The sequence below is a fragment of the Massilia sp. UYP32 genome (assembly GCF_050434365.1).
Lineage (GTDB): Bacteria > Pseudomonadota > Gammaproteobacteria > Burkholderiales > Burkholderiaceae_D > Telluria > Telluria timonae.
Genome location: NZ_JBNDIK010000021.1, coordinates 56,161 through 113,543, shown reverse-complemented (window position 1 = coordinate 113,543; position 57,383 = coordinate 56,161). Strand labels below are relative to the sequence as shown.

Here is a 57,383-nt window from a genome sequence, read left to right as displayed (position 1 = left end):
CCGGCATGGGTGCGGCGGCTCACGCGCAGATAAGTGCTTTCGTCGCCGTCGAAGCTGGCATAGATGCGGTCCAGCGACACCACCGAGGTCAGCACGGCGCTGGCATCGACCAGGTTGCCGAGGGTGATTTCGGCTTTCGAGACGCGGCCGTCGATCGGCGCGGTGACGCGGGTATAGGCCAGGTTCAGGCGCGCGGCTTCGTACTCGGCGGCGGCGGCGCGGGCGCTGGCGTCGAGCTCCTTCTGGCCGGCGTCGCGTTCGTCGAATTCGCGTGGGCGATGGCTTTGTCAAGCAGCAGGCGCTCGGCGCGCTGCAGTTCCAGGCGCGCCAGGTCGGCCCTGGCGCGGGCGGCGGCCGCGGCGGCCTGGGTGCGGTCGGCCTCGGCCTGGTAAGGACGCGGGTCGATCACGAAGAGGACGTCGCCTTTCTTGACTTCGGCGCCGGGCTTGAAGTTGACGGCGGTGATGTAGCCCGAGACGCGCGAACGGATCTCGACCACGTCGATCGCTTCCAGGCGGCCCGAGAATTCCTGGGTCTCGAGGACGGGCTTTTGCACGACCACGGCGGCGGACACCGGCGGCGCGGGCGGCGCTGCCGGTGCATCGTTGCTGTTGGCGTCGGCGCAGCCGGTCAGGCCGGCGCCGACGAGTCCACTGAGCGCCAGTGCGGCCACGATCACGCGCAGGTTGCCCGGTAGTTTGCCCTGTTTTGGCTGGTTATTCATGATTAACCTTTCTTATTAACGACGATTGAAAAGACAATAAAACCCCGTCCGGCGTCGTCGACCTGTCGAGTCGAGCGAAACGCTGGCGAAAAACATCCCCTTCCGCGCCGTGGCGCGGAAAAAATCAGGAAATAAGTGAAACGCGGCCGGTCAGTTCATGCCGGCGGCGCCGGGCCTAGCCCCGGGGACAGTCGCGCGCTGCGTGCAACTGCCGGCCCTGTGCCTGCTCGTTGTGATTCATGGCGACCCTCCATTTTCGATTGACTCTTACTTACCCATCAAGACTGCATGAGACGCAGTTACAATGGGTCCCCCACCGGTGCGCCAGGCACGGTGTCTTGCGATACGCTTGCTGTATCCGGCGTGGCCGGGATCAGGTGGTTGATGCTGAGGTGTCAGGCGCCTCCACGCCCTTCCAGCCGCGCGAGGAAGCTGGAAATCTCGAGCATCGCCTGCACCTTGCAGGCGCATTCGTTGCGCCCGTTCGGATCCTGCAGGTCGGGTGCGGCCATGCGGCGCACGGTGGTGCAAATGCCGGCGTTGATCAGTTTGGCGCCGTATTGTTCAGCCTCGTCGCGTAATGGATCGTCTTCGGCCGACAGGATCAGCGCCGGCGCGAGGTTCTTGAGACGGCTCGAGTGCAGCGGCGCCGCATACGGATGCGAGCGGTCTGCCGCATGCGGCAGGTAGCCGCGGTAGGCGGCCGCGCATACGGTGGCCGCCTTCTCGCGATCGGCGCAATAGGTCATCTGGCGCATCGAACCGGTGGAGAGCGCCGGGTCGAGCATCGGCATGACCAGGATCTGGCCGGCCAGGGCCGGGCCGCCGCGGTCGCGCGACATCAGCGCGCATACCGCCGCCAGGTTGGCGCCGGCTTCGATGCCGGCCGTCACCAGGAGCTTGCCGCTCCAGCCCAGCTTGGTCTTGTTCTTCTTGGCCCACTGCAGCACCGCATGGGCGTCCTCGACCGCGGCCGGGAACGGACTCACGGTCGCCAGCGTATAGGTCGAAGCCAGCACCAGCGGCAGGTGGTCGCATTCGGCGAGGCTGCGCAGGAAGTCGTCGCACTCGTCCAGGTCGCCGCTGTCGAAGCCGCCGCCGTGGAAGTACACCACCAGCAGGTCGCGCTTGGCGACCGGGCCGGCGGCATACAGCCGCGCGGCCAGGGGACCGGTGGCGCCGCCTACCTCGAGGTCGCGTACCTTGAGGCTGCGGTCGACGGCGTCCAGCACGGCGCTCATCGGGCGGCTCCCTGTTTCTGGAGCTGGACGATGCGCTCGTCGACGTCGGCGCAATCGCCGGCGCAGCTCATCTGCATTTCCAGGGACAGCGCATGGAAACCACGCGCCTCGGCGCCGGCGGCGCGCGAGTAGGCATCGGTGCAGAGCAGTGCCGCCAGTGCGACGCCGCTCAGGGCGACTGCTACCGTGGTAAAGATTCCGTTCTGAATGTTCCGATGGCTCATGGCCGGCTCCGTCTTCCTGGTCAATACATTGTTGCGATGCACACATAATAGTCTTCATCTACAATCAGATAAAGATGGCAATACCGAATTGATTGTTCGGATTGCTGAACAATCGCACTGTTTTAATCCGAAGAAGACGATATGAACAAACTCCAGGCCATGGAAGTATTCGTGCAAGTGGTCGACGCCGGCAGCTTCACGCGTGCCGCCGAGACCCTGCAATTGCCCAAGGCAACGGTGTCGACCCTGGTACAGGCGCTGGAAACCTCGCTCGCCTCCAAGCTCTTGCACCGCACCACGCGCCATGTGTCGGTGACCTCGGACGGCGCCGCCTATTACGAGCGCTGCGTGCGCATCCTGTCCGACGTGCGCGACGCCGAGGAATCGCTGTCGCGCCACCGCTTCAGCCCCAGCGGACGGCTGCGGGTGGATGCGCCGACCGGCCTGTCGGCCGAGATCCTGATTCCCGCCCTGCCCGACTTCTTCGAGCGCTATCCGGACATCACGCTCGAACTCGGCACCACCGACCGCCCGGTCGACCTGGTCGAGGAAGGCGTCGATTGCGCCGTGCGCGGCGGGGAATTGCTCGATACCAATCTCATTGCACGTCGGGTCGGGGTGATCAACTTCGTCACCTGCGCCTCCCCCGCCTATGTGGAACGCTACGGCATGCCGATGCACCCGCGCGACCTGGAGCGGCACCGCTGCGTGAATTATTTCTCGGCGAGGAATGGCAAGATCTCCAGCTGGGACTACACCCGCGACGGCGAGCGCATCGACATGACCTTGCCCGGCGTGATCGCCCTGAACGATTCGAGCGCTTATATCCAGGCCGGCCTGTCGGGGCTGGGCGTGATCAATATGACGGATTACCTGCTCAACGAGCACCTGGCCACCGGCAAGATGGTGCGCCTGCTGCCCGAATGGCGCTGCGACCCGCTGCCGGTGCACGTCGTCTATCCGCACAACCGCCACCTGTCGGCCAAGGTGCGGGTATTCGTCGAATGGATCTCGGAACTGTTCGCAAACCATCCGAACCTGCGCCTGCAGCCGGCCGACACCGCGGCGCCCGTGCCGGCGCTGCCGTCGAGTGCGCGGCAGGCCGGACAAGGAGACTGATGCGGGCGTAGAATCGTCGTTACAACAACTGGAGGCCGCCGTCATGGAATTTTCCTCTACGCCGCGCGATATCGACGTGTTGCTGGCCCGCTATGCCGAGAGCCACCGCAATCCCGTCAACGAACTGATCCACTTCGTCTGCATCCCCGCCATCGTGTTCAGTCTGCTGGGCATTCTGTGGGCAATTCATCCGTTCGTGGCCCTGGCTGTCACCGGCGCCGCGCTGGTCTATTACACCAGGCTGTCCAGGCCGTTCGCGTTTGGGATGGCGGCGCTGGCCGCCGTGATGCTGGGGCTGCTGAACATGCTGCCGGAAGGCACCGTGCTGGTGACCTCGATCGGGGTGTTCGTGCTGGCCTGGATCGGGCAATTCATCGGCCACCATATCGAGGGCAAGAAACCATCGTTCTTCGACGACCTGCGCTTCCTGCTGATCGGGCCATTGTTCGTGCTGAGCTTTCTGTATCGGCGAATGCGGCTGGCCTATTGATCACCCGACGGCGATGTTGCGCTTTTGATACAGCGGAGCGCCCCGCCGCCGTAAAAGATGCCGGCAGGAACAAAGCGGGAGGACTATACTCCCGCGAATGTCTTCTCCCGTCCTCTTCATCATCGCCTCACTGATCTGGGGCTCGACCTTCTGGGCCATCACCTTACAGCTGGGACACACCGCTCCCGCCGTGTCGGTGGCCTACCGTTTCTTCCTGGCCGCCGCCGCCCTGTTCGCCATCTGCCTGGTGCGCCGCGACAGCCTGCGCCTGCCCTGGCGCACCCATCGCTGGATGGCGCTGCAGGGCGGGCTGACCTTCGGCGTCTCGTATATCTGCACCTATGAATCGGAGCAGCACATCGTCTCTGGCCTGGTGGCGGTGATGTTCGCGCTGATGGTGTTCTGGACGCCGATCTGGAGTCGAATCTTCTTTGGCACCGAGGTCAAGGGACGCACCTGGGCCTGCGGCGGCATCGCCACCGTCGGCGTGGCCCTGCTGTTCTGGCACTCGATCAGCGATGCCTGGCAAGAATTGAAGACGGGCGGCGACGGCCATTTCCTGGCCGGCGTGGTGCTGGCGCTGGCCGCCACCCTGGCCAGCTCGGCCGGCAGCATCGTGGTCAACAAGGTCAAGGAACAATCGTCCAATCTGCCGCTAACGATGGCCTGGTCGATGTTGTGGGGCGCGTCGATGGTGGCGATATGGTCGCTTGCCAACGGCAATGCCTTTACCCTGCCCGAGAGCCCCACCTACTGGGCGGGCCTGGTGTACCTGTCGATCTTCGGCTCGGTCATCGCCTTCTTCGCCTATTTCACGCTGATCGGCCGCATCGGCGCCAACAAGGCCGTCTACATCGGCGTCGTCACGCCCGTGCTGTCGGTGCTCCTGTCGGTTCAGCTCGAAGACTACCGCCCTGGCCTGCTCGAATTCCTGGGCATGGTGCTGTGCCTGGCCAGCGTCGCCTGGGCCGTGCGCGCGCCTGCCGCCAGGAGCGTGCAATCCGCTAACCTGAACAATGCCATTGAATCGCCATGAACGTTAACACCGCCTTTTCCATCCGCCCCGCCCAGCCGCAAGACGTCGCCCACATCCACGCCATGATCGTGGAGCTGGCGGTGTTCGAAAAACTCGAACACATGGTGGTCGCCACCGAAGCCCTGCTGCACGAAGGCCTGTTCGGCGCGCGCCCATCGTGCGAAGCGATCGTCGGCGAAGAAAACGGTGAAGTCGTCACCTTCGCCCTGTTCTTCCATAACTTCTCGACCTTCCTCACCAGGAAGGGCCTGTACCTGGAAGACCTGTATGTAAAACAGGCGCACCGCGGCAAAGGCTATGGCACGCAGATGCTGCAACGCCTGGCGCAGCTGGCGGTCGAACGCGGCTGCGGACGTTTCGAATGGTCGGTGCTGGACTGGAACGAACCGGCCATCCAGTTCTACCAAGCCATGGGCGCGGACGTCATGCCGGATTGGCGCATCTGCCGCGTCACCGGCGACAGCCTGCTGTCGCTCGCGCAGCGCAGCTGAAGCACGCAATAAAAGCGACGCCCGAAAGAAAAACCCACGGGCCTTGGCACCGTGGGCAAACCCATTTTGGCAAATGGGGAGGGGAGATGGGAATCACATGAATGACTATAGTTGGCCATTCTTAATGATCCATTAAGGCTTACATTTGCTTACCGCTGTAACTGCCGTAGTAACCGTTTGTTGTCGTCGCGTGTTGAATCCATCATCGGCCAGGCAAGAAAGCCAGGCTTGAGGGTGATCAAGCACTTACCCACCGTGGCTGCGAGTGTTGCGACAAAGGGACAAGTGTTGCCAAATTACACGGAAAGATGGGGCGCGCGCAGGACGCCGCCATTGACCACGGCCTGGCAGGGATTGAAGCCGATCGCATACGCCAGGTCGGCGGGACGGGCGATGTTCCACAAGGCCAGGTCGGCGCGCTTGCCGACCGTCAGGGTGCCGATCTCGGCCTGCAGGCCCAGGGCCAGCGCGCCATAGGCGGTCGCGCCGAGCAGGGCTTCCTGCGGCGTCAGGCGCCACAGGGTGCACGCCATATTCATCGCCAGCAGCAGCGACGTCATCGGCGAGGTGCCGGGATTGCAGTCGGTGGCCACCGCCATCGGCACGCCGGCTTCGCGCAGCGCGTCGATCGGCGGCATCACGGTCTCGCGCAAAAAATAATAGGCGCCCGGCAGCAGCACCGCCACGGTGCCGGCGCGCGCCATCGCCGCGATGCCTTCTGGGCTCAGATGTTCCAGGTGGTCGGCCGACAGGCCTTGGTAGCGCGCCACCAGTTCCGCCCCGCCCTGGTCGGACAACTGCTCGGCGTGCAGCTTGAGCGGCAGGTCGAGCTTGCGCGCGGCGTCGAACACGCGCCCGGTCTGGGCGCGCGTGAAACCGATCCGTTCGCAGAAGGCGTCCACCGCGTCGACCAGGCCTTGCGCGGCGAGCGCCGGCAGCATGCGCTCGCACACTTCAGTCACGTAGTCGTCCTGGCGGCCGGCGAATTCGGGCGGCAGCGCGTGCGCGCCGAGGAAGGTGGTCGCCACCCGCACCGGCAGCAGCTCGCCGATGCGGCGCGCGGCGCGCAGCATGCGTTCTTCGGCGCCCTGTTCGAGGCCATAGCCCGACTTGATCTCGAGCGTGGTCACGCCCTCGGCCAGCAGGGCGCGCACGCGCGGCAGGCTGGCCGCGACCAGGTCGTCGACACTGGCCGCGCGCGTGGCGCGCACGGTGGACATGATGCCGCCGCCCTGGCGCGCGATGTCTTCATAGGTGGCGCCGTTCAGGCGCGCTTCCCACTCGTTGCTGCGGTTGCCGGCGTGGACCACGTGGGTATGGCAGTCGACCAGGCCCGGCGTCATCCAGGCGCCGCCGCAATCGTGCACCCGGCTTGCCGGCGGGGCATCAAGGCGCTTGCCGATCCAGGCGATGCGGCCATCCTTCACCGCCAGCGCGGCGTCCGGCAGCTCGCCGTAGCCGTCCTCCATCGTCGCCAGGTGGACGTTGGTGAAGACGCAGTCGGGCCGACCCTCAGTCATACATCTCTGCGTCGTCGTCTTCCGAATAATAGTGGACGTCGACGATGAAGATCGTGGCCTGCCCCGCTTCCAGCGACCACACCGTGCCCTGGTCGAGGATCACGGCGTCGTAGCGCACCAGGCCGATGCGCTCGTCGTCGCTGGCCAGCTGCAGGCTGTCGCCCTCGGCCAGGAACAGCACCGTCACCTCGGCGCGCGCGACGAAGGTGGAGTCGCCGCTCAGGCGCCGCCGCCCGAACTGGTGCCAGCAGCGCTCGCTGCGCGACATGACGTTGAAGTCCAGGGTCGGCCCGCGATTGAGCCGCGCCTGCACCTCGGAATCGCCGTCGAACGCGATCACCGGTTCGGCGTCGCTGATCAGGGTCGGCTCGCCGTCGATCTGCAAGGTCAGGCCATGGCCGTCGACCAGCGCCAGGGTGCGGTCGACGCCGGGGAAGCGCGAGAACGCGCCGTCCTCGGCGATGGTCGCCAGGCTGACGCGCCAGTCGAAATCGTCGAAGCCGGCGTCCGGCGGGCCGATCGCGATCTCGATCGTGCTGCCGCCGCCGTTCTTCCACGGCGCCGGGGCCAAGCCTGCAAACGGAATCAAGACTGTCATTTCACACCTCCTGGGTCACTGCGCGCAAATCCCTGAGCGCCTGGCGGTAGCGCTGGGCGACCTCGTCCTGCGCCATGTGGCGCCCGTCCTCCACCACCCAGCGGCCGCCGCACAGCACGTCGCGCACCAGGTTGTCGTTGCCACAGAATACAACACGTCCGAGCACTTCGGATTCAATCACGCCATCGAGGTTCGGATGCTGCTCGTCCAGCACCAGCAGGTCGGCGCGCCGGCCGGCCTCGAGCAGGCCGACGCGGCGCCCCGTCGCCAGCGCGCCGCCCTGCAGCGCCGCCTGCCACAGATAGTCGCCCACGTCGCGCCGTTCACGGGTGTGCGCCACGTTGCGTTGCTGGTGCAACAGACGCTGGCCGTACTCGAGCCAGCGCAGCTCTTCGACCGGGCTTTGCGACACGTGGCTGTCGCTGCCGACGCCGAAGCGCCCGCCCGCCTCGATGAAGGGCGCCAGCGGGAACAGGCCGTCGCCCAGGTTGGCCTCGGTGGTCGGGCACAGGCCGGCCACCGCGCCGCTGCTTGCCAGCGCCACGACTTCGTTCTCGTTCAAATGGGTCGCGTGCACCAGGCACCAGCGCGCATCGAGCGCGACGTGGTCCATCAGGTATTCGACCGGGCGCCGGCCGGCATGCGCCAGGCACTGCTCCACCTCGCCCTGCTGCTCGGCGATGTGGATGTGCAGCGGACGCCCCGGCGGCAAGCCGCCCGCCAGCGCCCGGATCTGATCGATGGTGGCGGCGCGCAGCGAGTGCGGCGCGGCGCCGACTTCCAGCTGGCCGCCGCGCAGCGGGCCCAGGGCCTCGACGATGCCGAGCACCTCGTCGACGTCCGTGCGAAAGCGCGCCTGCGCCGGCGCCAGCGGCTTTTCGCCGAAGCCCGCATGGCTGTACAGCACCGGCAGCAGGGTCAATCCCATGCCGGTCGCCTGTCCCGCCGCGGCCACCCGCTCGGCCGTCTCGGCCGGCCGCGCATAGGCGGCGCCGTCGGCGTCGCGCTGCAGGTAGTGGAACTCGCACACCGAGGTGTAGCCGTGGCGCAGGCACTCGGCGAACAGCTGGGCCGCGATGGCCTCGATCTGGCCTGGGGTGATGCGGGCGGCGAAGCGGTACATCAGGTCGCGCCAGGTCCAGAAGCTGTCCGGCCCGTCGCCGGCGCGTTCGGTCAGGCCGCCCAGCGCGCGCTGGAAGGCGTGCGAATGCAGGTTGACCATGCCGGGCAGGACGTATTGCGCCTGCCGCATGCCGGGGGAAGCGGTGGCGCCGGGCGCCACCCGGGTCAGGTCGCCGTGCGCATCCCATTCGAGCAGGACGTCGCGCTGCCAGCCTTGCGGCAGCAGCGCATGGCGCGCGAACAGGGCTGTCGTCATGGACGCACCCAGTTCACCGCGGCCATGACCATGTCGCGCAGCAGCGGTTGCAACTGAGCGGCGACGTCAGGGCGATAGTCGAACGGCGGCGCCTCGTCCATGTACAGGCACTGGCATTTCTCGAGCTGGATCGCATGCACGCCGTGCGGCGGCTGGCCGTAGTGGCGCGTGATATGGCCGCCCTTGAAGCGGCCGTTCAGGGCGATCGTGTAGCGCTCCTGGGCGCGCGCCACGCCCAGGACCGCCTCCTCCAGTCCCGGGTCGCACGACTTGCCTTCGGCGGTGCCGAAGTTCAGGTCGGGCAGCTTGCCCTCGAAAAAGCGCGGCACGATCGAGGCGATCGAATGCGCTTCCCACAGCACCACGCGGCCATGTTCGGCTTTCAGGCGATCGAGTTCGGCGCGCAGTTGCGCGTGATATGGCCGCCAGTAGCGTTCCAGGCGCCGCCCTACCTCGGCCTGGTCGGGCTCCATGCCCTCCCGGTAAAGACGTTCGCGCCCGAAGGTGTCGAGCGGGCACAGGCCGGTCGTGTCCAGGCCCGGATACAGGTTGGTGTTCTCTGGCGGGCGGTTCAGGTCGATCAGGTAGCGCGACCAGCGCGCCGAGATGGTCGAGATGCCCATCTCTTCCAGGAAGCCGTACAGTTCCGGCAAGTGCCAGTCGGTGTCGGCGCGCGCCGCGGCGCAGGGCGCTAGCGTGTCCGCCACCTCGTCGGGGATGTCAGTGCCCGCATGCGGCATCGACACCAGCATGGGAAGCCTGCCTGCCTTGAACCGGAACTCCATCTTGCCTCCTTTGTGTTTACGGGTGCAGTACGGTGAACAACTCCTTGCACGACGCCGACAGCGCGCCGTCGACCACCAACCTGCGCGCGGCCTCGATATCGGGCGCGAAGAAGCGGTCGGCATCGTAGGGCGCGACGTGCTGGCGCAGCTGGGCATGCACCGATTCCAGCGTCTCGGAGCTTTTCAAGGGGCGGTGGAATTCGATGCCCTGGCTTGCTGCCAGCAGCTCGATCCCGACGATGACCGCCGTATTGTGCGCCATCTGGTCGAGACGGCGCGCAGCGAAGGTCGCCATGCTCACGTGGTCTTCCTGGTTGGCCGACGTCGGCAGGCTGTCGACGCTGGCCGGATGGGCCAGCGACTTGTTTTCGGAGGCCAGCGCGGCGGCGGTCACGTGGGCGATCATGAAGCCCGAGTTCAGCCCCGGTTCGCGCACCAGGAAGGCCGGCAGGCCGGACAGGTTGGCGTCGATCAGCAGCGCGATGCGGCGCTCGGCCAACGCGCCGATCTCGGCGATCGCCAGCGCCAGCGTGTCGGCGGCGAAGGCCACCGGCTCGGCGTGGAAGTTGCCGCCAGAAATGATCTCTCCGCCCTCGAACAAGAGCGGATTGTCGGTCACGGCGTTCGCCTCGATCAGCAGGGTGCGGCCGGCATTGGCGATCAGGTCCATCACGGCGCCCATCACCTGCGGCTGGCAGCGCAGGCTGTACGGGTCCTGCACCCGCTCGTCGCCCACCAGGTGCGAGGCGCGGATCGCGCTGCCCGCCACCAGTTCGCGGTAGATCTTCGCCGCCGCGATCTGGCCCGGCTGGCCGCGCACCGCGTGGATGCGCGGATCGAACGGCGCATCGCTGCCGCGCGCCGCATCGACCGACAGCGAGCCGGTGACCATCGCCGCCTCCAGCAGGCGTTCGGCCATGAACAGGCCATGCAGCGCCAGCGCGGTCGAGACTTGCGTGCCGTTGATCAGGGCCAGGCCCTCCTTCGCCGCCAGCGTCACCGGTTCGATGCCGGCCGCGCGCAATGCGTCGACGGCTTCCACCAGCACGCCATCGTGGCGCACCTGGCCCACGCCCAGCATCGCCAGCGTCATATGGGCCAGCGGCGCCAGGTCGCCCGAGGCGCCGACCGAACCCTGCGAGGGAATCGCCGGCATGATGTTGGCGTTGTACAGGGCGACCAGAGTCTCGACGATGATCGGACGCACGCCCGAATAGCCGCGCGCCAGGCTGCCGATCTTGGTCAGCAGGATCAGGCGCACGATGGTGTCCGAAAGAAGCTCACCGGTGCCGACCGCATGCGACAGGATCAGGTTGCGCTGCAGGGTGGCCAGCTGGTCGTTGGGAATATGGGCCTTGGCCAGGATGCCGAAGCCGGTGTTGATGCCATAGGCCGGGTCGCCCTTGGCGACGATGGCGTCCACGGTGGCGGCGGAGGCCGCGATGTCGTCCCATGCCTTGGCCGCCAGGTCCAGTCGCTGGTGGCCGCCCCAGACGGCGCGCAGGTCGCTGAGCGCCAGTGCGCCGGGTTGCAGGGTGAGGCGTTGAAGAGTGTCGTTCATGGTCGCTGCTGGGTTTATTTGATCATTGGAAGGTTCAGGCCATTGCGCTTGGCGCAGTCGATGGCGCTGTCATAGCCGGCGTCGGCGTGGCGCATCACGCCCGAGGCGCTGTCGTTCACCAGCACCCTTGCCAGGCGTTTCGCCGCGGCCTCGGTGCCGTCGGCCACGATCACCACGCCGGAATGCTGCGAGTAGCCCATGCCCACGCCGCCGCCGTGGTGCAGCGAGACCCAGGTGGCGCCGCCGGCCGTGTTCAGCAAGGCGTTCAGCAGCGGCCAGTCCGAGACGGCATCGGTGCCGTCGCGCATCGCCTCGGTCTCGCGGTTCGGGCTGGCCACCGAGCCGGTGTCGAGGTGGTCGCGGCCGATCACCACCGGCGCCTTCAGCTCGCCCGTGCGCACCATCTCGTTGAAGGCCAGGCCGGCCAGGTGGCGCTCGCCCAGGCCCAGCCAGCAGATGCGCGCCGGCAGGCCCTGGAAGGCGATCCGTTCGCGCGCCATGTCGAGCCAGCGGTGCACCCGCGCGTCGTGCGGGAACAGCTCCTTGATCCTGGCGTCGGTTTTATAAATGTCTTCCGGGTCGCCTGACAGCGCCACCCAGCGGAACGGGCCGCGGCCCTCGCAGAACTGCGGCCTGATATAAGCCGGCACGAAGCCCGGGAAGTCGAAGGCATCCTGCACGCCCTCGTCCTTGGCCACCTGGCGGATATTGTTGCCGTAGTCGACGGCGTGGGCGCCGAGCGCCTTGAAGTCGAGGATGGCGCGCACGTGGATCGCGCACGATGCCGCCGCTTCGGCCTTCAGGCGCGCATGCTGGCCCGGGTCCGCCTGCGCCGCCTTCCACTGTTCGACGCTCCAGCCGATCGGCAGATAGCCGTTGATCAGGTCATGGGCCGAAGTCTGGTCGGTGACGAGATCCGGCGCCAGGCCGCCCTCTTTCGCGCGGCGCACCAGTTCCGGCAGCACCTCGGCCGCATTGCCGAGCAGGCCGATCGAGATGGCCTCGCGCGCGTCCTTGTGCTGGCGGATCATGGCGAGCGCTTCGTCGATGTCGCGCGCCTGCTTGTCCAGGTAGCGGGTGCGCAGGCGGAAGTCGATGCTGCTCTGCTGGCATTCGACGGTCAGCGAGACGGCGCCGGCGAAGGTGGCGGCCAGCGGCTGGGCGCCGCCCATGCCGCCCAGGCCCGCCGTCAACACCCAGCGGCCGGCCATATCGCCACCGAAGTGCTGGCGGCCCGCCTCGGCGAAGGTTTCATAAGTGCCCTGCACGATGCCCTGGGTGCCGATATAGATCCAGCTGCCGGCCGTCATCTGGCCGTACATGAACAGGCCCTTGCGATCGAGTTCATTGAAATGTTCCCAGTCGGCCCATTTCGGCACCAGGTTCGAGTTCGCCAGCAGCACGCGCGGCGCATCCGGGTGGGTCTGGAACACGCCGACCGGCTTGCCGGACTGGATCAGGAGGGTCTGGTCATCCTCGAGCGCGCGCAGCGAGGCCAGGATCTGGTCATAGCATTCCCAGTTGCGGGCGGCGCGGCCGATGCCGCCGTAGACCACCAGGCGCTGCGGGTTTTCCGCGACCTCGGCGTCGAGGTTGTTCTGGATCATGCGGTAGGCGGCTTCGGTCAGCCAGCTCTTGCAGCTGAGCTGGTTGCCGCGTGGCGCTTGAATGACGCGGGTCGGGTCGAAACGCGGGTCGTCGAGAGGACGGGTATCTTGGGACATGGCGGCTCCTTCGGTCGGGGATACGGCGCGCGCTATCCGCGCGCCGCAAAGCTGCTCTGAAGTCTAGGTTGTCTATACAACCTCGTCAAATCATTTCTTGAAGACCTGGCGTCCCGCCACCCAGGTTTCCAGCACGCCGGTCTTGTGGATGTCGTAGGTCGGCATGCGGAACAGGTCCTGGTCGATCACGATGAAGTCGGCCTGCTTGCCCGGCTCCAGCGAACCCAGGTCTTTCTCCTGATGCCCGGCCCAGGCCGCATCCAGCGTGAAGCAGCGGAAGGCTTCCTTGAGCGACATCGCCTGGTTCGGATACCAGCCGGCCACCGGCTGCCCTTGCGCATCCTGGCGCGTGACGGCGGCGTGGATGCCGAAGAACGGATTCGGCGACTCGACCGGGAAATCCGAACCGCAGGCGATGCGCGAGCCCTGGTGCAGGAAGCTGCGCCAGGCGTAGGCGCCCTTGATGCGATCGGGTCCGATGCGGGTCTCGGCCATGTTCTTGTCCGAGGTCGCGTGGGTCGGCTGCATCGACGGAATGATGTCCAGCGTCTTGAAGCGCGGGATGTCGGCCGGGGTCACGACCTGGGCGTGCTCGATGCGGTGGCGTTGCGCCGCGCTGCCCGTCGCCTTCAACTCCTTCTGGTAGATGTCGAGGATCTGCTTGTTGCCGGCGTCGCCGATCGCGTGGACGTTGACCTGGTAGCCCTTGCGCATGGCCTTGGCCATCATCGCGTCCATCTGCGCGGTCTTGTAGAACAGCAGGCCGTGCGAGTGCGATTCGTCGCTGTAGGGCTTGATCAGGGCCGCGCCGCGGCTGCCCAGGGCGCCGTCCGAGTACAGTTTTACGGAACGCAGCGCATACATGCCGTTGCCGTAGTCCTTCAGCGGGCCTTTCACCGCCAGCTGGTCGAAGTCCTTGTCGGTGCCGGCGATCATGCCGTACACGCGGGTGGTCAGCTTGCCGTCGTCGGCATAGGCGCGGTACAGGCGGTCCTGGGCCACGTCGACGCCGGCGTCGTGCACGCTGGTCAGGCCCACGCGCGCCAGTTCGCCCAGTGCGCGGTCGAGCATGACGCGACCCTCGGCCTCGGTCTGCTGCGGCAGCACCTTGGTCAGCAATTCCTGGGCGGTGTCGACCAGCACGCCGGTCGCCTCGCCGTTGGCGTCGCGCACGATCTTGCCGCCGACCGGGTCCGGGGTCGACCTGGTGATGCCGGCCAGCGCCAGGCCGCGGCTATTGGTCCAGCCGGCGTGGCCGTCGACGCGCTCCAGCCATACCGGGCGGTCGGCGACGACGCCATCAAGCTCCTTCGCCGTCGGGAAGCGGCCCAGCTTCCAGTTCTCCTGGTTCCAGCCGCGGCCGCGGATCCAGGCGTGGCTTGGGTTGGCGCGCGCATAGCCGCCGATCGACTTCAGGGCGCCGTCGAGCGACGTGCTGTGGAACAGGTCGAGCTGGGTCAGTTGCTGGCCCAGGCCGAACACGTGGCCGTGGGCGTCGATCAGGCCGGGCAGCAGGGTGCGGCCTCCCATGTCGATGCGCTTCGCATTTGGAGCCTTGGCGGCGACGTCGGCGCCACTGCCGACGGCGATGATGCGGCCCTTGTCGTCGAAGGCGATCGCCGTGAACTGGACCAGCTCACCCTTCCCGTTCAGGGTATAGCCGTTGGCGTTGTCGACCAGGGTGTCGGCGTGTGCCGACAGGCTGCCGAGGGCAGCCAGGACAAATAGGGAACACTGCAGGGAAATCTGGCGCGCGCGCATGCTTTTTCTTCTCTCCGATAGATGGTTTTCCGCGCTTCGTGGGCACGGTGTGGAGAGTGTACTGCATGAGGGCGGCAGCCCTTCAGGTGGCGTCGTGGAAGATGATCCCCAAGGTATGGCGCAGGCCCTGCCGCACGCGGCTGACGCCATGCCGCATCGCCACCCGGTAGACGCCGCGCGTGCCCTGCACCGGCCGCTGGTTGACGGCGAACACGACGGCGTCGCCCTGATTCAGGCTCACGACTTCAGCGCGCGACTGCATGCGCGGCCGCTGCTCGGTGAGCACGAATTCGCCGCCCGTGAAATCCTCGCCGGGACGCGACAGCAGCACCGCCACCTGCAGCGGAAACACCTGCTCGCCATACAGGTCCTGGTGCAGGCAGTTGTAGTCGCCGGCGCGGTAGCGCAGCAGCAGCGGGGTCGGGCGCAGCTGGCCTGCCGCATGGCATTGCGCGAGAAAGTCGGCATGCTCGCCTGGAAAGCGCGCGTCCAGCCCGAGCGCGGCCTGCCAGCGGTTGGCGATGCGCGCCAGCGGCGGATACAGAGTGGCGCGCAACGCGGACAGCGGCTCCGGCAGCGGATACCCGAAATACTGGTATTCGCCGCGGCCGAAGCCGTGGCGCTCCATCACCACCCGGCTGCGAAAGCGCTGCGGCTCGTCGTAGGCGGCAATGAAGCGCGCGCAGTGGCGCGCATCGAGCAGGCCCGGCATCACGGCGCAGCCGGCGTCGTCGAGCTGGGCGCCGACGTCATCCCAATCGATGACGGTCACTGCTGCGCCTCGCGCTCGAGCAGCGCGCGCTTGCGCTCGATGCCCCAGCGGTAGCCGGACAGCGCGCCGCCGGTACGCACCACGCGGTGGCAGGGAATCGCCACCGCCACCGGATTGGCGGCGCAGGCGCCGGCCACGGCGCGCGCGCCATCGGGCAGGCCGACCCGTTCGGCCAGTTCGGCATAGGTCACGGTCTGGCCCGGGGGAATCGCGCGCAGGGCCTGCCACACGCGCTGCTGGAAGGCGGTGCCGCGCACGTCGAGCGGCAGGTCCAGGGACGGGCCGATGCGCGGTTCCTCGACCAGGCCGATCACCAGCGCCACGGTGCGCTCGAAGCCTTCTTCGGCGCCGCGCAGCTCGGCCCTGGGAAAGCGCGCCTGCAGGTCTTCCAGCAGCGGTTCCGGCTGGTCGCCGATCAGGATCGCGCAGATGCCGCGTTCGGTGGCCGCGACCAAGGTGGCGCCCAGCGAGCATTCGGCCACGGCGAAGCGGATCGTTTCGCCCTGCCCGCCGGCGCGGTAGTTCGACGGCTGCATGCCCAGCACCTCGTTCGACGCCGCATAGAAGCGACCGCTGGAGCCATAGCCGGCGCCGTACAGGGCGTCGGTGACCGTGGCGCCCCCCGCCAGTTCCTGGCGCACCCGGGCGCCGCGCCTGGCCGCCGCATAGGCCTTGGGCGTGATCCCGGTGCGGGCCTTGAACACGCGGTGGAAGTGGAAGCGGCTCATGCCGGCGGCCTGGGCCAGCGCATCCAGATCCGGTTCGTCCTCCGATTCCTCGATCAGGCGGCAGGCGCGCGCCACCGCGTCCGCCTGGCGCTCGGCCAGCGGCGGCAGGTGCGGCGCGCAGCGCAGGCAGGGCCGGAAGCCCGCCGCCTCGGCCGCCTGGCTGCTGGCGTGGAAGGCGACGTTAGCGCGCTTGGCCCCGCGCGACGGGCACGAGGGCCGGCAATAGACGCCGGTGGTGCGCACCGAATAATAAAAACTGCCGTCGGCGCCGGCATCGCGCCGCTGTACGGCGTCCCAGCGCGCATCGTCGCCGATACTGTCGATCTCGTCGCTATCCAATGTCGTCATGATGGTGTCCTCCTTCAGCAATAGCGCCATCCTGAAGCCGATGCCGCCAGGCCGCACTCCGGGTCTTGCTTTCGAATCCCCGATGCTAGAATCGGGCGTGGCCACGACAGGCCAGGCATTCGGAGATTGAGTTTGGAAGCACAGACCGCGCAAGACAGCATGCAGGAAAAGTCGCCCATTTTCCAGCAGATCAAGGATTATCTGGTTGGCGAAATCGCCTCCGGCCGTTGGAAAGAGGGCGAGCTGGTGCCGTCGGAGCAGGCGCTGGTGCGCCAGTTCGGCGTCTCGCGCATGACCGTCAACCGCGCCGTGCGCGAACTCACGGCCGAGCAGGTGCTGGTGCGGCGCCAGGGCTCGGGCACCTATGTGGCTCCCCAGAAGTACCAGGGCACCCTGGTCGAGATCCGCAACATCGCCGACGAGATCCGCGCGCGCGGCAAGCTGCACGCCAGCCGCGTGCTGGCGCTGGAGGCAAGAAGCGCCGACGACACGCTGGCCGCCGAGTTCGACCAGGAGCCGGGCGCCACCCTGTTCCATTCGCTGATCGTCCACTTCGAGAACGAGACGCCGGTCCAGCTCGAGGACCGCTGGGTCAACCCGGCCTGCGCCCCGGCCTACCTGGAGCAGGATTTTGCGCGCATCACGCCCAACGAGCACCTGATGGCGGCCGCGCCGTTGCAGGGGGCCAGCTATACGATAGAGGCCCAGCCGGCGCCGGCGGAAGAGGCGCGCCTGCTGGCGATCGCGGCCGGCGCCCCGTGCCTGGTGCTGCACCGGCGCACCACCTCGGCCGGCCGGGTGGCGTCAGTGGCCACCATGTGGCATCCGGGACACCTGGCGCGCTTCACCGGCAGTGTTTGATAAATAAATGCGGTTTCGGACAACCCGGCTTGCCAGTTTTTCGCGATAATGGCCGTCGATCCGATTGCCCCATTCCAGCCAATGTCGCCCATGCCTCCCGACGCCGCCGACCCGCCTTTCGCGCAACTGCGCGTGCTGGTGCTCGACGACGACCATCTGCTGCTGGAAGTCGTGCGCGAGATGCTGGCGACCTGCGGCCCGTGCCAGATCGTCCTCGAACTCGATGCGCGCCAGGCCCTGGCCCGGCTCGACGAAGCCATGCCCGACGTCCTGATCTGCGACCTGGTGCTGCCCGAGATGGACGGCATCGAGTTCCTGCAGGCCGCGGCCAGCCTTGGCTATGCCGGCAGGGTGATCCTGCTGTCGGCCCTCGAGGACGAAGTGCGCGAGGCGGCCGCCGAACTGGCGCGCGCCCTCGGCCTGCGGGTAGTGGGCTCGTTCCGCAAGCCGCTCACGCCCGAGCAATTGCGTCATGCGCTGGAATGTTGAGATTTTGTACAAGGCCCTGAACACTTTTTAAAAAAATGGGGTATTATTCGCCTCATTCCCCGCCTGACACCCTCTTGCCGTTCTTCCAATATTGAAATTCGCACACAGTGCCTCCACCATTGTGTAGCAGCAATATTGGCAAGGCAGTACACACGGTAGCCGGTCGAGACGTCCCGCATGACTTGTCTCAAGGCGTTAATAACGATTCTTACCTCACATTGAGGAAACCATGAGCGAAAACATCAAACACATCAGCGATGCATCCTTCGAAGCCGACGTGCTCAAGTCCGAGCAGCCGGTGCTGGTCGATTTCTGGGCCGAGTGGTGCGGTCCTTGCAAGATGATTGCCCCGATCCTGGAAGAAGTGGCCAAGGAATATGCAGGCAAGATCACGATCGCCAAGATGGACGTCGACGCGAACCAGGCCGTGCCGGCCCAGTTCGGCATCCGCGGCATCCCGACCCTGATCCTGTTCAAGAACGGCCAGGTCGCAGCCCAGAAAGTGGGCGCCGTCGCCAAGGGTCCGCTGACCGCTTTCATCGACAGCAACATCTGATCCAAGTAATATAGCGGCGACGGCGCGCCCGCGCAGTCGCCACGCAGTCACAATATTGGCCGGGAGTCACCCTCCCGCCTTGATTAACCCACGCAGTCCCCTCCCCTACCATATTCACCCGTCACGGGTCACCCACACACATGCATTTATCTGAACTGAAGGCGATGCACGTTTCCGCGCTGTTGGAAATGGCAATCGGCCTCGACATCGACAACGCAGCCCGCCTGCGCAAACAGGAACTGATGTTCGCGATCCTGAAGAAGCGCGCGAAGCAGGGCGAACAGATCTTCGGCGACGGCGCCCTCGAGGTCTTGCCTGACGGTTTCGGTTTCCTGCGCTCGCCGGACGCGAGCTACATGGCTTCGACCGACGACATCTATATCTCGCCGTCGCAGATCCGTCGTTTCAACTTGCATACGGGTGACTCGATCGAAGGTGAAGTGCGTACGCCGAAGGACGGCGAGCGTTACTTCGCGCTGGTCAAGGTCGACAAGGTCAACGGCGAATCGCCGGAAGCCTCGAAGCACCGCATCCTGTTCGAAAACCTGACCCCGCTGCACCCGAACGAGCCGCTGCGCCTGGAGCGCGACATGAACGGCGCCGAGAACATCACTGGCCGCATCGTCGACCTGATCTCGCCGATCGGCAAGGGCCAGCGCGGCCTGCTGGTGGCGTCGCCGAAGTCCGGCAAATCGGTCATGCTGCAGCACATCGCGCATGCGATCACCGCGAACCACCCCGACGTGACCCTGATCGTGCTCTTGATCGACGAACGTCCGGAAGAAGTGACCGAGATGCAGCGTTCGGTGCGCGGCGAAGTCGTCGCCTCGACCTTCGACGAACCGGCCACCCGCCACGTGCAGGTCGCCGAGATGGTGCTCGAGAAAGCCAAGCGCCTGGTCGAAATGAAGAAGGACGTGGTCATCCTGCTCGATTCGATCACCCGCCTGGCGCGCGCCTACAACACCGTGATCCCGGCCTCGGGCAAGGTGCTGACCGGCGGTGTCGACGCCAACGCGCTGCAGCGTCCGAAGCGCTTCTTCGGCGCCGCCCGTAACGTCGAGGAAGGCGGCTCGCTGACCATCGTCGCGACCGCGCTGATCGAGACCGGCTCGCGCATGGACGACGTGATCTACGAAGAATTCAAGGGCACCGGCAATATGGAAGTGCACCTGGAGCGCCGCCTGGCCGAGAAGCGCGTCTATCCGGCGATCAACCTGAACAAATCGGGCACCCGCCGCGAAGAGCTGCTGATCAAGCCGGATCAGCTGCAGAAGATCTGGATCCTGCGCAAGCTGCTGTACTCGATGGACGAGATCGAGGCGATGGAGTTCATCCTCGACAAGATGCGCGCGACCAAGAACAATGTCGAATTCTTCGACATGATGCGCCGCGGCGGCTGACCAGCCCCAGCGCAACGCGTGCAGAGGCAGCCTTCGGGCTGCCTTTTTGTTTGGCATTGCCTGACGCCGGAAACCGCTTTATAATCTCCGGTTCAGTCCAACCCCTGGCAAGTGATCGGCAATCGGGTCAAGAAGCTGTTCGACCGACGAAGTGCTGTTTGGCTACCAACTCAATAGAAAGCAGAACCATGAAGACCGATACCCATCCAGATTACCGCGAAGTCGTCTTCCACGACCTGTCGTGCGACTTCAAATTCGTGACCCGTTCGACCATCAACACCCGCGAAACGATCACCCACGAAGGTAAAGAATACCCACTGGTCAAGATCGAGGTGTCCGCTGAATCGCACCCGTTCTTCACCGGCAAGCACAAGATCGTCGACACCGCTGGCCGCGTCGAGAAGTTCCGCCAGAAGTTCGGTTCGGTCGGCTCGAAGACCTCGGTCGCCAACGGCTAATTGCCGCAGTAGAATCTTCGAAGCCTTCGGGCTTCGCGAAAGAAGCCGGCCTGCCCGGCTTCTTTTTTTTCGCAGCTATACTGCGCTTTATTTTATCCATCAGATTCGCCGATGAAACCAGTCCGTCTCCCCGCCGCCGCCACCCTGGCGCTGCCCCGCTGGGCCCTGCTTGCGCTGGGCATGCTGTACATCCTGCCCGGCATCATCGGCCGTGATTTGTGGAAGGAAGACGCGGGCAGCTTCGGCATCATGTGGACCATGGCGCACGGTGGCCTGGATGACTGGCTGTACCCGAACATTGCCGGCCTGGCCAGCGTCGACGAGGGCCCGCTGGCCTTCTGGCTGGGCGCCATCTGCATCAAGCTGTTCGGCTGGATCCTGGGCGACGTGCTGGCCGCGCGCGTCTCGACCATCGGCATCTTCGTGCTGGGCACGATGTCGCTGTGGTACACCGCCTTCCACCTTGGCCGGCGCGCCGAGGCGCAGCCGCTGCGCCTGGCCTTCGGCGGCCAGCCCGAGCCCGACGACTATGGCCGCACGCTGGGCGACACCGCCGTCCTGATCTACCTCGGCAGCCTTGGCCTGCTGCTGCAAAGCCACCTGACCCTGGCCGCGACCCTGCAGGGCGCGCTGCTGGCCTATTTCCTGTACCGCGCCGTGCGCTACGTCGAGCACACCAGCACCCGCAATGCGGTGCTGGTCGGCGTCGCCCTGGGCGCCCTGACCCTGACCCAGGGCTTCCTGCCGCCGCTGGTGCTGATCGTGGCCCTGTTCGCCTGCACCCGCTACCTCGACATGCCGGCCGGCCAAGCGCTGCGCCACCTGCTGGTGGCGGCCGGCGTCGGCTTCGGCCTGACCCTGGTGTGGATCCTGCCCGCCGTCGTCGTGCAGCCGTATGGCCTGCCGCCGGTGGCCGACTGGCTGGCCTGGAACGCGGAGCAGTTCGGCCTGCCCGGCTGGGTGGCGGTGAAGACCTTCTTCCGCATCGGCGTCTGGTTCTTCTGGCCGGCCTGGCCCTTCGCGATCTGGGCGGTCTGGGCCTGGCGCCGCCAGCAGCAGATGCTGCACATCGTGCTGCCGGTGTTCTTCTTCCTGGCCCTGGTGCTGCAACTGCTGTGCGACCCGGTGCCCGAGAACAGCGACTTCCTCAAGATGCTGCCGCCGCTGGCCCTGATGGCCGCCTTCGGCTTGCCGACCATGAAGCGCGGCGCGATCAACGCCATCGACTGGTTCTCGGTGATGGTGCTGACCATGCTGGGCGCCACCATCTGGCTGTTCTGGATCGCCAAGCTGACCGGCTGGCCGGCCCAGCTGGCCAAGAACGCGCTCAAGCTGGTGCCCGGCTTCACGCCCGAAATCGGCATCGTCACCTTCACCGTGGCGGCCGCCGCCAGCGTCGGCTGGGTGATGCTGGTGCACTGGCGCCTGTCGCGCCAGCCGGCGGTGCTGTGGCGCGCGGTGGTGCTGTCGTCCGGCGGCCTGATCCTGCTGTGGGTGCTGTTGATGACTCTGTTCCTGCCCGACCTGAACTACGGCAAGAGCTACGCCGGCGTGGCCCAGCAGATCGCGGCGCGCCTGCCGGCCGACACCGACTGCATCGAGACCAATGTCGGCCCGGCCCAGCGCGCCTCGCTGGCCTATTACGGACGCCTGCCCTTCGTCACCCTGGCCGGCGGCAAGTGCGACTACGTGCTGCTGCAGGACAGCCTGCGCAGCCGCAACGACCGCGCGCTGCTGCGCAAATGGGGCGTGCGCAACACGATCCCGCTGTGGGAAGGCCGGCGCGCCTCGGACCGCGATGAGCGCTTCAGATTGTTCCGCCGCACGCAGTAAAACATGCACCTCGACAAGCCGCACACCGTGCGGCTTGTTCGTTTTAAGGAGCTTGCAGGCAACGAACTTCACCTGTGCGCGGCATGTGTTGCCAATATGAGAACCTGTTTGCAAAGGATGCGTGTTTGCGCGGAGTCAAGCACCGGCCGGGGGCCGCTCGTCACAATGGGCGAGTCGATGCAGATCAATTACCGGGCTGAATGGGGTGTTGCGTCACTATAAATTGAGGCGTCAACATGGACCGTTGCACAAGATGCTGTGAGGGAGAGATCACCATGAAGAGTGTGACGTTTTCAGAAATCGTACGCGTCCGGGAGCGACCCGGGTTTCTACGGCGCATCGACACCTGGCGCCAATCCCTGCCCTGGGCGCTGACCCTGCTGGGCGGGCTGCCGCTGCTGGTGCTGGCGCAGCATGTGATCGACCCCGACACGCCGTTGCCCTACCTGGTGCTGCCGGCCATCGTGGGCGGTCTGCTGCCCGTCTGGATGCTCGGGCCTGGCCGCTTCGAGATGCGCACCCGCTTCGATGCCCACTACATGATCAGCACGCTCGACGAAGCACTCGGCGCGCTCGGCTACCGGCGTACCGCGACCGACAGCACCAGCATCCGCTACTTCCGCCCGCGCCCCTGGCTGCGTGGGCAAGAAGGCGCGATCAATGTCGCGGTGCGCGAGCACGTGCTGGAGATCGTCGGGCCGGTGGGGAGCTTGCGGTTGTTGCAGCATCGGATCGCGCGCTGAGCCATTGCGCCGGGCCTGGCTTGGCTGCGTGCGCAGGGGTGAGTTGAAGCCGCGTTGTGCCAATTTCTTTCGCACACTGGTCAGTTGTGTGCGCCATGTGCTAAGATTCGCGCCTGCTATTGGGCCTCTGTGGCGGAATTGGTAGACGCACTTGACTCAAAATCAAGCGCCGAAAGGCGTGCCGGTTCGATTCCGGCCGGAGGCACCACTGATAGACAGTATTAGCGAAACCCGCACACTTCTTCGGAAGAGCGGGTTTTTTGCTTTTCAAGCTGGGCCGCTTGCTAGCGTACGATGTGCCACTAGCGGCAAGCGGATCGCAAACGCCATCCCGCCCACCAAAAAGCGACAGGAGCACGTCTGACAATCGGACACGGGCTCAGCAGTTATTGCCCAATACCCGGGATTACTGTAGAGGCCATGTCCGATTGTCAGACGTGACCCTCCGGAGTGACCCTCCGGATGTGACCCTCCGGATGTGTTGCTGAACTATCTGAAGCTGTACGACCACCAGATTCCACAACAGGCCACTGGCAGGAAAACGTCGATGCTGGCACTCAATGACTGGCATAGAGAATAGCCCTAGCTATTCGTTAAATGCGTCTATGATCAGACGGGAATTGACTACTAGGATTCGAATCGATCCGAGCAGCAAACGCGTCCTCGTCAACTCATGGCACGCTACGGGGCATCACTTCTCTATCGACATCGTCATGTTCGTTTTTCCGAACAGCAAGTAAAGCATCTGAAATAAAGGGAGTAGCATTTTCCGGTTTCTTCTTCCGCGCCCAGGTGCTATTCAAGTAGTTCCTGGCGGGCGCCTCAATTAGATAATACGACAATACTCCGGCAAGCAATGCCAAAAGAAACGCAGCCGAAGTTGAAATTAGTCCTTTATTCTTCAGTGCATAAAATGGCTGTTGCCATAAGTACAGTGAATATGACCATAACCCAAGCTTGCGCAGTGCGGGAAGCGAAAGGGCTCGCAGCATCCACTCAGGTGCTTTATGGAGAATGTTTACTGTCAGCGCCAGCGAGACCAGGCCGACCACCATAGTCACTGCGGGTGGAGCACTTGTGCTATAAGTTACTATCGCAATGATTGGTAGCGTATAAAAAACGAAGGGCGGGATCGATCTATTAATCCCGTTTCGCAGGCATAGAAGCAAAAATCCGGAGAAGAAGATGCCGAACGCGGCAACTTCCGTGTGGATCAACTTCTCGCGGTAAAGCGCAGGGCCGGAAAATTTTATCGTATATACCGCTGCCATGATGATGCAGCAGAATGAAAGCATTCCCAGTGCAATCCGTTGTCTCTCGATTTTACTTGGAAAAAAAATCACAAGCGCCGATAATACTATATAGCTGTGCTCTTCGACCGACAGTGACCATATATGATCGAAAGGAAGCGCATTTCCGAATCCGACAGGATAATAATTTCTTATGAGCGCGGTAGCGCCTAGTGCCGTCCCCCACGACACAGGAAGTCCCGCGATCAAATAGGAAATAATCGTTATCGCGATAAAGGCATATAGAGCGGGGAAAATCCTCGAAATTCGTCGCTTATAGAACGTCGGAAGCGGGGTTTCGTGTAGGAAAAGCTGCTTTGCCATAAGGAAACCCGACAAAACAAAGAAAAAATGCACGCCAGCAGTTCCACAAAATTTGAGTTGCCAGTAGGGAAAGAAATGTCCGACCAGCAGTAGTGAAATAGCGATTCCCCGCCATCCGTCCAAGTAGTCCAATTGCTGACCACTCGCCAGATGGCTGCTGCCTGATGTATTTGTATTTTGCACAGTTCCCCCTTCGCGGGTTAGATGGCCCAATCGACCCTCGAACATTTTTGTTCATGCTGAGGAAAGACCGAGATAGCCGCATTTCTATCGAAAGCACGCCAGACCATGTGACATCGCTATCGCAGTATCGACGGGGAGTGTACAGACATGATTTCTTTTTAACAAGAAAATTCGTTGCGTAGAATTACGAGTGCTGTGTCCTGTGATGCGACTCAAGTGTCGGCATAGGCAGGATAGGTCGTCCGCCCCTGATCGATAGTGAAATGAGCGCAGCAACGCGCCAAATGCATGATCGCGTGAGGGTTGCCCGCTTGCAGGGAGCCCTATCCATCCGTGAAGCAAACCCATTACAGGGGTCAGTCGCGGGGTCACATCTGACGATCCCCTGTGTCACGCTAGTTGTCACTTTATTATTTGGGAGAGACATAAGTAAAGGGTATCTGCAGCTTTCATCGAGCAAACCTTGGTGAAGGTTGGAGTTGGAATCGTCGGCAAATAACCACTCCCCAAAATTACGCACCGATCCACTAAGCATCTGATTATTATGGATTTCAGATTCCGGCCGGAGGCACTAACCTAACCAAGCTTGAAACCCGCGTCCTTCCCCGGACCAGCGGGTTTTTTGTTATCCAGCCCGCGCATGCCCTCTCCTTGACCCCCGCCCGCCTCATACCCTAATGTAGCGCCATGAGCACGCTCCCCCCCAGCGCCGACGTCCTCCAGATCGTCGACCAGGCCATGCAGGCCGCACACCACGAAACCGAAGCGGGCAACCTCGAGCAGGCGCTGGCCCTGTACGGGGCGGTGCTCGACCTCCAGCCCGGCCACGCCGGCGCCCACCACGCCGTGGGCGTGCTGGCCAGCCGCGCCGGCGATGCCGAGACGGCGATCCCGCATTTCGCCGCCGCCCTGGAAGCCGACCCCGGCCAGGAGGCCCACTGGCTGGCCTATCTCGCCGCCCTGATCGAGGCGCGCCAGTTCGCCGCCGCCGCTGAACTGCTCCAGCTCGGCCGGACCCACGGCCTGCAAGGTCAGGCGATCGACGACATCGAACGGCAGTTGGCCAGCTCGGGCGCGCCCGATAGCAGCGAGATCGACGCCGCCGCCGCCTTGTTCGCGCAGGGACGCACCGAGGAAGCGGAGCACGCCGCGCGTGCGCTCGTCGAACGCTTCCCCCAGCACTCATTCGGCTGGAAATTATTAGGTGGCATTTATCACCGGCGCGGCGACGCGCATGGGGCCCTGAATGCCATGGCCATGTCGGCCAGGTTCGACCCCGACGATGCCGAAACGCTCAGCAACCTGGGCATGCTCTTGATGCGCGCCAACCGGCTGGACGAATCGGAGAACGTGCTGCGGCGCGCCCTCGCGCTGCGGCCCGGCAACGTGGATGCCCACAACCACCTGGCCATCACCCTGGCCGAGCGTGGACGGCTGTCCGAGGCGCAGGCCAACGCCAACGCGGCGCTGGCGCTCGATCCGCGGCATGAAAAGGCGGCCATCACGCTTGCGCTGATCCTGCAGACCCAGGGCCGGCTGGTCGAAGCGGTGGCCGTCTATCGCGACTTGTTGGAGCGAAATCCGGAGCAGACCGATGCCCACAGCAATATGCTGTTCTGCCTGAGCGAAATGCCCGGGCTGACGCCGGACGCACTGTTCGCCGAACACCGGTTGTACGGCAAGCTGGTCGAACAAAGGACCGCGCCGCCCGCCGCCCTGGACAACACGCCGGAGCCGGAGCGGCGCCTGCGCGTCGGCTTCGTGTCGGGCGACCTGCGCAACCACGCGGTCGCCTCCTTCATCGAACCGGTCTTCGAGCGCCTCGGGCAGCGCCCCGGGCTGACGCTGCATGCCTACTACAACCATACCCTGGTCGACGCGGTCACCGAACGCCTGCGTGGCCACCTGCCCCATTGGCGCGATGTCGCCGCGCTCGACGATGAGGAACTGGAGCGGCAGGTGCGCGCCGACGGCATCGACATCCTGATCGACCTGTCGGGCCACACCGCCTTCAACCGGCTGCCCGCCTTCGCGCGCCGGCTGGCGCCGGTCCAGGCGTCCTGGATCGGCTATCCCGGCACCACCGGCCTGGCGGCGATGGATTACTACCTGGTCGACCGAAAATTCCTGCCTCACGGACAGTATGACCACCTGTTCGTGGAAAAACTGGTGCAGTTGCCGCTGTTGATACCCTTCGAGCCGGTGGCCAGCGCGCCCGACGTCGGCCCGTTGCCCGCCCTGGCCAACGGCTACGTCACGTTCGGCAGCTTCAACCGTCTCAGCAAGTTCAACAGCGAAGTGATCAAGGCCTGGGGGATGCTGCTGCGCGCGCTGCCCGATGCGCGGCTGCTGGTAGGCGGCATGCCGGAACAGCACGACCATGCCCAGCTGCGCGCCTGGCTGGACCACGAAGGCATCGCCGCGCACCGGGTCGACTTCCATGGCCGCATCGGGCTGAACGATTACCTGAAGCTGCACCAGCAGGTCGACCTGTGCCTCGACACCTTCCCGTACCCGGGCGGCACCACGACCATGCACGCCGGCTGGATGGGCGTGCCGACCCTGACCCTGGACGCAGGCACCGTGACCGGACGACAAACCGCCTGCTTCCTCGAGCATTGCGGGCTGCACCATTTCGTCGCGCACAGCGCCGACGATTTCGTCGCCAAGGGCCTGGCCATCTGCGGCGACCTGGCGGCGCTGGCGGCGCTGCGCGCCACCCTGCGCGAACGTTATGCGCTGCCCACGTCGGACTCCATGACCCGGGTCGCCGACGGCATCGAGCACGCGCTACGCCTGATGTGGCGCCGCTGGTGCCAGGGCCTGCCGCCGGCCAGCTTCGAGGCGACGCTGCCGCCCGGCCCGGCCGACGCCACGCGATAAGCGGCGCCGGGACGCCCGATTCGCCGGGCGCGCCGTCCCGCGCGCTCCGGCATGCCAAGACCATAATCCTTGAACAAGGAATGCACAAAAATGGTCGCTCAGGCGCTACAAAACCGCGCCAATCGTCTGTTCATTCCGGTCGCCAACAACATTTCCAGCCGGGAAAATGCCATACTTCGTGGTCATGCCTTACGGACAGAACTCTCCTGTCTTGACTACCCACGAATTCATGTTGCAACTATTTAACGCCCCTACCGACCCGTCCATGCTCGCCTATGGCGTCTATGAGCCACGCCTGGTCGTGCTGTCGCTGCTGGTGGCGATCTTTTCTTCCTGGATGGGCTTGCAGATCACCGGTCGCGCCAGCAGCAATCCCGCGCACCGCGCCATCGTGCTCGGCGCCGGCAGCCTGGCGCTGGGGGCCGGCGTGTGGTCGATGCATTTCATCGGCATGCTCGCCTTTAACCTGTGCACGCCGGTCCATTACGACCATGGCATCACCCTGCTGTCGGCCCTGCCCAGCATCGGCGCGTCCTGGGTCGCGCTCAACCTGATCTCGCGTCCCCAGCTGCGCCTGGCGCACCTGCTGGTGGGCGGGGTGCTGGTCGGCGCCGGTATCGGCGCCATGCACTACACCGGCATGGCCGGCATGCGCATGCGCCTCGACCTCCACTACGATCCTGCCATGTTCGCGCTGTCGATCGTGGTCGCGGTGGTGCTGGCCACGCTGGCGCTGGGCGTGCGCCATGGCCTGTCGCGCTGCAAGTCGATGACCGATGCGCGCCGCCTGCTGATCGCGGCGGTGGTGATGGGCTGCGCCATCGCCGGCATGCACTACACCGGCATGGCGGCGGCGCGCTTCTCCGGCGAGGTCGACCCGCTGGGCCTGAACGGTTCCAACAGCGACTTCCTGGCGCTGTCGATCACGCTCATCACGGTGGCGTTGTCGCTGGGCGTGGTGGCCACCAATGGCCTGCTGCGCTACCGCGAGATGTACCTCGGCCTGGCGCGCAGCGAAGCCTGGATGCGCGCGCTGCTCACCACCACCGTCGACGGCGTGATCACGGTCGGACGCGACGGCGCCATCACCGAATTCAACGCCTCGGCCGAGCGCATCTTCGGCTGGAAGCGCGACGAGATCGTCGGCCGCAACATCGCTGTGCTGCTCAACGAAAATGACCGCAAGTCCGAGCGCGGCCTGCTGTACGTGCTGTCCCGGGGCAGCCTGGAAGGCGTCAACACCAGCACCGAGACCTTCGGCCTGCGCAAGGACGGCAGCCTGGTGCCGGTGCGCGGCGCGATGGGGCACGCCAAGCTGGGCGACCAGGACCTGTTCGTCTGCTTCGTCACCGACATCAGCGAGCGGCGCGCCATGGAAGGGGCGCTGCGCGACAGCGAGCAGCAGTTCCGTTCCCTGATCGGCAACATCCCCGGCATCTCCTACCGCAGCAAGCTCAGTGGCGACTGGCCGATGGTCTTCATCAGCGACGCGGTCGAGCGCGTCACCGGCTATCCGGCCGCCGACTTCCTGGGCGAGCCGCCGCGGCGCGTGTTCGGGGCCCTGATCCATGCCGAAGACCGCATCCGGGTGGCGAAGGCGACCGGCGCCGCGCTGCGCGAAGGCCGGCCCTACCTGGTCGAATACCGCCTGCTGCACGCCGACGGCGGCGTGCGCTGGCTGTGGGAAAACGGCACCGCGGTGCGCGACGAGGCCGGCGACGTACAATGGCTGGACGGCGTCATCCTCGACATCACCGAGCGCCGCCAGATGGAAGAAGCGCTGCGCGCCGCCAAGGAAACCGCCGAGCAGGCCGCCGCCGCGCGCGCGACTTTCGTGGCCAATATGAGCCACGAGATCCGCACCCCGATGAATTCGATCCTGGGCTTCACCGACGTGCTGCTGGACGGCGACCTGGACGTGGAGCAGCGGCGCCACCTGGACACCATCCGCAGCGCCGGCCGCGCCCTGCTGCGCCTGCTCAACGAGATTCTCGACACCGCCAAGCTCGAAAAAGGCGCGGTGGAGCTGGAACAGAACGACTACAACCTGCTGTCGCTGATCGACGAACTGTCCTCGACCCTGGCCGCGAACGCGCGCGCCAAGGGCCTGCACCTGGACATCCAGTACGATCCGGCGCTGCCGACCGGCCTGCGCGGCGACGAGCTGCGCATGCGCCAGGTGCTGACCAACCTGCTGGACAACGCGATCAAGTTCACCGCCAGGGGCAGCGTGACGCTCAAGGTCGGCGCCGAAGGCGACCAGCTGTGCATCGCCGTGAGCGACACCGGGATCGGCATCGCGCCCGAGCGCCTGGCCGCCATCTTCGACCCGTTCACCCAGGCCGACGCCTCGATGACGCGCCGCTTCGGCGGCACCGGTCTCGGCACCACGATCAGCAAGCAGCTGGTCGAGCTGATGGGCGGCCGGATCTGGGCCGAGAGCGAGCTTGGATGCGGGACCACCTTCCACGTGCGGGTGCCGCTGGTGCTGGCGCGCTTCGCCAGCCAAGCGCCGCGCGTGCGCAGCGCCGCCGTGCTGCCGCCGCTGCGCGTGCTGGTGGCCGACGACGTGCCGCAGAACCTGGAATTGATGCAGCTCCTGATGACGCGCCGCGGCCACACCATGACCGCGGTGCGCGACGGCGCCGCCGTGGTCGAACTCGCGGCCAGCGGCGAATTCGACCTGGCGCTGATGGACTTCCAGATGCCGACCATGGACGGCCTGGCCGCCACCCGCGCGATCCGCGAGCAGGAACAGGCCAGCGGGCGCAGTCGCCTGCCGGTGATCGCGATGACGGCCAGCGTGCTGGCCGAACACCGCCAGGCCAGCGTCGACGCCGGCATGGACGGTTTCGCCAGCAAGCCGGTCGACTGGTTCGCGCTGTCGCACGAAATCGCGCGCGTGCTCGGACTGCCCGGCAGCGCGCCGGACGCACATGCCGCGCCCAATGCGGCGCGCGAAGTGCTGAACCGGCGCGCCGGCCTGCACCGCTGGAGCAACCGCGAGGACGCCTATGCCGAGGCGCTCGACCACTTCGCCCGCCAGTACGCCGCGCTGGGCCAGGCGCTGCGCCTGCACGCCGCCGGCGGCGAGCACCAGCAGCTGCGCATGTTGGCGCACAAGGTGCGCGGCGCGGCCGCCAACGTCGGCCTCGAGCTGCTGGCCGACTCCCTGGCCGGCCTGGAGCAGGCCACCGACGCGGTGCCGACCGATGCGCGCCAGGTCGCCAATGCCCTGGTGATGGCGAACAATGCGCTGGACGCGGCGCTCGAGGCGCTGCGCAGCGTCGCCGCGACGCCCGCGCCAGTCGCGCCGGGCAGCACGGTCGACCTGGCGCGCGCGCGGCGCGCCGCCGGCGTGCTGCTCGAGGCGCTGCGCCGCGGCGCCCTGAACGACGGCGCCATGGCCAGCCTGGCCGCGGCGCTGGCGGCGCATCCGGCCGCCACCCGCGTGACCCAGGTCCAGTCGGCGATCGCCGACTTCGACTTCGACCTCGCCCTCGGGCACCTGGAAGCCGTCATCGGCCTGCTGGGTGATGGGGCGCTTGACGACGTTTCCAACGAATCCCCAGCATGAGCCAACCGAATACCCGCCCGTTGATCCTCGCGGTCGACGACGAAGCCAGCAACCTGCAGCTGCTGCGCCAGATCCTGCAGGACCACTACCGCCTGCTGTTCGCCAAGGACGGCGCGCGCGCGCTCGAACTGGCGCGCCAGGAGCAGCCCGACCTGGTGCTGCTGGACGTGATGATGCCCGGGATGTCGGGCTACGAAGTGTGCGCCGCCCTCAAGGCGCACCCCGCCACCGCCTCGACCCCGGTGATTTTTGTCACCGCCCTGACCGAGACCGCCGACGAAGTCGAAGGCTTCGAGGCCGGCGCGGTCGACTACATCACCAAGCCGGTCAGCCCGCCGGTGGTGCGCGCGCGCGTGCGCACCCACCTGTCGCTGGTGCGGATGGAAGAGCTGCGCGCCAGCCGCCTCGAGATCGTGCAGCGCCTGGGCCTGGCGGCCGAGTACAAGGACAACGAGACCGGCCTGCACGTGATCCGCATGAGCCACTTCTCGCGCATCCTCGGCATCGCCGCCGGCATGACGGAGCATGAAGCCGACGACCTGCTGCACGCGGCGCCGATGCACGACGTGGGCAAGATCGGCATCCCCGACCGCATCCTGCAGAAACCGGGGCCGCTCGACGCCGAGGAATGGAAGATCATGCAGGGCCACGTGACGATCGGCGCCGAGATCATCGGCGAGCACGATGGCGGCATGCTGGCGCTGGCGCGCCAGATCGCGCTGACCCACCACGAGAAATACGATGGCAGCGGCTATCCGAACGGCCTGGCAGGAGAGGATATTCCGCTGGTGGGCAGGATCGTGGCGATCGCCGACGTGTTCGACGCGCTGACCTCGGTGCGGCCGTACAAGAAGGCCTGGACCGAAGAAGAAGCGGTCAATTTCTTGCGTGAACAGAAGGGCCGCCACTTCGATCCGCAGCTGGTGGAGCTGTTCGCCGACCAGATGCCGGCGATCCGCGAGATCAGGTCGAGGTGGGCGGAGACGGCCTGACTGACCCCGGGTCGGCGACCGTGCCGCTCGGCTTGACGGCGCGCCGCGCCACCAGCTCGTGGTACAGCGCCGTGTAGTTGGCCGCCATCTGCTCGGACGTGAACAGCTCTTCGAAGCGCTGCTCGGCGCGCCGGCCCATGGCGCGCGCCATGTCCGGGTTGTCCCACAAGGTGCGCATCGCCGCGCGCAGCGCCTGCGGGTCGGACGGCGGCACCACCAGGCCGGTGTCGCCATCGACGTTGATATAGGTGGTGCCGGTGCCGATCTCGCTCGAGATCATCGGCTTGCCGTACATCGCGCCTTCGAGCAGCGAGATGCCGAAGGCTTCCGAGCGCAGGTGAGACGGGAAAGCCACGGCATAGCACAGGGTCAGCAGCGCCGCCTTGTCCGGTTCGTCGATCGCCCCGACGAACATCACGTTGGACAGGCCCAGGCGCGCGGCCTGTTCCTTGAGCTCTCCCTCGATCGGCCCGGCGCCGACGATCACGATCGGATAGTCGAGACCCCTGGCCGCCTCGAGCAGGATGTGCAGGCCCTTGTAGTAGCGCAGCACGCCCACGAACAGGAAGAACTTCGGACCCACGCGCTCGCGCCAGTGCGCCAGGCGGGCCGGCTCGGGCTGCGGATAGGTGCCGCGGTCCAGGCCGAAGGGAATGACCGAGGTTTTTTGCCTGTAACGCGCCAGCACGGTCGACGACCCGAGGTAGTTGGGCGAGGTGGCGACGATCGCGTCGACGCTCTTGAGGAAGCGGTGCTTGAGCGGCTGGTACAGGCGCAGCAGGTGGCGCTGGCGCACGATGTCGGAGTGGTAGGTGACCACCGTCGGCTTGTCGACCCGGGCCATGAAATGGGCCAGGTCCATGAACGGCCAGGGGAAGTGGTAGTGCACCACGTCGGCCTGCTTCGCCAGGCGCGCCAGCGCGCCGATCGACTGCACCGAGATGGCGTTGGACGCGATCTCGGCATTGAGCGGCACGCGGTGGACCATATGGCCTTCGAATTCGAACGGGTCCAGCTTGTCCTGGCGCGACAGCGACAGCACCGTATTGCTCACGCCGAGGCGGCCGGTGCCCACGCACATCTGGCGGATCACCTGTTCGACCCCGCCCACCGAATCCGGGTGGTAGGTCTTGTAGAAATGAAGGACACGCATAATCAGCTCAGCTTACTGCGAAAGGACGGCACGGTACACCTCCGCCGTCAGGCGTGCGGTGTTTTGCCATGTGAGTTGTTCGGCGCGAGCGCGTCCGGCGGCGATACAGCGCGCGCGCGCAACACCGTCCGTGGCCAGGATGCGCATGGCGTCGGCGATGGCGCCGCTTGACGACGGATCGACCAGCAACGCCGCGTCGCCCGCGACTTCCGGCAGCGAGGTCGTGTTCGAGGCCACCACCGGCACGTTCGAGGCGAAGGCTTCCAGTACCGGAATGCCATAGCCCTCGTACAAGGAAGGAAAAACGAAGACGCCGGCGCCGGCATACAGGTCGCGCAATTGCCCATGGTCGGTCAAGCGATCCAGCCAGACCACGTTCTCGCCCGCCGCCTGCGCCGCCCTGATCGACGCCACCAGGGCTTCGCTGCGCGCGCCGGGCGCGCCGACGATCACCAGGCCGCGCTCGCCGCGCAAGGGGGCGGGCAGCGCGAGATACGCTTCCAGCAGGCGTCCGACGTTCTTGCGCGGCTGCAGGGTGCCAACGAAGAAGAAATAGCCAGGTTGCAGGCCGTAGGCATCGAGGGTTGCCTCGATCGAGCGCGGTGCGGGTGCGGCGAGCCATTCCTCGTCGACGCCGCAGGGCACCACCGAGATGCGCCGCTCGTCGACGCCGAAGCATTCGACCAGTTCGTCGATGGCGAAGTGCGACAGCGCGATCACGTGGTCGGCCTTGCGCGCCGCCTTGGCCTGGAGCCAGTTCTTGAGCTTGCGCAGGCGCGGGTTGCACCATTCCGGGTGCTTGATCGGCAGGGCATCGTGCAGGCTGGCCACCACCGGGCAATCCATGCGAACCACGCGGTAATCGGTCACGTGGAAGATATCGGCCGGCATGTGGACACGGTGCGCGCCGGGCGTCACCAGGTCGGTCAGGGTCGCCGCCTCGAACGATCGGGGGAAGGCCTGGCCGATGGAGATACCCGCATCGCCCTGGCGCAGGCGGGGCCAGGAAAACGGCGCCACCTCGCAGCCCGTTGCGGGCAGGTGCTGCATCAGGGCCCGGGTGTACACGCCGATGCCGTCCAGCCGGCCACCGGTCAAACCGGGCTCGACCATGGTCGTGCCCAGACCGACCTTGATGACTGCCGGTTTCACGCCCTGTACATCCAGTCCAGCGTCTCGTGCAGCGGGGTCGGCGCCAGGTCGCCGATCACGGCGGCCAGCTTGCGATTGCTGCCAGTCAGTTGAAGCACGTCGTTGGCGCGCACGAAGGCGGGATTCACCTGCACATCGATGCGGTAGCCGGCGATCTCGCCCATGGTCTCGATGACGCTCGAGAGCGAGTGCGGGGTGCCCGAGCAGACGTTGAAGGCTTCGCCGGCGGGCGCCGCCGCCAGCAGGCGGCGATAGCTGCGCGCCACCATGCGCACGTCGGAGAAATCACGCGCGATGGCGAGGTTGCCCAGTTCGATGCGTTGTTCGTTGCGGCGGAAGTGGTTGACGATCTTGGGCAGCAGGAAATTCTCGGCCTGGCCCACGCCGGTGTAATTGAATGGACGCACGATCGTGATCGGCAGCTTGTCCATCCACAGGCGCGCCATGTATTCCATCGCCAGCTTGCTGACCGCGTAGTCGTTGGCCGGCGCCGGCGGCACGCTTTCGTCGATCACCGGCACGTTGGCATTGCCGTAGATATTTGCCGACGACGCCAGCAGCACGCTGGTGGGACGATGCGCCCCGGCGGCCAATGCCTCCAGCAGGTTGCGCGTGCCCACCACGTTGACGCGGTAGATCGCCTCGACGTTGGCATGGCCCACGAAGGCGATGCCGGCCAGGTGGGCCACGACGTCGGGCCTGGCCTCGGCGACCATGGCGGCCACCGCGTCACGGTCGCACAGGTCGACCGCGAACATGTCGGGCCCGGTTTCCTCGCCCGGCATCACGGTGCCGAGCACGCGGTAACCCGCGGCGGTCAGCTCCTGCGCCAGGTAATGGCCGGTGAAGCCGCGCAGGCCCGTGATCAGGGCGCGGCGGCCCTCCCCTTCGCGCCCGCTCGCCTGCTTGGCGAGGGCGGAAACGTCATCCGTGGCCAGGCGCGTCATATCAGAACGAGAAGCCCTGTTCGTTGCGACGCAGGTCGGCGTCGACCATCATCTGGCACAGCTCTTCGAGCGTGGTCTTCGGCTCCCAGCCCAGCTCGCGCTTGGCTTTCTCGGGGTCGCCGATCAAGAGGTCGACTTCGGCCGGACGGTAGAACTTGGGCGAGACGCCCACCAGTTTCTTGCCGCTCTGGTTGCAGTGGGCGACCTCTTGCTCGCCCGAACCGCTCCAGTCGAGCGTGACATTGGCCGCCTTGAAGGCCATGGTGACGAAGTCGCGCACGGTCTCGGTGCGGTTGGTCGCCAGCACATAGGTATCGGGCTTGTCGGCCTGCAGCATGCGCCACATGCCTTCGACATATTCCTTGGCGAAGCCCCAGTCGCGCTTGGCGTCCATATTGCCCAGCTCCAGCAGCTCCAGCTTGCCCTGCACGATCTTGGCCACCGAATCGGTGATTTTGCGGGTCACGAACTCACGGCCGCGCAGCGGCGACTCGTGATTGAACAGGATGCCCGAGGAACCGAAGATGTCGTACGACTCTCGGTAATTGATGGTCATCCAGTGCGCGTACAGCTTGGCCACGCCATACGGGCTGCGCGGGTAGAACGGCGTATCTTCTTTTTGGGGAATGGCCTGCACCTTGCCGAACATTTCCGAGGTCGACGCCTGGTAGAAGCGGATCTTCGGATTGACGATGCGGATCGCTTCGAGCAGGTTGACGGCGCCCAGGCCGGTGATCGAGGCGGTGGTCACCGGCTGGTCGAAGGACACGCCGACGAAGCTCTGCGCCGCCAGGTTGTACACCTCGCCCGGCTGCGCCGTTTCGATCAGGCGCAGGCTCGAGGCCAGGTCGGTCAGGTCGTATTCGACCAGCGACAGGTTCGGATGCGAGGTGATGCCGAGCTCATCGATGCGCCAGAAATTGACCGAGCTCGAACGACGGTAGGTGCCGGTGACGTGATAGCCTTTTTCCAGAAGCAACTGGGCCAAATAGGCGCCATCCTGGCCGGTGATACCGGTGATGAGGGCTCGTTTGTTTTGCATGTTCTTGGATGGATATGAAGTGGTCTTGCGGGCGCCACGTACTACCTGACGAGCCCGGCGAAAGCAAGGATTGTAACAGAGGAGGTCGGTTTGCCTAATTGCACAACAGAAATGTGTGCAATTAAATCAACACTTATCTGAACATTATGACCCGAAAATGACGCGCTGCGACCGTCGCTTACGGTTTGTTACCAGTGTCTTTGCAAAACGACAAACGGCGACAGCTGGAGACAGGTGCACACAAAAACGCCTGCCCCGGCGCAAGGCGCGCGAGGCAGGCGTCAAGTACAAACCGGCTGAATGATTATCGCTGGGACACAGCGTCCACCACGGCCAGCGCCGTCATATTGACGATCCGGCGCACCGTCGCCGACGGGGTCAGGATGTGGACCGGACGCGCGCAGCCGAGCAGGACCGGGCCGATCGCGATGCCGTTGCCGGCCGCCGTCTTGAGCAGGTTGTACGAGATATTGGCGGCATCGATGTTCGGCAGCACCAGCAGGTTGGCGTCGCCCTTCAGGGTCGATTCCGGCATGATCTTGGCGCGGTTCTTGGCGTCGAGCGCGGCGTCGCCGTGCATCTCGCCGTCGACTTCCAGTTCCGGCTTCTTCTGCTGCACCAGGGCCAGGGCGGCGCGCATCTTCTGCGCCGACTCCGTGTTGGCGCTGCCGAAGTTCGAGTGCGACAACAGGGCCGCGCGCGGGCTGATGCCGAAGCGCTCCAGCTCTTCGGCCGCCATGATCGTGATCTCGGCCAGCTGCTCGGCGTTCGGGTTCTCGTTGACGTGGGTGTCGACCATGGCCAGCTGGCGTTCCGGCGTGATGATGAAGTTCATCGCCGCATAGACGTTGGCGCCGGCGCGCTTGCCCAGCACCTGGTCGATGAAGTCCAGGTGCATCTGGGTGGTGCCGTAGGTGCCGCAGATCATGCCGTCGGCTTCGCCCTTGTGGATCATCATGGCGCCGATCAGGGTGTGGCGGCGGCGCATGGCCAGCTTGGCCAGGTCCTGGGTCACGCCCTTGCGCATCACCATCTGGTGGTAGGTCGTCCAGTAGTCGCGGTAGCGCTCGTCGAAGTCGGGATTGATGACGTCGAAGTGCACGCCCAGCTTGAGGCGCAGGCCGAACTTCTCGATGCGCTGCTCCAGCACCGCCGGACGGCCGACCAGGATCGGGCGCGCCAGCTTTTCGTCGACCACCACCTGCACCGCGCGCAGCACGCGCTCGTCCTCGCCCTCGGCGTAGACGATGCGTTTCAGTTCGGCCGGGGCATCCTTGGCGACCTGGAACAGCGGCTTCATGAAGGTGCCGCTGCGGTACACGAACTGCTGCAGGTGTTCGGCGTAGGCCGCCAGGTCCTCGATCGGACGGCTGGCGACGCCGCCATCCATCGCGGCCTTGGCCACGGCCGGCGCGATATGGGTCAGCAGGCGCGGGTCGAACGGCATCGGGATCAGGTATTCCGGACCGAAGGACAGGTTCGAAATGCCGTAGGCCGAGGCCACGATGTCCGACTGCTCGGCATGGGCCAGGTCGGCGATCGCGTGCACCACCGCGATTTCCATCTCGCGCGTGATGGTGGTCGCGCCGCAGTCCAGTGCGCCGCGGAACATATAGGGGAAGCACAGGACGTTGTTGACCTGGTTCGGATAGTCCGAACGGCCGGTAGCGATGATGGCGTCGCCGCGCACCGCCTTGACGTCTTCCGGCAGGATTTCCGGATTCGGATTGGCCAGCGCCAGGATCAGCGGGTTCGGGGCCATCTTGGCCACCATGTCCTGCTTGAGCACGCCGCCGGCGGACAGGCCCAGGAAGATGTCGGCGCCGGGGATGACGTCGGCCAGCGAACGGTGCGGCGTGTCTTGCGCAAAGCGTTCCTTGTCCGGGTCCATCAGCTCGACGCGACCTTTATAGACGACACCGGCCAGGTCGGTGACGAAGATGTTCTCGATCGGGAAGCCCAGGTCGACGATCAGGTCGAGGCAGGCCAGCGCGGCCGCGCCGGCGCCCGAGACCACCAGCTTGCATTCCTTGATGCTCTTGCCGACGACTTTCAGGCCGTTCAGGATGGCGGAGCCGACGATGATCGCGGTGCCGTGCTGGTCGTCGTGGAAGACCGGGATCTTCATCCGCTCGCGCAGCTTGCGCTCGATGTAGAAGCACTCGGGCGCCTTGATGTCTTCCAGGTTCACGCCGCCAAAAGTCGGCTCGAGCGCGGCGATGATGTCGACCAGCTTGTCGGGATCGGTCTCATTGATCTCGATGTCGAACACGTCGATCGCGGCGAACTTCTTGAACAGCACGCCCTTGCCTTCCATGACCGGCTTCGACGCCAGCGGACCGATATTGCCCAGGCCCAGCACGGCGGTGCCGTTGGAGATCACGGCGACCAGGTTGCCGCGCGCGGTGTACTTGTAGGCGGCGGCCGGATCCTTGACGATTTCCTCGCAAGGGGCGGCCACGCCCGGCGAATAGGCCAGCGCCAGGTCGCGCTGGTTCAGCAGGCCCTTGGTGGGCGCCACGCTGATCTTGCCGGGACGGGGGAACTGGTGATACTCGAGCGCTGCTTGACGCAGTTGCTGACGTAATTCTTCTTTTTTGTCAGATGACGAATCCATGCTGGGCAGCCTTCCTGAAGCAAAACGGGACTTTCGATTCTATCAGACAGCATGTTGTCAATGGCTACGTATTTTCACCACACTTATGTGCGGTTGCAGCAATTCCCGGCAGGCCAACGGGGGGCGGTACAATCGCCGCCATGCTTTCCGAATTCGACCTCATCAAGCGCTTTTTTCACCGCGAGCGCCCCGGCCGCCCTGATGTCGCGCTGGGCATCGGCGACGACTGCGCCCTGCTCGCCCCGACGCCCGGCCGCCAGATTGCGATCTCGTCCGACATGCTGGTCGAAGACCGCCATTTCTTCGCCGGCGCCGATCCCTTCATGCTGGGCCACAAGGCGCTGGCCGTGAACCTGTCGGACCTGGCCGCGATGGGCGCCCGGCCGGTCGCCTTTACCTTGGCGCTGGCCTTGCCGCGCGCCGACGAGGCATGGCTCGACGGTTTCTCGCGCGGCCTGTTCGCGCTGGCCGACGAACACGGTTGCGAACTGATCGGCGGCGACACCACCAAGGGGCCGCTGAATATCTGCATCACCGTGTTCGGCGAAACCGTTCCCGGCCATGCGCTGCGGCGCGCGCATGCGCGTCCCGGCGACGACATCTGGATCTCGGGCACGCTGGGCGATGCGCGCCTGGCGCTGGCCGGCTATTGGAAAGAGGTCGAACTCTCCCCGGAGGCGCATGCGCAGGCCGCGCCAAGGCTGCACATGCCCACGCCGCGCGTGGCCCTGGGCCTGGCCCTGGCCGCGGCGCCGATTGCGCACGCCGCGCTCGACATCTCGGATGGCCTGGTGGGCGACCTGGGGCACATCCTGGCGGCGTCAAGCGTCGGCGCCACGCTCGACGTCGACGCATTGCCGGAGGGCCCGGCGCTGGCGCGCCACGACCGCGCACTGCGGCGCCGCTTCACCGCGGCCGGCGGCGACGATTACGAACTGTGCTTCACGGCCCCCGTTGCACGGCGCGCGGCGGTGCTGGAAGCCGCGGCGCTGGCCGCCACGCCGGTCACCCGGGTCGGCGCGATCGAGACCGCCCCCGGCCTGCGCCTGGTCGACGCGCACGGCGCGCCGCTCCACCTGGGCTTGACAGGCTGGGATCACTTCAGCGGCAGCTGACTATCTCAGTGCGATGGCGCGCACGCCGGATTGAAACGTCGCTTGACTAACCTCCCTACCAGAAGGTAGGATTCCAGCATGAAGAAACTGTCCAACACCTCGGAAGACATCCTGACCTGCGCGCGCGCCCTGATCGTGGCCGGTGGCTACAACGGCTTCAGCTACGCGGATATCGCCGACGTGGTCGGCGTCCGCAAGGCCAGCATTCATCACCACTTTCCGAACAAGGTCGACCTGGTGAAGGCCATCGTCGTGCAGCACCGCCAGGCGACGGCTGACGGGATCGAGCGGCTGCAGCAGGCGATTCCCGACCCGCTGGCCATGTTGCGTGCCTATACCCAGTACTGGGAAAAATGTATCGAGGACTTGAGCGCGCCGTTCTGCGTGTGCGCCCTGCTCGCCGGCGAACTGCCGATCCTGCCGGCTGACGTGGCGGTCGAGGTGCGCGGCTACTTCCGCTTCCTGTCGGGCTGGATGGCCTCGGTGCTGGAACGGGGCGTCCAGCAAGGCACGATCCGGCTGATGCAGCCGCCCGAGGTCGAAGCCGAGGTCTTCATGGCCACCGTGCACGGCGCCATGCTGTCGGCACGTGCCTATGGCGATGCGAAGGTGTTCGGCGCCATTACGGCCGCCCAGCTGGCGCGCGTCGAGGCGCCGGCTTGAAAACGATTCCGGTCCGGCAGACCGGCTTTTTTTTAACTCAACGGCCTACCAACTAGTAGGTAAATAAATGGAGGACATCATGAACCACGACACCAACCTTGCCGGCGGCACCCATGAAGGCTGGCTCAAACGCTACTACTTCGTGCGCGCCGTCTTTTCCAGCGCCTGGGTGCTTGCGGTGCTGGCGGTCGCGCCGCATTCGACGCTTGCCGGCGCCGTGCTGCTGGTCGCCTATCCCGCCTGGGATGCCTTCGCCAACCTGGTCGACGCCCGCCGCAGCGGCGGACTGGCGGCGAATCGCACCCAGTTGCTGAACGTCGTCGCAAGCCTGGTCGTGGCGCTGGCGCTGGCCGTCGCCCTGCCCGACATGCACCGCGTGCTGGCCGTGTTCGGCGCCTGGGCCATCCTGTCCGGCCTGCTGCAACTGGGCACCGGCGTACGGCGCTGGAAAACCCATGGCGCCCAGTGGGCGATGGTCCTGAGCGGCGCACAGTCGGCGCTGGCCGGGGCCGTATTCATCGGACAGGCGCGCATGCCGGCCGAGCCGACGGTCGCCACCGTGGCCGGCTACGCGGGCTTCGGCGCTTTCTACTTCCTGGTCTCGGCGCTGCTCTTGCACTTCCGCCCGCGGCGCCTCAGGGCCGGCTAGCGCATGGCGCTGGAATCGCATCCCGTGGTCACGCCGCTCGGGCCGCGCTTCATCCACGGCGCGGTCGAGATCGATCAGTCGTTTCGCGCCAACCCGGGTCCAACTGCAGCAGATGCAGCAGATGTACCAATCGAATTAAGACAAACCGGCCTTGCGCACTGCGCTGCGTACGGGTTAATTTGCAAACCGCTGCTACTGCCAACAAGTAACAAGCCAGACCCTAGGCCGCCGCCTCGCCGCGCTGGTCCTCCTCGCGCGGCGTCTTGCGGTCGTCATACGGCCCGTACGTCATCCAGTAATGCCGGAACGCGAGCCGGACATTGTCGCGCAGCTGCTGGTCGTCCCACGGCTTGGTGTAGAAGCGGTAGATCGCGCCGCGGTTGATCGAATCGAGCACCGAGTCCACTCCGGTATAGCCCGACAGGATGATGCGGATGGTCTCGGGATACATCTCCTTGACCTTGCTGAGGAATTCGGTGCCGCTCATCACCGGCATGCGCTGGTCGCACAGGATCACGTGCACGCGGTACAGCGCCAGCAATTCGAAGCCCTCGGCCGGCGACGACGCGGTCAGCACGCGGTAGCCGTCGCGCCGGAACAGGCGGTGCAGCGCGGTGAGCACGTTCGGGTCGTCGTCGACGACGAGCAGGGTCTGCACCTTGTCGTCGGCGGCCTGCTTTTCTTCGGGCTTGGCGCGGTTGGACAGCACCATCTCGGCCAGCTGGTCGGCCGGCAGCGCGCGCGAGAAATAAAAGCCCTGGATCTGGTCGCAGCGGTGGCGCCGCAGGTAGGCCATCTGGGCGCGCGTCTCGACGCCCTCGGCGATCACCTGCATGTGCAGGCTGTGCGCCATGCTGATGATGGCCAGCGCGATGGCGGCGTCGTCCGGATTGTTGACGATGTCGCGCACGAACGCGATGTCGATCTTGAGCTTGTCGATCGGGAAGCGCTTCAGGTAGGCCAGGCTCGAATAGCCGGTGCCGAAATCGTCGATCGCGATGCGGATCCCGAGCGCCTTCAGGCGCGTGAGCACCTCGGTGGTGCGCTCGGCGTTCTGCATCAGCGCGCTCTCGGTCAGCTCCAGCTCCAGCAGCCCCGGTTCGACGTCGTGGCGCGCCAGCGCGTCCCTGATCACGCCCTCCAGGTCGCCCTCGACGAACTGGCGGCTCGACACGTTCACCGCCACCCGCACGTCGCGCACGCCGGCCGCGTTCCAGGCCGCGATCTGGCGGCAGGCTTCGTCGATGATCCAGTCGCCGACCCGCACCACCAGGCCCGTCTCTTCCATCACCGGCACGAATTCGGCCGGATACACCAGGCCGTAGCCGGGGCGGTGCCAGCGCAGCAAGGCCTCGGTGCCGGCGATGCGGCCGGTGTTCAATTCCATCTTGGGCTGGAAGTGCAGCACGAACTGGGAATCTTCGAGCGCGCCGCGCAGGGCCAGCTCGAGGTCCAGGCGCGCCAGCACCTGCACGTTCATGCCGGCCGTGAAGAAGCGGTAGCCGTCGCGGCCGGCCTCTTTGGCGCGCACCATGGCGGTATCGGCGTACTTGACCAGCGCGCCCGGATCGGTCGTGTCGTCCGGGTACATGGCGATGCCGATGCTGGCCGTCAGCGCGGCCGGCTGGCCGTGCAGGTCGAACGGCAGGCGCAGGGAATCGCGCACGTCGTTGGCCATGTTCACCGCGTCCTGCTGCTCGCGCGGCATGGTGAGGATCAGCGCGAACTCGTCGCCGCCCAGGCGGCCGACCGAATCGCGCACCTTCACGCAGCGCACCAGGCGCGTGCTGAACTGGCGCAGCAGCTCGTCGCCGCCGCGCGTGCCGAGCGTGTCGTTGATCACCTTGAAGCGGTCGAGCGTGATGCACAGGACCGCCACGCGCCAGTTCTTGTCCTGGGCCAGCTCGATGGTGTCGCGCAGGTTTTCGAAGAACAGGGTGCGGTTCGGCAGGCCGGTCAGGGCGTCGTAGCTGGCCGCATGGCGCAGGTTTTCCTGGGCCTGCAGGCGCTCGCTGATGTCGCGCGCCACCGCGATCAGCATGCGCTGCGCGGCGTGCCCGACGTCCTGTTCCTGCAGCTTCCAGCTGATCTCGACCGCCACCGAGCCCTCGCCGCCGGCGCGCAGCAGTTCGGTCTCGACGATGTCGGCCTCGGACTCGGACTCGCCATCGTGGGCGGGGCGGCCGCCCAGCAGGCGTTCGAGCTGGGTGCGCGTGGCCAGGCCCAGCGCCACCGGGTCGATGCGCAGCAGCGCGTCGCGCGAAAATCCCAGCATGCGGCAGGCGCCTTCCGACACGTCGACCATCGCCATGCTGGCGGTGTCGATCAGGAACAGGGCGTCGGGCGTGGCGTCCATCGCGCCGCGAAAGCGCGCCAGTTCGGCGGTGCGCTCGCGCACCTGGCGCTCCAGCTGGCTGCCGTAGTCGAGCGACTCGCGGTGCAGCAGGCGCACCTCGAGCAGGTTGCGGATGCGCGTCATCACCTCGACCGTGTCGATGGGCTTGCCGATGAAGTCGCGCGCGCCGGCTTCGAGCGCCGCCAGTTTCTTGTCCGGCTCGGCCGTCACCACCAGCACCGGCAGCCAGGAATCGCTCTCCAGCGGCTTCAGGGCCTCCATCACCTCGAAGCCGTCCATGCCCGGCATGTGCAGGTCGAGGATGATCAGGTCGAAGCGGTGCTTGAGGTGCAGCGCCACCACCTGGCGCGGATCGTAGGTCGAGCTGACGTTCTCATAGCCGGTGGTCTTGAGGAGGTATTCGAGCAGCTGCACGTTCACCGGCTCGTCGTCGACGACGAGGATGCGCGCGCGCCGGATGTCGGACAGGGAAATCATCTGGCCTTCCTTTCGCCTGGCTGGCCCGTCCCGGGCCGCTGCGCCAGCGTACTGTTGATCGCTTCGGTGAATTTTTCGATGTCGATTGGCTTGGTGAGATAGCGGTGGAAGCCCGCCGCCATGCCGCGCTCGATGTCGCGCGGCATGGCGTTGGCCGTCAGCGCGATCACGGGGATCCAGGTGGTCTCGGGATCGGCGCGCAGCTGGCGCAGCACCTCGAAGCCGCTCATCCCCGGCAGGTTCAGGTCCATCAGGATGGCGTCCGGGCGGTGCGCCTTGGCCAGCTCCAGGCCGAGGTGGCCGTCGGGGGCCGACAGCAGGCGCAGGTCGCGCCGGAAGGCGACGATTTCCTCCACCAGCCGCAGGTTGGCCGGATTGTCCTCGACGTACAGCACCAGGTGCGGCTCGCCTTCGGCGGGCGGGGCGCTCGGCGCCGCCTGCGCCTCCGGGCCGCGCTCGGGCAGCGCCGACGCCAGCGGCGCGGTGCTGCCCAGTTCGATCGAGAACACGCTGCCCACGCCCGGGCTGCTGGTGACGCCGATCTCGCCGCCCATCAGTTCCACCAGTCGCCTGGTCACCACCAGGCCGATGCCGGTGCCTTCCTGGGCGCCGGCTTCCTGGCCCAGGCGGTTGAACGGCTGGAACAGGTTGGCCAGCTGCTCCGGATTCAGGCCGTGGCCGGTGTCCTGCACCGACAGGCGCAGGCGCTCCGGCCCCGACTGCTCGCAGGAGACGACGACCGCGCCCTCTTCGCGGTTGTACTTGACCGCGTTCGACAACAGGTTGAGCAGCACCTGTTTCAGGCGCGTGCGGTCGGCCATCACCACCGCGCCGTCCACCGCCGGGAACAGGGCGCGCACCTTGCGGGTGGCGGCGATCGGCTCGATCATGGTGCGCACTTCGAGCAGGATGTCGGCCAGGGCCACCGGTTCCATCGACAGCGTGATGGTGCCCGATTCGACCTTGGCCAGGTCGAGGATCTCGTTGATCAGGGTGAGCAGGTGGCGGCCCGACTTGAGGATGTGGTTCGCGAATTCCTTCTTCTGCTCCAGGGTCGAGGGCAGCGTGTCGGAGGTGAGGATCTGGGCGAAGCCGAGGATCGCGTTGAGCGGGGTGCGCAGCTCGTGGCTCATCGAGGACAGGAAGGCCGACTTGGCCTGGTTGGCGCTCTTCGCCTCCTCGTTGGCGTTGGCCAGTTCGGCGTTGGCCAGCGCCAGCTGCAGGGTACGCTCATCGACTCTTTGTTCCAGCTGCTCGTTCAGGCGCATCACTTCCTGCTGGGCGCGCGTGCGCTGCTGGGCTTCGCGCAGGATGGTGCTGTGCGTGTCTTCCAGCTCGCGGGTGCGGCCCTCGATCTCGGTCAGCATGGCGTTGAAGGAGTCGGCCAGCTCGGCCGCCTCGTCGTCGCCGATGCGCGGCGCGCGGCGCGAATAGTCACGCGTGGCCACCACCTCGCGCGCCACCTCGGTGACCGCAAGGATCGGCGCCGTGATCACGCGTCCCAGGCGCCACATCAAGAGGTAGGCGATCGCCATCGCCAGCAGGGTCACCCCGGCGGCGATGGCGAGATAGTCGAGGGTGCGCGCCAGCAGCCGGTTCTCGGCGCGCAGCACGACGGTGCCCACCGTGTCGCCATTCTCGATGATGGGCTGGCGCACCACCAGTTCCGCGCCGTCTTCGCGGGTCGGGCTCGCCGCGTCCAGGCGTTGGGGAATATCGCGTGGCTCGCCGGCGGCGGCGTAGGAAGCGAACAGCTTGCCCCGGGAATCGTAGATGGCGGCGGCGCGCACCAGGGGACTGGTGCGCAGCAGCGCCAGGTTCTCGTTGGCCAGGCGCGGATCGTCGAAGCTCAGCGCGGCGGACGTCATGTGGCCGACCAGTTCGGCCTGAGTCGAGAGGTCGTTGACCAGGGCGCGGTGGTAACTGCGCAAGTCATAGCCGATCACGATCGCGATCGAGACCAGCAGCGCGACGAACGTGGTCATCATCACCACCGCCACCAGCTTCTTGCGGATAGAGCGCTGGCGGCTCATGCTTCCTCCACGGACCGCTCACGGGAACGCATGCGCGGCATGTAAAAGTTCTAACAAAGACGAGAAATCGGTCATCCCAGCATAACAGCACGCTTGTGCTGTGTGTCGCACGAAACATTTATCAAGCCGGGCCGGGACAAGAGCGCGGCTGGCACTGTAAACGTTCGCATGCGGTTTGGGTAGGCATTTTTGAAATTTTGGCATGTCGTGCGCTCGTGCAGCGCGCTAGAATGAAGCAAGTCCGACCGGTTTCCCGACGTGGCACCCGCCCGGCCGGCGGCTTGCAAAGGAGACCCACGTGACGAACGAACTCATCGACCTTGCCCAGAAAGTCAGCGACACCCTCGGCCCCAGGAACCTGATGCTGGCCGCCGCCGAATCCTGCACCGGCGGCGGCATCGCCTACACGCTCACCGCCATCCCCGGCTCGGGCGACTGGTTCGACTGCGGCTTCGTGACTTATTCGAACACCGCCAAGAACGAGATGCTGGACGTGCCCGACGCCGTGATCGCCCAGTTCGGCGCGGTCAGCGAAGAGGTAGCCGCCGCCATGGCCGCGGGCGCCGTGGCCAACAGCAATGCCGACATCGGCGTCTCGACCACCGGCATCGCCGGCCCGACCGGCGCCGTGCCCGGCAAGCCGATCGGCACCGTGTGCTTCGGCTGGGCGCGCGGCGACCATGTCCACACCGAACGCCTGGTGTTCCCCGGCGACCGCGAGGCGGTGCGCGAGCAGGCCATCGCCCACGCGCTGCGCGGCATCCTGCGCCTGGTGGAATAAGGCGGGCGATGGCGCCAGCATCCGGCCCGGTCGCGGGCGCCATCCTGCTGACGCTGGCCTTGTTGCCGTGCGTCGCCCAGGCGGATGCATCCACGGCGCATACAGTCTACGCGGCCGGCGACATCGCGCGCTGCAAGCATCCCGATCCGCGCTGGTCGGGCGCCGCCGCCACCGCGACCCTGGTCGAATGGGCGCTGCGCGCCGACCCCAGGGCCGTGGTGCTCACCCTGGGCGACCACACTTATCCGAATGGCACGGCGCGCGAATTCGCCGACTGCTATGGCCCGACCTGGGGGCGCTTTCGCGCGCGCACCTGGCCGGCGCCGGGCAACCACGAATACAACACCAAAGACGCCCTGCCCTATTTCGACTATTTCGGCGACCGCGCGCGCGGGGTCGACGGCAATGGCTATTACAGCCTGCGGCTGGGCAGCTGGCTGCTCGTGTCGCTCAACAGCAACCTGAAGGGCGACCAGCACGCGGCCCAGCTGGCGTGGCTGCGCGCCGAGCTGGAACGCAGCACCGCCTCTTGCACTCTCGCGTTCTGGCACCATCCTGCCTTCAGTTCCGGCGGCCACCGCGGCCCGGGCCGCATGCACGATGCCTGGGACATCCTGCATCGGGCCGGGGCCGAGCTGGTGCTGTCCGGCCACGACCACGACTACGAGCGTTTCGCGCCGCAGGATGCCCGGGGGCGGCCGGACCGCGCGCGCGGCCTGCGCCAGTTCGTGGTCGGCACCGGCGGCGCCTACGCCACGCCTTTCCTGCGTATCCGGGATAATAGCGAGGTGCGCGAAGCCAGCTTCGACGGCGTGCTGCGTCTGCGGCTGCTGGAGAATGGCTATGAGTGGCAATTCCTGGCCGCCGACCCGGAGCGGGTGCCGGCCGGGGCGACGCTCGACCGCGGCATCGGCAGTTGTCATTGAATTACGGAGAGTATTTGAACATTTCCACCCTGATGGTCCCGGTGATGCTGGCCGCCGCTCCGGCTAGCGCGGCGGGCCAGGTCCCGGACCAGCCCCCTGCGACCGCCTCGGCGCCGGTCCCGTCGATCGCCTTCGAAAAAACCGTGCTGCCCAACGGCCTGCAGCTGATCCTGGTCGAGGACAAGCGCCTGCCGATCGTGGCCGTCAACCTGTGGTACCACGTGGGCCCGGCCAACGAGGCGCCCGGCCTGACCGGCTTCGCCCACCTGTTCGAGCACATGATGTTCGCCGCCACCCGCCACATCCCGCGCGGCGAGGCCGACCGCCTGCTCGAAGGCGCCGGCGCGACCGACAGCAATGGCGGCACCGGCTTCGACAGCACCAGCTACTACGACACGGTGCCGAGCAACCAGCTGGAACTGGCGCTGTGGGTGCATGCCGACCGCATGGGCTACCTGCTGGACGTGCTCGACCAGCAGGCCTTGAGCAACCAGCAGGACGTGGTGCGCAACGAGCGCCGCCAGACCGTCGAGGGCGAGCCGTATGGCCTGGTCGAGGAAGCGCTGCTGCAGACGCTGTTCCCCAAGGGCCATCCATACGCGGCCTCGATCATCGGCTCGCACGCCGACATCCAGGGCGCGCGGCTGGAAGACGTGCGCGCATTCTTCACCAATTACTATGGCCCCAACAACGCCAGCCTGGTGATCGCCGGCGACATCGACAAGGGCAGGACGCGCGAACTGGTGCAGCGCTATTTCGGCAGCCTGCGGCGCGGGCCGGACGTCGTGCGTCCCACGGTGGTCACGCCTTCGATCACGGCCGAGCGCCGCGTCGTGGTGCGCGACCGGGTCGAGCTGCCGCGCGTGTTCATGGGCTGGCTGACGCCAGCCGCCTACCAGCCGGGCGACGCCGAGCTGGCGGTGGCCGCCACCATCCTCGGCGGCGGCAAATCGAGCCGCCTGTACAAATCGCTGGTGTACGAACGCCAGATCGCGCAAGACGTGTCGAGCACCCAGACCTCGCTGGCCTTGAGCTCGACCTTCGTGGTCGACGTCACCGCGCGCGCCGGCCACACGCCGCAGGAACTGGAAGCGGCGATCGACGCCGAGCTGGAACGGCTGCGCAAGGACGGCCCGACCGAACGGGAAGTCGAACGCGCCCGCAACAGCCTGGAGACGGCCCTGCTGGCGTCGCTCGAAAAGCTCGGCGGCGACGGCCTGGCCGAGCAGCTCAACCACTACAACCTGTACACGGGCGACCCGGGCTACCTGGCCAGGGACCTGGCGCGCCTGCGCAGCATCGACGCGGCGGCCGTGCAGCGCGCGGTGCAGACCTGGCTCAAGCCGGAGGCGCGCGCCGTGGTGACCGGCGTGCCCGGCAAGCCGAAGGTCGACGATCCGCGCGCGTCCAAGCCGGTCAAGACCGCGCCGCAGCCCGCCCAAGCTGCGCTCAACGAGGCCGAACCGTGGCGTGCGACGCCGCCCGTGGCCGGCCCGACGCCAAAGGTGACGCTGCCGCGCGGAGAGAGCTTCAAGCTCAAGAACGGTTTGACTGTGATCCACCACCACAATCCGGCGCTGCCGCTGGTCTCGAGCCAGCTGGTGGTGAAAAGCGGCGGCGCGGCCAATCCGGTCAAGCTGCCCGGCCTGGCCGGCTTCACGGCCCAGATGCTGGAAGAAGGCACGGCCACGCGCAGCGCGCCGCAGATCGCGGACGAGATCGCGCAACTGGGCGCCTTCATGGACACCGGCAGCAGCGACGACGTCTCGACCGTGTCGCTGCTGGCGCTGCGCGCGACCTTTGCGCGCGCACTCGAGGTGGTGGCCGACATCGTCCAGCATCCGGCCTTCCCGGCGGCCGAGATCGAGCGCCAGCGGCAGGACCGCCTGGGTTCCCTGACGCAGCAGCGCGACGACCCTGAAACAGTGGCAGCCCTCGCCGCGGCGGGCGCCCTGTTCGGCAGCGGGCATCCGAAGGCCTATGGCCAGCTGGGGCTCGAAGACGCGATCCGCGCCACTACCCGTGCGGACATCGCCGGCTTCTGGCAGCGCCACTACGTGCCCTCTAATGCGGCGCTGGTGGTCACCGGCGACATCACGCGCGCCGAGCTGGAAGCGCTGGCCGTGGCGCAATTCGGCGCCTGGCCGGCCGCCGACGCACCCGAGGTGAAGCCGGCCGAGACCCGTCCCACGGCGGCGCGCCTGGTGCTGGTCGACCAGCCGGACGCCGGTCAAACGGCGCTGCAGGTGGCCTGCATGGGCCCGAGTCGCGACACGCCCGACTTCCCGGCCCTGCAAGTGATGAACGGCGCGCTGGGCGGCATGTTCTCGAGCCGGCTCAACAACAACCTGCGCGAAACCAAAGGCTATACCTACGGCATCTACTCGCACTTCGACTACGACCGCACTCCGGCGCCGTTCTCGGTCGAGGCCAGCGTACAGCAGGACGCCACCGGAGAATCGGTGCGCGAGATCCTGCGCGAGATCGCGGCCATGCGCGAACAGCCCTTGTCGCAGGCCGAACTCGACGCGGCGCGCAATGCCCAGCTATTGTCGCTGCCGGGCCAGTTCGAGACCAATGCCGACATCGGCGCCAGCCTGACCGAGTTGTTCGTGTATGGCCTGGCGCCGGATTACTACGATCGCCTGGCGCGGGAGCTGGCGCAGGTCGGCGTGGAAGACGTGCGGAGAGTCGCGCGGGAGTATCTCGATCCGGACCGGATGATCGTGGTGGCGGTGGGCGAGCGGCGCAAGATCCTGCCGCAGTTGCAGAAGCTCGGGCTGGGACAGCCTGAAGAGCGCGACGACGACGGCCAGCCGCTGGACACGAAACGACGCTGAACAACACCGCGCTTGCCCGGCGCGGTTGTTTTCGCCTAACATATGAACATCTATTCACATGTTAGAGCCAAACTTGACGACCGCACACCCGCCTGCCCAACCGATCGCCCCACCGCCCGAGGAAGCGATCGGCCAGCTGGCCGACCTGTTCCACCTGCTGGGCGACCCGACCCGGCTGCGCATCGTGCTGGCTTGCCTGGCCCAGCCGACGGCGGTGGGCGATATCGCGGCCGGCCTGATGCTGTCCAGCTCGCTGGTCAGCCACCACCTGCGCCTGCTGCGCGCGGCCCGCATCGTCAAGGCCGAGCGCCAGGGCAAGCAGGTCTTTTATTCGGCTGCCGACGCCCACATCAGCAGCCTGCTCTCCACCATGTTCGAACACATCGCCGAACCCGCCAACGGAATGGACGCATGAACCACGCACACGACCACCAGCACGGACACGATCATCACGACCACGATCACGGCCATTCCCATGGCTTCGGACACCACCACCACCACATGCCCTCGCCCGATGGCCATGGCCGCGCCTTCGCACTGGCGATCGGCCTGAACCTGGCCTTCGTCATCGTCGAGTTCACCTACGGCTTCATCGCCCACTCCACCGCGCTGATGGCCGACGCCGGCCACAACCTGTCCGACGTGCTGGGCCTGATGCTGGCCTGGGGCGCCGCCCTGCTGGCCAAGAGCGCGCCCAAGGGCCGCTACACCTATGGCCTGCGCGGCTCGTCGATCCTGGCGGCGCTGGGCAACGGCCTGCTGCTGATGGTGGCCTGCGGCGCCATCGCCTGGGAGGCGGTGCAGCGCATCGCCGAGCCGGCGCCGGTGGCCGGCGCCACGGTCTCGATCGTGGCCGCCATTGGCGTCGTCATCAACGGCTTCTCGGCCTGGTTGTTTTTAGCCGGCAGCAAGGGCGACCTGAACATCCGCGGCGCCTACCTGCACATGGCGGCCGACGCCGCGCTGTCGCTGGGCGTGGTCATCTCGGGCCTGGCGATCATGTATTCGGGCTGGACCTGGATCGATCCGATCGTGAGCCTGGGGATCGTGGTGGTGATCGTGATCGGCACCTGGTCGCTGCTGCGCGAGTCGGTGCAGCTGTCGATGGCGGCCGTGCCGCCGAACGTCGACGCGGGCAAGGTGCAGGCCTTCCTGGCCGGCCAGCCCGGCGTGACCGAAGTCCATGACCTGCATATCTGGGCCATGAGCACGACCGAAACCGCGCTCACCGCCCACCTGGTGATCCCGGGCGGCTACCCGGGCGACGCGACGCTCGACGCCATCGAACACACGTTGCGCGAAAAGTATGCGATCCACCACTCCACGCTGCAGGTGGAACAGGGGACGATCCATCACCACTGCACCTTGCAGGGCCACGCGCACTGACGAGGTTCAGCCTGCCAGGTTGGCGTACAGTGCCGTGCTGAGGTAACGCTCGCCGAACGAGGGGATGATGACGACGATCAGCTTGCCTGCGTTCTCCGGCCGGCGCGCTACCTGGATCGCGGCCCACAGCGCCGCGCCCGACGAGATGCCGACCAGCAGCCCCTCCTCGCGCGCCGCGGCGCGCGCCGTCTCGAAGGCATCCTCGTTCTTCACGCAAATGACTTCGTCGTAGGACGCGGTATTCAGGACCTGCGGCACGAAGCCGGCCCCGATGCCCTGGATCGGGTGCGGGCCCTTGCTTCCCTTCGACAGCATCGGCGACGCCTCGGGTTCCACGGCGATCGCCTGGAAGCCTGGGCGGCGCGGGCGGATAGACTCGCTGACGCCGGTGATGGTGCCGCCGGTGCCGACGCCCGCGACCAGGATGTCGATCTTGCCGTCGGTGTCGCGCCAGATTTCCTCGGCCGTGGTGCGGCGGTGCACCTCGGGGTTGGCGGGATTGTTGAATTGCTGGGGCATGAAGGCGTGCGGATCGTTCGCAACGATCTCTTCGGCGCGCCGGATGGCGCCCAGCATGCCCTCGCTGCCGGGCGTGAGCACCAGCTCGGCGCCGTAGGCGCGCAGCAGCATGCGCCGCTCGTTGCTCATGGTCTCGGGCATCACCAGCTTGCAGCGGTAGCCGCGCGCCGCGCACACCATCGCCAGCGCGATGCCGGTATTGCCGCTGGTGGGTTCGACGACCGTGGTGTCGGGGGTGATGAGGCCGGCCGCCTCGGCGGCCTCGATCATGGCCAGGCCGATGCGGTCCTTGACGCTGTGCGCGGGATTGTGGAATTCGAGCTTGCCGACCAGGTCGGCCTTGCTCTCCATCGCCAGCTTGCGGATGCGCACCAGCGGGGTATTGCCAATCAGTTCAGTGACATCGTTCGCGATTCTCATGCCGCCTCCCGTTGTCGAACAAATTTTGACGTTATCGGACGTCCAGCAGTTCCACGTCGAAGATCAGGTCGGAATCGGGCGGGATCACGCCGCCGCCCGCGCCGCGCTTGCCGTAGGCCAGCGCGCTCGGGATGATCAGGGTGCGCTTGCCGCCGACCTTCATGCCGGCCACGCCCTGCTCCCAGCCCTTGATGACGCGGCCCGCGCCGAGCTGGAACTCGAGCGGCTCGCGGCCTGGCTCGAGCGAGGAGTCGAACTTGCGGCCGCGCTGCTGCCGGGCCAGCGGCTTGTGGAACCAGCCGGAGTAGTTGACCACGACATTGCTGCCCAGCGTCGCTTCCTTGCCGGTGCCGACCACGCGGTCGACGATCTCGACCTGGGGCGCCGGGGCCTCGGCCACCGGCGCCGGAACCTGGTTGTCAGGCGGCGCGACCGGCGGCGTGCTCGACTGCTGCACGTCCGGCGGCGGCTGGGTGGTCGGCTTGCTGGCGTCCTGCGCGCCTTCCTGCGCCTGGACGCTCGCAGCGGCCAGCAGCAGTGCAATGAATGCGGATCGACGAATCATGAGTGCTCTTCCAAGAATAGGCAACCGGACGGTTGCAACAATCTTATGATAACAAGGCCGCTTCGGCTTGCACAGTTTGCCCTGCCGGGACCGCACCGGCCTCCAGGGCCGCCTCTGCAGCCTTGGCGGCAGCCGCCGCCTCGGCCAGCCGGCGCAGCACCTGGCCGGCCGTTACCATGCCGAAGGTCGCGGTGACGACCATGCTCGAACCGAAACCGGCGCAGTTCAGGCCCGTGATGCTGTTCGGATCGACCGCGCAGGCATCGCCAGCATCGGGATAGCGCAGCGGTTCCATCGAGAACACGGCGTCGATATGGTATTTCTGCTTTTCGCCGCGCGAAAAGCCGTATTGCGCGCGCAGGATCTTGCGCACTTTCTTGAGCAGCGGTTCTTGCTCGGTGCGGGCCAGGTCGCGGATCTCGACCTTGGTCGGATCGATCTGGCCGCCCGCGCCGCCCACCACCACCAGCGGCATCTTGTTGGCGCTGCACCAGGCGATCAGGGCCGCCTTCGGTTTCACGCTGTCGATGGCGTCGACCACGTAATCGAAATTCTTGTCGGCGATCATTGCCGGGATGTTCTCGACGTCGATAAAATCCTCGACCAGCGTGACCTGGCAGAACGGATTGATCTGGGCGATGCGTTGCTTGAGCGCCTCGATCTTGGCCATGCCGACGGTCGACGACAGCGCCTGGATCTGGCGGTTGATGTTCGACTCGGCCACATTGTCGAGGTCGATCAGGGTCAGGCGGCCGACCGCGCTGCGCGCCAGCGCCTCGACCACCCACGAGCCGACGCCGCCGACGCCGATCACGCAGACGTGCGCCGCGCGGAAACGTTCCAGCGCACGCTCACCGTACAGGCGTGCGATGCCGCCGAAGCGGCGCGCAAAGTCGACTTCCTCGTCCAACGTTGCCGAAAAGAGCTGAGTGTTGATCTGGTTCATCCCAATATTGTAGCGGACAGCACTTTCGCATCTGCACTAAAATACCTCTTAGATAACCAAATAGTGGTGCGCCAAACTTGTCGCGTGTCACTAAAATGCCACTGGATTGCCATGAGCTCGCTGCTGCCCGACACCGCCCCCGATTTCGATCAACCGATCGCCGTGCTCAAGCATTGCCACGGACGCATCCGCAAGCAGCTCGCGACCCTGGAAAAGCTGCTGGAACACCTGCCCCAGCACGGCGCCGACGACCAGGCGCGCCAGGCGGCAAGCGCGGTGCTGCGCTATTTCGACAAGGCCGCCCACCTGCACCACGACGACGAGGAGCAGGACCTGATCCCGATGCTGCGCGCCACCGCCCAGGGCGACGACGCCGCCATCCTGCAGGCGCTGGCGCCGACCATCCTGCAAGACCACAAGGATATGGATGCGTTGTGGCAAGACCTGCACGAGCAGCTGACCGCCATCGCCGAAGGCACGGGCACGGTGCTGTCGGAAAGCCAGGTGCGGCGCTTCGTGGCCAGCTATACCTCCCACATGGAGCGCGAGGAAAGCAATATTGCGCCGATGGCGCTGCGCCTGTTCTCGCCGGAGCAGATGGCGCGCCTGGGCCAGGCCATGCAACTGCGGCGCGGCATCGCGGCATCGGGAACACCTGCGACTACGCCGCTGTCACCGGCCCTGGGCCAGGCCGTGGCCGATCTGCGCAAGGACTACGGCCAGGCCAGCCTCGACGAAGCCGACGTGCTGGACGACCCGATCGACCAGTTCACGGCCTGGTTCGAGCAGGCCCTGAAGGCCGAGGTGAATGAACCGAATGCGATGTCGCTGTCCACCGTGGCCGCCAATGGCCGCCCGAGCTCGCGCATCGTGCTGGTCAAGCAATTCGATGCGCGCGGCTTCTCGTGGTACACGAATTACGACAGCAAGAAGGGTTCGGATTTGCGCGAAAACAGTGTCGCCGCATTGCTGTTCTTCTGGAGCGAACTCGAACGCCAGGTACGCATCGAAGGTCGTGTGGAGCGCACTGCACCGGAGGAAAGCGACCGTTATTTCCGCAGCCGTCCACTCAAGAGCCGGCTGTCGGCGATCGCCTCGAAGCAGAGCGCGCCGATCGCCAGCCGTGCGCAACTCGAACAGAACTATGACGTCGTGGCGCAGGGGGCCGGCGAGGATCCGGCGCGTCCCGACAACTGGGGCGGCTACCGCCTGATCCCCGACCGTATCGAATTCTGGCAAGGCCGGCGTTCGCGCTTCCATGACCGCATCGTCTACGAGCGGCGGGAAGACGGCGGCTGGACGCGCCAGCGTTTGCAACCGTAGTTTGCAACCGTAACCGGCCAGGAGCCGCGGCCGGCTACGCCTTTGATAAAAAGGGGTGGACCGTGTTCGATCAGATCAAGCTGTCGGCCTGGCAAGCAGGCCTGCGCGGCAAATTGCCGCAACTGTCACTGCCGCTGCGCGTGGAGCTGTGGAACGGTGAACGCATCGACCTGTCGCCCGATCCGCCACGGGTCACCATCCGCATCCCCGGCCCCGCCGCGCTGCGCTACCTGCGCTCCCCTTCCCTGTACAGCCTGGGCCGCGCCTACGTCGAAGGCGCGATCGAGGTGATGGGGCGTGCGGCCGACATCATCGCCATCGGCAATGCGCTGGCGGCGTCCGGAGGGGTATCCGGCCCCGACACCAGGGGCGGCCGCCTGGCCGACGCGCTGGGCTTGCGGAAACACCACACGCGCGAATCCGACCGCGACGCGATCCGCTACCACTACGACGTCTCCAACGAGTTCTACGCCGCCTGGCTCGATCCCGGCATGGTGTATTCCTGCGCCTACTTCGAGGGAGGCGACGAAGACCTGGCCACCGCGCAGGTCAAGAAGATCGACCACATCCTGCGCAAGATCGACCTGCGTCCCGGCCAGACCCTGCTCGACATCGGCTGCGGCTGGGGGGCGCTGGCGCTGCGCGCGGCCGAAAAATTCGGCGCGCGCTGCGTGGGCATCACGCTGTCCGAAAACCAGGCCGCGCTGGCGCGCGAACGGGTAGCAAAAGCCGGGCTGCAAGACCGGATCGAGATCCGGCTGCAGGACTACCGCGACGTCGACGGCCGCTTCGAGCGCATCACCAGCGTGGGCATGTTCGAGCACGTCGGCGTGCAGCACCTGAAGGATTATTTCGCGCGGGTCGCCGACCTGCTGGCCCCTGGCGGCGTGGCAATGAATCACGGGATCACCACCACCGACGTCGACAATGGCGCGACGCCCTACGGCGGTGGCCAGTTCATCGACGAATACGTGTTCCCGCAGGGAGAATTGGCGCACCTGGCCACCGTGGTGCGGGCGATGCAGGAAGGCGGCCTGGAAGTGCGCGACGTGGAAAACCTGCGCCGCCACTACGCCCATACCTGCGCGCTCTGGACCGACAATTTCGAGAGCAATGCGGCCCACATCCGCACCCTGACCGATCCGAAGCGCTTCCGCATCTGGCACGTGTACCTGGCCGGCTGCGCCTACGCCTTCGCCCACGACCGGATCAGCCTGTACCAGATCGTGTGCGGCAAGACGGGAAGCGACGTGGCGCAGCTGCCGTGGTCGAGGAGGTATATGTATGCCTGAATGTCTGCCTGAATGTCTGCCTGAATGTCTGCCTGAGTCCCTGCCCGACCATCAGGCCTTCAGGCGATCCGTGAAGGTCTTGCGGAACTT

The 57,383-nt window shown here is 66.3% G+C and carries 47 protein-coding genes, 1 tRNA gene and 1 pseudogene (2 of these 49 only partly in view); 25 read left to right on the top strand and 24 right to left on the bottom strand.

Translation table 11 applies throughout. From position 1 onward, the window contains the following. The 3 genes and pseudogenes from ABIB42_RS17540 to ABIB42_RS17530 all read right to left on the bottom strand — a co-directional run. Window positions 1–724 (bottom strand): annotated as a pseudogene (locus tag ABIB42_RS17540) (efflux RND transporter periplasmic adaptor subunit); it reaches 490 nt to the left of the window's first position. Between the two features lie 395 nt (window positions 725–1,119). Beyond that, window positions 1,120–1,965 (bottom strand): alpha/beta hydrolase, encoded by an 846-nt coding sequence (locus ABIB42_RS17535; protein WP_005665114.1) that lies wholly within the window; start codon window positions 1,963–1,965, stop codon window positions 1,120–1,122. Beyond that, window positions 1,962–2,189, bottom strand: a complete 228-nt coding sequence (locus ABIB42_RS17530; protein WP_005665113.1) for a hypothetical protein — start codon at window positions 2,187–2,189, stop codon at window positions 1,962–1,964. The genes ABIB42_RS17535 and ABIB42_RS17530 overlap by 4 nt, the downstream gene beginning before the upstream one ends. A 141-nt stretch (window positions 2,190–2,330) precedes the next feature. Here ABIB42_RS17530 and ABIB42_RS17525 point away from each other — a divergent pair, with 141 nt between their 5' ends. The 4 genes from ABIB42_RS17525 to ABIB42_RS17510 all read left to right on the top strand — a co-directional run bounded on the left by ABIB42_RS17525 (window position 2,331) and on the right by ABIB42_RS17510 (window position 5,325). After that, the gene (locus ABIB42_RS17525; RefSeq protein ID WP_005665111.1) at window positions 2,331–3,308 is read left to right on the top strand and encodes a LysR family transcriptional regulator; all 978 of its coding nucleotides are present in this window, start codon (window positions 2,331–2,333) and stop codon (window positions 3,306–3,308) included. A 43-nt stretch (window positions 3,309–3,351) separates the two neighbouring features. Then, window positions 3,352–3,798: a DUF962 domain-containing protein gene (locus ABIB42_RS17520; RefSeq protein WP_312486103.1), complete on the top strand. Its 447-nt coding sequence runs from the start codon at window positions 3,352–3,354 to the stop codon at window positions 3,796–3,798. Between the two features lie 97 nt (window positions 3,799–3,895). After that, window positions 3,896–4,834, top strand: a complete 939-nt coding sequence (locus ABIB42_RS17515) for a DMT family transporter (protein ID WP_429248715.1) — start codon at window positions 3,896–3,898, stop codon at window positions 4,832–4,834. Beyond that, window positions 4,831–5,325 carry a GNAT family N-acetyltransferase gene (locus ABIB42_RS17510; RefSeq protein ID WP_005665106.1) on the top strand — a complete coding sequence of 165 codons (495 nt, stop codon included), beginning with the start codon at window positions 4,831–4,833 and terminating at the stop codon, window positions 5,323–5,325. The genes ABIB42_RS17515 and ABIB42_RS17510 overlap by 4 nt, the downstream gene beginning before the upstream one ends. Before the next feature lie 296 nt (window positions 5,326–5,621). Here the strand turns inward: ABIB42_RS17510 and hutI are convergent, their stop codons facing one another. The 9 genes from hutI to ada all read right to left on the bottom strand — a co-directional run bounded on the left by hutI (window position 5,622) and on the right by ada (window position 16,500). Continuing rightward, window positions 5,622–6,845 carry an imidazolonepropionase gene (gene hutI / locus ABIB42_RS17505; RefSeq protein ID WP_429248714.1) on the bottom strand — a complete coding sequence of 408 codons (1,224 nt, stop codon included), beginning with the start codon at window positions 6,843–6,845 and terminating at the stop codon, window positions 5,622–5,624. Further along, a complete protein-coding gene (locus ABIB42_RS17500; RefSeq protein ID WP_005665102.1) occupies window positions 6,838–7,443 on the bottom strand; it encodes a HutD/Ves family protein in 606 nt (201 codons plus the stop codon). The genes hutI and ABIB42_RS17500 overlap by 8 nt, the downstream gene beginning before the upstream one ends. 1 nt (window position 7,444) lies before the next feature. Then, window positions 7,445–8,821, bottom strand: a complete 1,377-nt coding sequence (locus ABIB42_RS17495) for a formimidoylglutamate deiminase (RefSeq protein WP_429248713.1) — start codon at window positions 8,819–8,821, stop codon at window positions 7,445–7,447. Beyond that, a complete protein-coding gene (hutG, locus tag ABIB42_RS17490; protein WP_219861444.1) occupies window positions 8,818–9,606 on the bottom strand; it encodes an N-formylglutamate deformylase in 789 nt (262 codons plus the stop codon). Before hutG ends, ABIB42_RS17495 begins: the two co-directional genes overlap by 4 nt. A 16-nt stretch (window positions 9,607–9,622) precedes the next feature. Beyond that, on the bottom strand, window positions 9,623–11,167 hold the full coding sequence (gene hutH / locus ABIB42_RS17485) for a histidine ammonia-lyase (RefSeq protein WP_005665096.1): 1,545 nt from the start codon (window positions 11,165–11,167) through the stop codon (window positions 9,623–9,625). A gap of 14 nt (window positions 11,168–11,181) precedes the next feature. Next, the gene (hutU, locus tag ABIB42_RS17480) at window positions 11,182–12,891 is read right to left on the bottom strand and encodes a urocanate hydratase (protein WP_005665094.1); all 1,710 of its coding nucleotides are present in this window, start codon (window positions 12,889–12,891) and stop codon (window positions 11,182–11,184) included. Window positions 12,892–12,981: 90 nt separating this feature from the next. Further along, window positions 12,982–14,652 carry an amidohydrolase gene (locus ABIB42_RS17475; RefSeq protein ID WP_219861446.1) on the bottom strand — a complete coding sequence of 557 codons (1,671 nt, stop codon included), beginning with the start codon at window positions 14,650–14,652 and terminating at the stop codon, window positions 12,982–12,984. 82 nt (window positions 14,653–14,734) lie between these two features. Then, on the bottom strand, window positions 14,735–15,364 hold the full coding sequence (locus ABIB42_RS17470; protein WP_229520543.1) for a 2OG-Fe(II) oxygenase: 630 nt from the start codon (window positions 15,362–15,364) through the stop codon (window positions 14,735–14,737). Between the two features lie 56 nt (window positions 15,365–15,420). Then, the gene (gene ada, locus ABIB42_RS17465; protein WP_005665087.1) at window positions 15,421–16,500 is read right to left on the bottom strand and encodes a bifunctional DNA-binding transcriptional regulator/O6-methylguanine-DNA methyltransferase Ada; all 1,080 of its coding nucleotides are present in this window, start codon (window positions 16,498–16,500) and stop codon (window positions 15,421–15,423) included. 159 nt (window positions 16,501–16,659) lie between these two features. On the opposite strand from ada, the gene hutC reads away from it, so the two are divergent. From hutC to ABIB42_RS17425, 8 genes are all read left to right on the top strand, one after another. Then, on the top strand, window positions 16,660–17,361 hold the full coding sequence (gene hutC, locus ABIB42_RS17460) for a histidine utilization repressor (RefSeq protein ID WP_005665086.1): 702 nt from the start codon (window positions 16,660–16,662) through the stop codon (window positions 17,359–17,361). Between the two features lie 90 nt (window positions 17,362–17,451). Continuing rightward, window positions 17,452–17,850 carry a response regulator gene (locus ABIB42_RS17455; RefSeq protein WP_429248712.1) on the top strand — a complete coding sequence of 133 codons (399 nt, stop codon included), beginning with the start codon at window positions 17,452–17,454 and terminating at the stop codon, window positions 17,848–17,850. 229 nt (window positions 17,851–18,079) lie between these two features. Continuing rightward, window positions 18,080–18,406 carry a thioredoxin TrxA gene (gene trxA / locus ABIB42_RS17450; RefSeq protein ID WP_005665082.1) on the top strand — a complete coding sequence of 109 codons (327 nt, stop codon included), beginning with the start codon at window positions 18,080–18,082 and terminating at the stop codon, window positions 18,404–18,406. A 140-nt stretch (window positions 18,407–18,546) separates the two neighbouring features. Beyond that, window positions 18,547–19,809, top strand: a complete 1,263-nt coding sequence (rho, locus tag ABIB42_RS17445; RefSeq protein WP_005665081.1) for a transcription termination factor Rho — start codon at window positions 18,547–18,549, stop codon at window positions 19,807–19,809. A gap of 188 nt (window positions 19,810–19,997) precedes the next feature. Next, window positions 19,998–20,267: a type B 50S ribosomal protein L31 gene (locus tag ABIB42_RS17440; RefSeq protein WP_005665079.1), complete on the top strand. Its 270-nt coding sequence runs from the start codon at window positions 19,998–20,000 to the stop codon at window positions 20,265–20,267. 111 nt (window positions 20,268–20,378) lie between these two features. Then, the gene (locus ABIB42_RS17435; RefSeq protein WP_071361296.1) at window positions 20,379–22,100 is read left to right on the top strand and encodes an ArnT family glycosyltransferase; all 1,722 of its coding nucleotides are present in this window, start codon (window positions 20,379–20,381) and stop codon (window positions 22,098–22,100) included. Between the two features lie 275 nt (window positions 22,101–22,375). Next, complete coding sequence (locus ABIB42_RS17430; protein WP_005665077.1) at window positions 22,376–22,843, top strand: hypothetical protein; 468 nt, start codon at window positions 22,376–22,378, stop codon at window positions 22,841–22,843. A gap of 123 nt (window positions 22,844–22,966) precedes the next feature. Beyond that, window positions 22,967–23,051: transfer RNA gene (locus tag ABIB42_RS17425), tRNA-Leu, on the top strand. A 463-nt stretch (window positions 23,052–23,514) separates the two neighbouring features. Here ABIB42_RS17425 and ABIB42_RS17420 read toward each other — a convergent pair. Beyond that, window positions 23,515–24,684 carry an acyltransferase family protein gene (locus tag ABIB42_RS17420; RefSeq protein WP_429248711.1) on the bottom strand — a complete coding sequence of 390 codons (1,170 nt, stop codon included), beginning with the start codon at window positions 24,682–24,684 and terminating at the stop codon, window positions 23,515–23,517. Between the two features lie 642 nt (window positions 24,685–25,326). Here ABIB42_RS17420 and ABIB42_RS17415 point away from each other — a divergent pair. The 3 genes from ABIB42_RS17415 to ABIB42_RS17405 all read left to right on the top strand — a co-directional run bounded on the left by ABIB42_RS17415 (window position 25,327) and on the right by ABIB42_RS17405 (window position 32,091). Then, window positions 25,327–27,522 carry a tetratricopeptide repeat protein gene (locus ABIB42_RS17415; protein WP_429248710.1) on the top strand — a complete coding sequence of 732 codons (2,196 nt, stop codon included), beginning with the start codon at window positions 25,327–25,329 and terminating at the stop codon, window positions 27,520–27,522. A 229-nt stretch (window positions 27,523–27,751) separates the two neighbouring features. Then, window positions 27,752–31,099: an MHYT domain-containing protein gene (locus ABIB42_RS17410; protein WP_429248709.1), complete on the top strand. Its 3,348-nt coding sequence runs from the start codon at window positions 27,752–27,754 to the stop codon at window positions 31,097–31,099. Beyond that, window positions 31,096–32,091: a response regulator gene (locus tag ABIB42_RS17405; protein WP_005665061.1), complete on the top strand. Its 996-nt coding sequence runs from the start codon at window positions 31,096–31,098 to the stop codon at window positions 32,089–32,091. The genes ABIB42_RS17410 and ABIB42_RS17405 overlap by 4 nt, the downstream gene beginning before the upstream one ends. On the opposite strand, the gene ABIB42_RS17400 is transcribed toward ABIB42_RS17405, so the two are convergent. The 5 genes from ABIB42_RS17400 to ABIB42_RS17380 form a co-directional block, all read right to left on the bottom strand. Continuing rightward, window positions 32,063–33,244: a glycosyltransferase family 4 protein gene (locus tag ABIB42_RS17400; protein WP_005665059.1), complete on the bottom strand. Its 1,182-nt coding sequence runs from the start codon at window positions 33,242–33,244 to the stop codon at window positions 32,063–32,065. The genes ABIB42_RS17405 and ABIB42_RS17400 overlap by 29 nt on opposite strands. Window positions 33,245–33,256: 12 nt before the next feature. Beyond that, entirely contained in the window at window positions 33,257–34,396 is a 1,140-nt protein-coding gene (locus ABIB42_RS17395; RefSeq protein WP_005665058.1) for a glycosyltransferase family 4 protein, read from the bottom strand. Then, window positions 34,393–35,343, bottom strand: coding sequence for an NAD-dependent epimerase/dehydratase family protein (locus ABIB42_RS17390; protein WP_005665056.1), 951 nt, complete (start codon window positions 35,341–35,343; stop codon window positions 34,393–34,395). The genes ABIB42_RS17395 and ABIB42_RS17390 overlap by 4 nt, the downstream gene beginning before the upstream one ends. A 1-nt stretch (window position 35,344) precedes the next feature. Then, window positions 35,345–36,385 carry a GDP-mannose 4,6-dehydratase gene (gene gmd / locus ABIB42_RS17385; RefSeq protein ID WP_005665054.1) on the bottom strand — a complete coding sequence of 347 codons (1,041 nt, stop codon included), beginning with the start codon at window positions 36,383–36,385 and terminating at the stop codon, window positions 35,345–35,347. A gap of 304 nt (window positions 36,386–36,689) precedes the next feature. Continuing rightward, entirely contained in the window at window positions 36,690–39,002 is a 2,313-nt protein-coding gene (locus tag ABIB42_RS17380) for an NADP-dependent malic enzyme (protein WP_071361282.1), read from the bottom strand. 140 nt (window positions 39,003–39,142) lie between these two features. On the opposite strand from ABIB42_RS17380, the gene thiL reads away from it, so the two are divergent. From thiL to ABIB42_RS17365, 3 genes are all read left to right on the top strand, one after another. After that, window positions 39,143–40,117 carry a thiamine-phosphate kinase gene (gene thiL, locus ABIB42_RS17375; protein WP_429248708.1) on the top strand — a complete coding sequence of 325 codons (975 nt, stop codon included), beginning with the start codon at window positions 39,143–39,145 and terminating at the stop codon, window positions 40,115–40,117. 78 nt (window positions 40,118–40,195) lie between these two features. Beyond that, entirely contained in the window at window positions 40,196–40,780 is a 585-nt protein-coding gene (locus ABIB42_RS17370) for a TetR/AcrR family transcriptional regulator (RefSeq protein WP_429248707.1), read from the top strand. Between the two features lie 79 nt (window positions 40,781–40,859). Continuing rightward, the gene (locus tag ABIB42_RS17365; protein ID WP_083415274.1) at window positions 40,860–41,429 is read left to right on the top strand and encodes a hypothetical protein; all 570 of its coding nucleotides are present in this window, start codon (window positions 40,860–40,862) and stop codon (window positions 41,427–41,429) included. A 220-nt stretch (window positions 41,430–41,649) separates the two neighbouring features. On the opposite strand, the gene ABIB42_RS17360 is transcribed toward ABIB42_RS17365, so the two are convergent. Together ABIB42_RS17360 and ABIB42_RS17355 are read right to left on the bottom strand one after the other, a co-directional pair. Next, on the bottom strand, window positions 41,650–44,262 hold the full coding sequence (locus tag ABIB42_RS17360; protein WP_219861462.1) for an EAL domain-containing protein: 2,613 nt from the start codon (window positions 44,260–44,262) through the stop codon (window positions 41,650–41,652). After that, window positions 44,259–46,295 (bottom strand): ATP-binding protein, encoded by a 2,037-nt coding sequence (locus ABIB42_RS17355; protein WP_429248706.1) that lies wholly within the window; start codon window positions 46,293–46,295, stop codon window positions 44,259–44,261. Before ABIB42_RS17355 ends, ABIB42_RS17360 begins: the two co-directional genes overlap by 4 nt. A gap of 298 nt (window positions 46,296–46,593) precedes the next feature. On the opposite strand from ABIB42_RS17355, the gene ABIB42_RS17350 reads away from it, so the two are divergent. Genes ABIB42_RS17350 through ABIB42_RS17330 form a run of 5 tightly spaced genes read left to right on the top strand, consistent with a single transcriptional unit; the run spans window position 46,594 to window position 52,228 of the window. Next, complete coding sequence (locus ABIB42_RS17350) at window positions 46,594–47,076, top strand: CinA family protein (protein WP_429248705.1); 483 nt, start codon at window positions 46,594–46,596, stop codon at window positions 47,074–47,076. Window positions 47,077–47,084: 8 nt separating this feature from the next. Continuing rightward, a complete protein-coding gene (locus ABIB42_RS17345) occupies window positions 47,085–48,002 on the top strand; it encodes a metallophosphoesterase family protein (protein ID WP_429248704.1) in 918 nt (305 codons plus the stop codon). A 14-nt stretch (window positions 48,003–48,016) separates the two neighbouring features. Next, window positions 48,017–50,842: a M16 family metallopeptidase gene (locus tag ABIB42_RS17340; protein WP_429248703.1), complete on the top strand. Its 2,826-nt coding sequence runs from the start codon at window positions 48,017–48,019 to the stop codon at window positions 50,840–50,842. A gap of 58 nt (window positions 50,843–50,900) precedes the next feature. Then, entirely contained in the window at window positions 50,901–51,257 is a 357-nt protein-coding gene (locus ABIB42_RS17335; protein ID WP_005665031.1) for an ArsR/SmtB family transcription factor, read from the top strand. Beyond that, on the top strand, window positions 51,254–52,228 hold the full coding sequence (locus tag ABIB42_RS17330; protein ID WP_005665030.1) for a cation diffusion facilitator family transporter: 975 nt from the start codon (window positions 51,254–51,256) through the stop codon (window positions 52,226–52,228). The genes ABIB42_RS17335 and ABIB42_RS17330 overlap by 4 nt, the downstream gene beginning before the upstream one ends. A 6-nt stretch (window positions 52,229–52,234) precedes the next feature. Here the strand turns inward: ABIB42_RS17330 and cysK are convergent, their stop codons facing one another. Genes cysK through tcdA form a run of 3 tightly spaced genes read right to left on the bottom strand, consistent with a single transcriptional unit; the run spans window position 52,235 to window position 54,678 of the window. Beyond that, window positions 52,235–53,167 (bottom strand): cysteine synthase A, encoded by a 933-nt coding sequence (cysK, locus tag ABIB42_RS17325; RefSeq protein WP_429248702.1) that lies wholly within the window; start codon window positions 53,165–53,167, stop codon window positions 52,235–52,237. A gap of 31 nt (window positions 53,168–53,198) precedes the next feature. Next, entirely contained in the window at window positions 53,199–53,732 is a 534-nt protein-coding gene (locus ABIB42_RS17320; protein WP_005665028.1) for an FKBP-type peptidyl-prolyl cis-trans isomerase, read from the bottom strand. A 43-nt stretch (window positions 53,733–53,775) separates the two neighbouring features. Further along, entirely contained in the window at window positions 53,776–54,678 is a 903-nt protein-coding gene (tcdA, locus tag ABIB42_RS17315) for a tRNA cyclic N6-threonylcarbamoyladenosine(37) synthase TcdA (RefSeq protein WP_429248701.1), read from the bottom strand. Between the two features lie 111 nt (window positions 54,679–54,789). Between tcdA and pdxH the strand changes: the two genes are divergently transcribed. Both pdxH and ABIB42_RS17305 read left to right on the top strand, forming a co-directional pair. Beyond that, window positions 54,790–56,001, top strand: a complete 1,212-nt coding sequence (pdxH, locus tag ABIB42_RS17310) for a pyridoxamine 5'-phosphate oxidase (RefSeq protein WP_312486137.1) — start codon at window positions 54,790–54,792, stop codon at window positions 55,999–56,001. Between the two features lie 62 nt (window positions 56,002–56,063). Continuing rightward, on the top strand, window positions 56,064–57,293 hold the full coding sequence (locus ABIB42_RS17305) for a class I SAM-dependent methyltransferase (protein ID WP_429248700.1): 1,230 nt from the start codon (window positions 56,064–56,066) through the stop codon (window positions 57,291–57,293). A gap of 51 nt (window positions 57,294–57,344) precedes the next feature. Here the strand turns inward: ABIB42_RS17305 and msrA are convergent, their stop codons facing one another. Then, window positions 57,345–57,383: the 3' end of a peptide-methionine (S)-S-oxide reductase MsrA gene (msrA, locus tag ABIB42_RS17300; protein ID WP_005665023.1), read on the bottom strand. The gene runs 504 nt beyond the window's last position; 39 of the gene's 543 nt are visible here — the last part of the coding sequence; its start codon lies beyond the right edge, outside the window; it ends in the stop codon at window positions 57,345–57,347.

Coding starts and splice junctions, on each gene's coding strand:
- ABIB42_RS17535 (WP_005665114.1), bottom strand. CDS start 1,965: ATGAGCGCCGTGCTGGACGCCGTCGACCGCAGCCTCAAGGTACGCGAC.
- ABIB42_RS17530 (WP_005665113.1), bottom strand. CDS start 2,189: ATGAGCCATCGGAACATTCAGAACGGAATCTTTACCACGGTAGCAGTC.
- ABIB42_RS17525 (WP_005665111.1), top strand. CDS start 2,331: ATGAACAAACTCCAGGCCATGGAAGTATTCGTGCAAGTGGTCGACGCC.
- ABIB42_RS17520 (WP_312486103.1), top strand. CDS start 3,352: ATGGAATTTTCCTCTACGCCGCGCGATATCGACGTGTTGCTGGCCCGC.
- ABIB42_RS17515 (WP_429248715.1), top strand. CDS start 3,896: ATGTCTTCTCCCGTCCTCTTCATCATCGCCTCACTGATCTGGGGCTCG.
- ABIB42_RS17510 (WP_005665106.1), top strand. CDS start 4,831: ATGAACGTTAACACCGCCTTTTCCATCCGCCCCGCCCAGCCGCAAGAC.
- hutI (WP_429248714.1), bottom strand. CDS start 6,845: ATGACTGAGGGTCGGCCCGACTGCGTCTTCACCAACGTCCACCTGGCG.
- ABIB42_RS17500 (WP_005665102.1), bottom strand. CDS start 7,443: ATGACAGTCTTGATTCCGTTTGCAGGCTTGGCCCCGGCGCCGTGGAAG.
- ABIB42_RS17495 (WP_429248713.1), bottom strand. CDS start 8,821: ATGACGACAGCCCTGTTCGCGCGCCATGCGCTGCTGCCGCAAGGCTGG.
- hutG (WP_219861444.1), bottom strand. CDS start 9,606: ATGGAGTTCCGGTTCAAGGCAGGCAGGCTTCCCATGCTGGTGTCGATG.
- hutH (WP_005665096.1), bottom strand. CDS start 11,167: ATGAACGACACTCTTCAACGCCTCACCCTGCAACCCGGCGCACTGGCG.
- hutU (WP_005665094.1), bottom strand. CDS start 12,891: ATGTCCCAAGATACCCGTCCTCTCGACGACCCGCGTTTCGACCCGACC.
- ABIB42_RS17475 (WP_219861446.1), bottom strand. CDS start 14,652: ATGCGCGCGCGCCAGATTTCCCTGCAGTGTTCCCTATTTGTCCTGGCT.
- ABIB42_RS17470 (WP_229520543.1), bottom strand. CDS start 15,364: ATGCCGGGCCTGCTCGATGCGCGCCACTGCGCGCGCTTCATTGCCGCC.
- ada (WP_005665087.1), bottom strand. CDS start 16,500: ATGACGACATTGGATAGCGACGAGATCGACAGTATCGGCGACGATGCG.
- hutC (WP_005665086.1), top strand. CDS start 16,660: ATGCAGGAAAAGTCGCCCATTTTCCAGCAGATCAAGGATTATCTGGTT.
- ABIB42_RS17455 (WP_429248712.1), top strand. CDS start 17,452: ATGCCTCCCGACGCCGCCGACCCGCCTTTCGCGCAACTGCGCGTGCTG.
- trxA (WP_005665082.1), top strand. CDS start 18,080: ATGAGCGAAAACATCAAACACATCAGCGATGCATCCTTCGAAGCCGAC.
- rho (WP_005665081.1), top strand. CDS start 18,547: ATGCATTTATCTGAACTGAAGGCGATGCACGTTTCCGCGCTGTTGGAA.
- ABIB42_RS17440 (WP_005665079.1), top strand. CDS start 19,998: ATGAAGACCGATACCCATCCAGATTACCGCGAAGTCGTCTTCCACGAC.
- ABIB42_RS17435 (WP_071361296.1), top strand. CDS start 20,379: ATGAAACCAGTCCGTCTCCCCGCCGCCGCCACCCTGGCGCTGCCCCGC.
- ABIB42_RS17430 (WP_005665077.1), top strand. CDS start 22,376: ATGAAGAGTGTGACGTTTTCAGAAATCGTACGCGTCCGGGAGCGACCC.
- ABIB42_RS17420 (WP_429248711.1), bottom strand. CDS start 24,684: ATGTTCGAGGGTCGATTGGGCCATCTAACCCGCGAAGGGGGAACTGTG.
- ABIB42_RS17415 (WP_429248710.1), top strand. CDS start 25,327: ATGAGCACGCTCCCCCCCAGCGCCGACGTCCTCCAGATCGTCGACCAG.
- ABIB42_RS17410 (WP_429248709.1), top strand. CDS start 27,752: ATGTTGCAACTATTTAACGCCCCTACCGACCCGTCCATGCTCGCCTAT.
- ABIB42_RS17405 (WP_005665061.1), top strand. CDS start 31,096: ATGAGCCAACCGAATACCCGCCCGTTGATCCTCGCGGTCGACGACGAA.
- ABIB42_RS17400 (WP_005665059.1), bottom strand. CDS start 33,244: ATGCGTGTCCTTCATTTCTACAAGACCTACCACCCGGATTCGGTGGGC.
- ABIB42_RS17390 (WP_005665056.1), bottom strand. CDS start 35,343: ATGACGCGCCTGGCCACGGATGACGTTTCCGCCCTCGCCAAGCAGGCG.
- gmd (WP_005665054.1), bottom strand. CDS start 36,385: ATGCAAAACAAACGAGCCCTCATCACCGGTATCACCGGCCAGGATGGC.
- ABIB42_RS17380 (WP_071361282.1), bottom strand. CDS start 39,002: ATGGATTCGTCATCTGACAAAAAAGAAGAATTACGTCAGCAACTGCGT.
- thiL (WP_429248708.1), top strand. CDS start 39,143: ATGCTTTCCGAATTCGACCTCATCAAGCGCTTTTTTCACCGCGAGCGC.
- ABIB42_RS17370 (WP_429248707.1), top strand. CDS start 40,196: ATGAAGAAACTGTCCAACACCTCGGAAGACATCCTGACCTGCGCGCGC.
- ABIB42_RS17365 (WP_083415274.1), top strand. CDS start 40,860: ATGAACCACGACACCAACCTTGCCGGCGGCACCCATGAAGGCTGGCTC.
- ABIB42_RS17360 (WP_219861462.1), bottom strand. CDS start 44,262: ATGATTTCCCTGTCCGACATCCGGCGCGCGCGCATCCTCGTCGTCGAC.
- ABIB42_RS17355 (WP_429248706.1), bottom strand. CDS start 46,295: ATGAGCCGCCAGCGCTCTATCCGCAAGAAGCTGGTGGCGGTGGTGATG.
- ABIB42_RS17345 (WP_429248704.1), top strand. CDS start 47,085: ATGGCGCCAGCATCCGGCCCGGTCGCGGGCGCCATCCTGCTGACGCTG.
- ABIB42_RS17335 (WP_005665031.1), top strand. CDS start 50,901: ATGTTAGAGCCAAACTTGACGACCGCACACCCGCCTGCCCAACCGATC.
- ABIB42_RS17330 (WP_005665030.1), top strand. CDS start 51,254: ATGAACCACGCACACGACCACCAGCACGGACACGATCATCACGACCAC.
- cysK (WP_429248702.1), bottom strand. CDS start 53,167: ATGAGAATCGCGAACGATGTCACTGAACTGATTGGCAATACCCCGCTG.
- ABIB42_RS17320 (WP_005665028.1), bottom strand. CDS start 53,732: ATGATTCGTCGATCCGCATTCATTGCACTGCTGCTGGCCGCTGCGAGC.
- tcdA (WP_429248701.1), bottom strand. CDS start 54,678: ATGAACCAGATCAACACTCAGCTCTTTTCGGCAACGTTGGACGAGGAA.
- pdxH (WP_312486137.1), top strand. CDS start 54,790: ATGAGCTCGCTGCTGCCCGACACCGCCCCCGATTTCGATCAACCGATC.